Source organism: Paraburkholderia sp. XV, from assembly GCF_020177535.1.
Lineage (GTDB): Bacteria > Pseudomonadota > Gammaproteobacteria > Burkholderiales > Burkholderiaceae > Paraburkholderia > Paraburkholderia caribensis.
In genome coordinates, this window is record NZ_JAGUUD010000027.1 from 1 (window position 1) to 56292 (window position 56292).

Annotated in this window: 50 protein-coding genes and 4 pseudogenes (1 of these 54 only partly in view); 29 read left to right on the top strand and 25 right to left on the bottom strand. The window is 61.2% G+C overall.

Annotated features, from left to right (window positions below; genetic code table 11):
• Positions 1-504: 504 nt before the first annotated feature.
• The gene (locus tag KFO72_RS15715) at positions 505-1728 is read right to left on the bottom strand and encodes a low temperature requirement protein A (protein ID WP_225032513.1); all 1224 of its coding nucleotides are present in this window, start codon (positions 1726-1728) and stop codon (positions 505-507) included.
• Between the two features lie 668 nt (positions 1729-2396).
• Here KFO72_RS15715 and KFO72_RS15720 point away from each other — a divergent pair.
• The 3 genes from KFO72_RS15720 to KFO72_RS15730 all read left to right on the top strand — a co-directional run bounded on the left by KFO72_RS15720 (position 2397) and on the right by KFO72_RS15730 (position 6074).
• Positions 2397-3683 (top strand): LssY C-terminal domain-containing protein, encoded by a 1287-nt coding sequence (locus tag KFO72_RS15720; RefSeq protein ID WP_225032514.1) that lies wholly within the window; start codon positions 2397-2399, stop codon positions 3681-3683.
• Positions 3680-4933, top strand: a complete 1254-nt coding sequence (locus KFO72_RS15725) for an LssY C-terminal domain-containing protein (RefSeq protein ID WP_225032515.1) — start codon at positions 3680-3682, stop codon at positions 4931-4933. The genes KFO72_RS15720 and KFO72_RS15725 overlap by 4 nt, the downstream gene beginning before the upstream one ends.
• Before the next feature lie 67 nt (positions 4934-5000).
• Complete coding sequence (locus KFO72_RS15730) at positions 5001-6074, top strand: hypothetical protein (protein ID WP_225032543.1); 1074 nt, start codon at positions 5001-5003, stop codon at positions 6072-6074.
• Positions 6075-6565: 491 nt separating this feature from the next.
• Here KFO72_RS15730 and KFO72_RS15735 read toward each other — a convergent pair whose 3' ends face one another.
• Complete coding sequence (locus KFO72_RS15735) at positions 6566-7468, bottom strand: LysR family transcriptional regulator (protein ID WP_225032516.1); 903 nt, start codon at positions 7466-7468, stop codon at positions 6566-6568.
• Positions 7469-7645: 177 nt separating this feature from the next.
• On the opposite strand from KFO72_RS15735, the gene KFO72_RS15740 reads away from it, so the two are divergent.
• The 4 genes from KFO72_RS15740 to KFO72_RS15755 all read left to right on the top strand — a co-directional run bounded on the left by KFO72_RS15740 (position 7646) and on the right by KFO72_RS15755 (position 11676).
• Positions 7646-8482: an alpha/beta fold hydrolase gene (locus KFO72_RS15740; protein WP_176054915.1), complete on the top strand. Its 837-nt coding sequence runs from the start codon at positions 7646-7648 to the stop codon at positions 8480-8482.
• 65 nt (positions 8483-8547) lie between these two features.
• Positions 8548-9894, top strand: a complete 1347-nt coding sequence (locus KFO72_RS15745; protein WP_225032517.1) for an LLM class flavin-dependent oxidoreductase — start codon at positions 8548-8550, stop codon at positions 9892-9894.
• A 195-nt stretch (positions 9895-10089) separates the two neighbouring features.
• On the top strand, positions 10090-10836 hold the full coding sequence (locus KFO72_RS15750; protein ID WP_225032518.1) for an SDR family NAD(P)-dependent oxidoreductase: 747 nt from the start codon (positions 10090-10092) through the stop codon (positions 10834-10836).
• A gap of 90 nt (positions 10837-10926) precedes the next feature.
• A complete protein-coding gene (locus KFO72_RS15755; protein ID WP_225032519.1) occupies positions 10927-11676 on the top strand; it encodes an SDR family NAD(P)-dependent oxidoreductase in 750 nt (249 codons plus the stop codon).
• Between the two features lie 224 nt (positions 11677-11900).
• On the opposite strand, the gene KFO72_RS15760 is transcribed toward KFO72_RS15755, so the two are convergent.
• Entirely contained in the window at positions 11901-12719 is an 819-nt protein-coding gene (locus KFO72_RS15760) for an alpha/beta fold hydrolase (RefSeq protein ID WP_225032520.1), read from the bottom strand.
• 376 nt (positions 12720-13095) lie between these two features.
• Here KFO72_RS15760 and KFO72_RS15765 point away from each other — a divergent pair, with 376 nt between their 5' ends.
• A complete protein-coding gene (locus KFO72_RS15765; protein WP_225032521.1) occupies positions 13096-14013 on the top strand; it encodes a LysR substrate-binding domain-containing protein in 918 nt (305 codons plus the stop codon).
• A gap of 266 nt (positions 14014-14279) precedes the next feature.
• Here KFO72_RS15765 and KFO72_RS15770 read toward each other — a convergent pair whose 3' ends face one another.
• A complete protein-coding gene (locus KFO72_RS15770) occupies positions 14280-14909 on the bottom strand; it encodes a TetR/AcrR family transcriptional regulator (RefSeq protein WP_225032522.1) in 630 nt (209 codons plus the stop codon).
• 86 nt (positions 14910-14995) lie between these two features.
• Between KFO72_RS15770 and KFO72_RS15775 the strand changes: the two genes are divergently transcribed.
• Positions 14996-15910 carry an SDR family oxidoreductase gene (locus KFO72_RS15775; RefSeq protein WP_176054910.1) on the top strand — a complete coding sequence of 305 codons (915 nt, stop codon included), beginning with the start codon at positions 14996-14998 and terminating at the stop codon, positions 15908-15910.
• A gap of 54 nt (positions 15911-15964) precedes the next feature.
• Entirely contained in the window at positions 15965-16969 is a 1005-nt protein-coding gene (locus KFO72_RS15780) for a LysR family transcriptional regulator (protein WP_225032523.1), read from the top strand.
• 569 nt (positions 16970-17538) lie between these two features.
• Here the strand turns inward: KFO72_RS15780 and KFO72_RS15785 are convergent.
• The 3 genes from KFO72_RS15785 to KFO72_RS15795 form a co-directional block, all read right to left on the bottom strand.
• Positions 17539-18549, bottom strand: coding sequence for a LysR substrate-binding domain-containing protein (locus tag KFO72_RS15785; protein ID WP_054931128.1), 1011 nt, complete (start codon positions 18547-18549; stop codon positions 17539-17541).
• 97 nt (positions 18550-18646) lie between these two features.
• A complete protein-coding gene (locus KFO72_RS15790; RefSeq protein ID WP_225032524.1) occupies positions 18647-19318 on the bottom strand; it encodes a DUF1028 domain-containing protein in 672 nt (223 codons plus the stop codon).
• Between the two features lie 45 nt (positions 19319-19363).
• The gene (locus KFO72_RS15795; protein WP_054931126.1) at positions 19364-19777 is read right to left on the bottom strand and encodes a RidA family protein; all 414 of its coding nucleotides are present in this window, start codon (positions 19775-19777) and stop codon (positions 19364-19366) included.
• 74 nt (positions 19778-19851) lie between these two features.
• Here KFO72_RS15795 and KFO72_RS15800 point away from each other — a divergent pair, with 74 nt between their 5' ends.
• From KFO72_RS15800 to KFO72_RS15815, 4 genes and pseudogenes are all read left to right on the top strand, one after another.
• Entirely contained in the window at positions 19852-21153 is a 1302-nt protein-coding gene (locus tag KFO72_RS15800) for an ABC transporter substrate-binding protein (protein ID WP_176054909.1), read from the top strand.
• Between the two features lie 120 nt (positions 21154-21273).
• Entirely contained in the window at positions 21274-22128 is an 855-nt protein-coding gene (locus KFO72_RS15805; protein WP_054931124.1) for an ABC transporter permease, read from the top strand.
• A 1-nt stretch (position 22129) separates the two neighbouring features.
• A complete protein-coding gene (locus tag KFO72_RS15810; protein ID WP_060609084.1) occupies positions 22130-22951 on the top strand; it encodes an ABC transporter permease in 822 nt (273 codons plus the stop codon).
• A 233-nt stretch (positions 22952-23184) separates the two neighbouring features.
• Positions 23185-23628: pseudogene (locus KFO72_RS15815) on the top strand (alpha-hydroxy-acid oxidizing protein); the annotation flags it as partial.
• Positions 23629-23768: 140 nt separating this feature from the next.
• Here the strand turns inward: KFO72_RS15815 and KFO72_RS15820 are convergent.
• The 5 genes from KFO72_RS15820 to KFO72_RS15840 are packed head-to-tail and all read right to left on the bottom strand — an operon-like array spanning position 23769 to position 27978.
• Positions 23769-24728 (bottom strand): 2-hydroxyacid dehydrogenase, encoded by a 960-nt coding sequence (locus tag KFO72_RS15820; RefSeq protein WP_225032525.1) that lies wholly within the window; start codon positions 24726-24728, stop codon positions 23769-23771.
• Positions 24725-25186 carry a type II 3-dehydroquinate dehydratase gene (locus KFO72_RS15825; RefSeq protein WP_176056923.1) on the bottom strand — a complete coding sequence of 154 codons (462 nt, stop codon included), beginning with the start codon at positions 25184-25186 and terminating at the stop codon, positions 24725-24727. Before KFO72_RS15825 ends, KFO72_RS15820 begins: the two co-directional genes overlap by 4 nt.
• A 10-nt stretch (positions 25187-25196) precedes the next feature.
• Positions 25197-25814, bottom strand: a complete 618-nt coding sequence (locus KFO72_RS15830; RefSeq protein ID WP_054931152.1) for a glutathione S-transferase — start codon at positions 25812-25814, stop codon at positions 25197-25199.
• Between the two features lie 5 nt (positions 25815-25819).
• Positions 25820-26815, bottom strand: coding sequence for an NAD(P)H-quinone oxidoreductase (locus KFO72_RS15835; RefSeq protein ID WP_224102114.1), 996 nt, complete (start codon positions 26813-26815; stop codon positions 25820-25822).
• 11 nt (positions 26816-26826) lie between these two features.
• A complete protein-coding gene (locus KFO72_RS15840; RefSeq protein WP_060609078.1) occupies positions 26827-27978 on the bottom strand; it encodes an ABC transporter ATP-binding protein in 1152 nt (383 codons plus the stop codon).
• Positions 27979-28244: 266 nt separating this feature from the next.
• Between KFO72_RS15840 and KFO72_RS15845 the strand changes: the two genes are divergently transcribed.
• Both KFO72_RS15845 and argE read left to right on the top strand, forming a co-directional pair.
• Positions 28245-29495: a flavin-containing monooxygenase gene (locus KFO72_RS15845; protein ID WP_060609076.1), complete on the top strand. Its 1251-nt coding sequence runs from the start codon at positions 28245-28247 to the stop codon at positions 29493-29495.
• A gap of 42 nt (positions 29496-29537) precedes the next feature.
• Positions 29538-30743 (top strand): acetylornithine deacetylase, encoded by a 1206-nt coding sequence (argE, locus tag KFO72_RS15850; RefSeq protein ID WP_225032526.1) that lies wholly within the window; start codon positions 29538-29540, stop codon positions 30741-30743.
• Between the two features lie 31 nt (positions 30744-30774).
• Here argE and KFO72_RS15855 read toward each other — a convergent pair.
• Positions 30775-31164: pseudogene (locus KFO72_RS15855) on the bottom strand (DDE-type integrase/transposase/recombinase); the annotation flags it as partial.
• Positions 31165-31363: 199 nt separating this feature from the next.
• On the opposite strand from KFO72_RS15855, the gene KFO72_RS15860 reads away from it, so the two are divergent.
• Positions 31364-32011: a hypothetical protein gene (locus KFO72_RS15860; protein WP_054931118.1), complete on the top strand. Its 648-nt coding sequence runs from the start codon at positions 31364-31366 to the stop codon at positions 32009-32011.
• A gap of 896 nt (positions 32012-32907) precedes the next feature.
• Here KFO72_RS15860 and KFO72_RS15865 read toward each other — a convergent pair.
• From KFO72_RS15865 to KFO72_RS15875, 4 genes and pseudogenes are all read right to left on the bottom strand, one after another.
• The gene (locus tag KFO72_RS15865) at positions 32908-33393 is read right to left on the bottom strand and encodes a hypothetical protein (protein ID WP_176957072.1); all 486 of its coding nucleotides are present in this window, start codon (positions 33391-33393) and stop codon (positions 32908-32910) included.
• A gap of 336 nt (positions 33394-33729) precedes the next feature.
• A pseudogene (locus tag KFO72_RS42545) lies at positions 33730-34186 on the bottom strand (adhesin); the annotation flags it as partial.
• Positions 34173-34364 carry a hypothetical protein gene (locus KFO72_RS15870; protein WP_225032527.1) on the bottom strand — a complete coding sequence of 64 codons (192 nt, stop codon included), beginning with the start codon at positions 34362-34364 and terminating at the stop codon, positions 34173-34175. The pseudogene KFO72_RS42545 and the gene KFO72_RS15870, both read right to left, overlap by 14 nt.
• A gap of 33 nt (positions 34365-34397) precedes the next feature.
• Positions 34398-35207, bottom strand: coding sequence for an SDR family NAD(P)-dependent oxidoreductase (locus KFO72_RS15875; RefSeq protein WP_060609065.1), 810 nt, complete (start codon positions 35205-35207; stop codon positions 34398-34400).
• A 179-nt stretch (positions 35208-35386) separates the two neighbouring features.
• On the opposite strand from KFO72_RS15875, the gene KFO72_RS15880 reads away from it, so the two are divergent.
• On the top strand, positions 35387-36334 hold the full coding sequence (locus KFO72_RS15880) for a GlxA family transcriptional regulator (RefSeq protein WP_225032544.1): 948 nt from the start codon (positions 35387-35389) through the stop codon (positions 36332-36334).
• A gap of 12 nt (positions 36335-36346) precedes the next feature.
• On the opposite strand, the gene KFO72_RS15885 is transcribed toward KFO72_RS15880, so the two are convergent.
• From KFO72_RS15885 to KFO72_RS15910, 6 genes are all read right to left on the bottom strand, one after another.
• Positions 36347-36742 (bottom strand): tautomerase family protein, encoded by a 396-nt coding sequence (locus KFO72_RS15885; RefSeq protein ID WP_060609060.1) that lies wholly within the window; start codon positions 36740-36742, stop codon positions 36347-36349.
• 129 nt (positions 36743-36871) lie between these two features.
• The gene (locus KFO72_RS15890) at positions 36872-38545 is read right to left on the bottom strand and encodes an electron transfer flavoprotein-ubiquinone oxidoreductase (RefSeq protein ID WP_225032528.1); all 1674 of its coding nucleotides are present in this window, start codon (positions 38543-38545) and stop codon (positions 36872-36874) included.
• Positions 38546-38548: 3 nt separating this feature from the next.
• The gene (locus tag KFO72_RS15895; RefSeq protein ID WP_224102109.1) at positions 38549-39196 is read right to left on the bottom strand and encodes a HutD family protein; all 648 of its coding nucleotides are present in this window, start codon (positions 39194-39196) and stop codon (positions 38549-38551) included.
• On the bottom strand, positions 39193-40128 hold the full coding sequence (locus tag KFO72_RS15900) for an electron transfer flavoprotein subunit alpha/FixB family protein (RefSeq protein ID WP_225032529.1): 936 nt from the start codon (positions 40126-40128) through the stop codon (positions 39193-39195). Before KFO72_RS15900 ends, KFO72_RS15895 begins: the two co-directional genes overlap by 4 nt.
• Positions 40125-40901 (bottom strand): electron transfer flavoprotein subunit beta/FixA family protein, encoded by a 777-nt coding sequence (locus KFO72_RS15905; protein WP_062918920.1) that lies wholly within the window; start codon positions 40899-40901, stop codon positions 40125-40127. The genes KFO72_RS15900 and KFO72_RS15905 overlap by 4 nt, the downstream gene beginning before the upstream one ends.
• A 22-nt stretch (positions 40902-40923) precedes the next feature.
• The gene (locus tag KFO72_RS15910; protein WP_060609053.1) at positions 40924-42111 is read right to left on the bottom strand and encodes an NAD(P)/FAD-dependent oxidoreductase; all 1188 of its coding nucleotides are present in this window, start codon (positions 42109-42111) and stop codon (positions 40924-40926) included.
• A 183-nt stretch (positions 42112-42294) separates the two neighbouring features.
• Between KFO72_RS15910 and KFO72_RS15915 the strand changes: the two genes are divergently transcribed.
• Both KFO72_RS15915 and hutG read left to right on the top strand, forming a co-directional pair.
• Positions 42295-43260, top strand: coding sequence for a LysR family transcriptional regulator (locus tag KFO72_RS15915; protein ID WP_054931147.1), 966 nt, complete (start codon positions 42295-42297; stop codon positions 43258-43260).
• Positions 43261-43280: 20 nt separating this feature from the next.
• A complete protein-coding gene (gene hutG, locus KFO72_RS15920; protein ID WP_225032530.1) occupies positions 43281-44078 on the top strand; it encodes an N-formylglutamate deformylase in 798 nt (265 codons plus the stop codon).
• A 226-nt stretch (positions 44079-44304) separates the two neighbouring features.
• Here hutG and KFO72_RS15925 read toward each other — a convergent pair whose 3' ends face one another.
• The gene (locus tag KFO72_RS15925) at positions 44305-44907 is read right to left on the bottom strand and encodes a helix-turn-helix domain-containing protein (protein ID WP_054931109.1); all 603 of its coding nucleotides are present in this window, start codon (positions 44905-44907) and stop codon (positions 44305-44307) included.
• A 247-nt stretch (positions 44908-45154) separates the two neighbouring features.
• Here KFO72_RS15925 and glnT point away from each other — a divergent pair, with 247 nt between their 5' ends.
• From glnT to KFO72_RS15955, 6 genes are all read left to right on the top strand, one after another.
• The gene (gene glnT, locus KFO72_RS15930) at positions 45155-46543 is read left to right on the top strand and encodes a type III glutamate--ammonia ligase (protein WP_225032531.1); all 1389 of its coding nucleotides are present in this window, start codon (positions 45155-45157) and stop codon (positions 46541-46543) included.
• Between the two features lie 22 nt (positions 46544-46565).
• Positions 46566-47474, top strand: coding sequence for a class II glutamine amidotransferase (locus KFO72_RS15935; RefSeq protein ID WP_054923437.1), 909 nt, complete (start codon positions 46566-46568; stop codon positions 47472-47474).
• Entirely contained in the window at positions 47462-48151 is a 690-nt protein-coding gene (locus KFO72_RS15940) for a protein glxC (protein ID WP_107202954.1), read from the top strand. Before KFO72_RS15935 ends, KFO72_RS15940 begins: the two co-directional genes overlap by 13 nt.
• Before the next feature lie 31 nt (positions 48152-48182).
• On the top strand, positions 48183-49541 hold the full coding sequence (locus tag KFO72_RS15945; RefSeq protein ID WP_062918626.1) for an FMN-binding glutamate synthase family protein: 1359 nt from the start codon (positions 48183-48185) through the stop codon (positions 49539-49541).
• A gap of 216 nt (positions 49542-49757) precedes the next feature.
• Complete coding sequence (locus tag KFO72_RS15950; RefSeq protein ID WP_225032545.1) at positions 49758-51104, top strand: ammonium transporter; 1347 nt, start codon at positions 49758-49760, stop codon at positions 51102-51104.
• Positions 51105-51331: 227 nt separating this feature from the next.
• Positions 51332-52009: a GntR family transcriptional regulator gene (locus KFO72_RS15955; protein WP_225032532.1), complete on the top strand. Its 678-nt coding sequence runs from the start codon at positions 51332-51334 to the stop codon at positions 52007-52009.
• Between the two features lie 195 nt (positions 52010-52204).
• Here the strand turns inward: KFO72_RS15955 and KFO72_RS15960 are convergent.
• Positions 52205-52585: pseudogene (locus tag KFO72_RS15960) on the bottom strand (hypothetical protein); the annotation flags it as partial.
• A 438-nt stretch (positions 52586-53023) separates the two neighbouring features.
• Between KFO72_RS15960 and KFO72_RS15965 the strand changes: the two are divergent.
• From KFO72_RS15965 to KFO72_RS15975, 3 genes are all read left to right on the top strand, one after another.
• Positions 53024-53401, top strand: coding sequence for a hypothetical protein (locus KFO72_RS15965; protein WP_225032533.1), 378 nt, complete (start codon positions 53024-53026; stop codon positions 53399-53401).
• Positions 53402-53730: 329 nt separating this feature from the next.
• Positions 53731-56076 carry a type VI secretion system Vgr family protein gene (locus KFO72_RS15970; protein WP_225032534.1) on the top strand — a complete coding sequence of 782 codons (2346 nt, stop codon included), beginning with the start codon at positions 53731-53733 and terminating at the stop codon, positions 56074-56076.
• Positions 56077-56079: 3 nt separating this feature from the next.
• A protein-coding gene (locus tag KFO72_RS15975; RefSeq protein WP_225032535.1) for a DUF4123 domain-containing protein crosses the window boundary here: on the top strand, positions 56080-56292 show its start. The gene runs 1134 nt beyond the window's last position; only the first 213 of its 1347 coding nucleotides appear in the window; it begins with the start codon at positions 56080-56082; its stop codon lies off the right edge, out of view.

Sequence of the window (56292 nt, forward strand, 5' to 3'; positions counted from 1 at the left end):
CGGTTGCACTTCTTTCTCATTCCTGCAAAGACTTGTCGGATCTCTGCGCTCCCGCCGCGCGGCTTTCAGATGTGAAAGTACGGCAGCATTCCGCAAAAACTGCGCAGGCGAAGGGAGGAAATCTGCACGCGCGCCCTGCCGCTGTCCTGCTGCAGACGGATGCGTGGCGCTGGGCGTGGCCCGCGTGCGCGCGTTAGTCGCTCAGCAGACCGAGGAGCAGCGATGAGAACCGACGACATCAAGCGGGAGTGATGTGACAGAGTTGCGCGTCGATCGTTTCGGAGCCGGTCTGATTACTACAGCGACGCCAGGTCCGCCGGATGTCGAGAACTTCGTCCAGCGTCGTACATGCGGACTGCCATTGCTGACGACCTGAAGATCCATCTCACGGAAAACCGTCGCCGGCTGCTGGAGCGATTCGTGACGACGGGCAAGGCGTGGAAGATCCTCGTGCACGACCACTCAAGCAGCCCTCTATCCGCGGGCGGAGTGCAAAACGTGGGTTCAGTCCGAATCTGAAAGAGGTCGCTTTGGAGCGCGCGCCATGTGTTTGCGTGACTCTGGCTCGCGGTTTCGATCTTCTGTGGCAGCGCTGTCGCGCGGACGGTCGTGATGCTTGGGCGAGACGTTCAGGTATCGGAGGCTGAGGAAAGCATAACAAATCACCGCAGCGGTAAGACCGAGCAAGATGTAATCGGTTCTGGGCAATAGCACGGCAAACCAGGTCAACACGAAGACGACCATGGTGTTGACAACCAGTTGGCGCCGCAACTCGGGCCGCTCCAGGAAGTAGCCGTACTGCTTTCCAATGAAAAAGCAAACCGCGCCGATGACCGACAGTACCCGGAAATCGGATATCACCATGTCGTCCAGAGTCGCGTGCCGGATCAGGCTCGCTAAAATCGACAGGCCGATGAAGACGAAAAAGTGCGAGTACAGGACCGAATGGCCGGTCGTGAGCTTCTGTTTGGTCAGCAGGTGAAAACTGTCAAAGTAAACCCACCAGATGCCCGATATCATCACGAAGCCGGTAGCGGCCGTCAGCAGCTTCCCCACAGTCCAGCTGATGTTGGCCAGTCCCGTGGACAGGCTGCTAACGGACTCTCCCAGCATGATGATCGTGAGCAGGCCCACACGCTCGATCAGGTGCTCGGTATGCACTGGGATGACCTGGAGACGACGCGGCAAAAAAAAGATGAACACAACCAGATCAAACAGTATTCCAAGGTAAAACACGACATATCGCTGTGGCGCCGGGAACAGGATCGAAGCGAGGCTGATAGTGGTACCCGCGAAGATTACCCAGCCAACTGCCGTTGTGAGTGCCTCGCACCCCTTATGCCGGTACCTGGACACGAAATACATTATGGCGACGATGTATTTCGAACCGGCGTAGCAGACGATGATGGCCTCAAAGCTAGTCAGGAATCGTCGGTCGATCAGGCCTGAGATGACGATCAGCTGGAACATGATGAGCAGGGTTGCCAGCCGATGCTTCCGGTCATCGGCATCGAAGCGGTTGGCATACATCGTGTGGCTTGCCCAAATCCACCACAAAGGTATGAAAACCAGGACGAATTTCCAGAACTGGAGCGGGTCGAGATGACCCTCGTGCGTGTGGCTCAAGATATGCGTAACATCACCGATCGTCACCGCAAAAATCAGATCGAAGAACGCCTCGAGCCAGGTGGTACGGCGATTGACCTCGAAATACTTTATGTTATGCATACCGCCTCTTTGTGGTGCTTGCGCCGGTGTCACGTCCGCTGGCGTTATCTAGTACTGCTTACATAATAGTAGGCTCGCAGTTCCCGGCAGAATTTCGCTGAACTTGCGTCTAGCCTTTCCTGACTATATGCACAATTTCAATGCGTGACAGGGCGTGGCAGCTGAGGCTTTGCAACTGTTGGAGAACGGTGTGGTTAAGCATTGAATGATAGTGTTCAGTTTCCGTCGATGTAAGCCAGGTTTGTTTTAGGCATGCGTCCCGTACACTCCGAATGTCGCTCTGGCCGGATGCACCAGCTTCATGAACGGGATGTAGCGCTGCCGTTGAAAATTTCAACGACGGCTATCAGGCGGCTTCTATGACTGGGTACAGTCGGCCACGCGGGGCCATTCGACATCGCCGTCACGCGGACCTCCGCGCGACTGCTCTGCACAAAGTTCCGGACTTTCATGGTCCGCACGGTACCGGCGATTCATCCGTGAACGGTATTCGCGCGGCGTCAGGCGAAACATGGCTGGTGCGGCCCCAATCAACTAAACTGAGCAGTACATTTCGCGCATATCTTCGCGCGGGCCGCGAACAGCCTGTTGACTCTGGCTTCAAGACGCGCGCGATCGTCCCACATAGATGCGATTGGGCCCCAGGATCCCCGCAAAGAGGTGTCTCGATGAGCCGCATCGTGCAGATGCTCGCTGCCTTCGTCTTGGGCTGCATACTGGTGGGCTGTACTGCAACCCGGCCATTGGGTCCGATACCCGCCTATCAGAACCGCGCCGTGACACGCACGGAGGGCGGCATCGAGATTTCGACCGCCGTGCTTTCGCCAGAGGAAAGTGCGGCGATTTACGGTGTGCCGCTTGCCGACAGGAATATCCAGCCCGTCTGGATCGAGGTCCGGAACCGCGAAGACCGTAGCTACTTTCTCCTGTCGCCGGGCATGGATCCGAATTTCTTTCCAGCGTCGGAGGCGGCCGAGGCGTTCTCCGGCACTGCTTCAAACAACCAGCGGTCCGACCTTGACCGCCGCTTCCGTGGTCTCGCCTTTCGTAACCCTGTCCGTCCCGGAGAGACCGTCTCGGGGTTTGTGCTGACCAACCTCAATGAAGGTGCGAAGCTGGTGCAGGTGGACCTCGTCGCGAGAGGACGCGCCCGGACGTTTTCGATTTTCGTGGCCGTGCCGGGATTCGAGGGCGACTACACGCGCAGCCAGGTATTCAAACGCATCACCGATCCGCAAGAGCCCACCGTGAACTACACGGATGACGCGAATTTCCGCGCGGCGCTTGAAGCCCTGCCATGCTGCGCGACAAACGAGGACGGCTCGGAGAATGGTGACCCGCTCAACCTGGTGATCGTCGGCAGCCGCGACGACGCGCTTCCCGCACTCGTCCGGCGGGGCTGGAGCCTCACGGAGCAGAAATGGTCCGGCGCGATCAGGCGGATGATCAGCGCTGCACTGTCCGGCGAAGCGTACGTCAACGCACCCGTGAGCGACCTTTACCTCTTCGGGCGCGCACAGGACCTCGCATTGCAAAAGGCGCGGGGCGACATCCACCAGCGCAACCATATGCGCCTGTGGCTCAGCGACATGCGTTACCACGACAGACTCGTCTGGGTTGGACAGATCAGCCGCGATATCGGTACCCGTCTGACCTGGCACTCTCCAACGTTCACCACACACAAGATCGACCCGGACGTGGACGAGGCACGCACTGCGCTGACCGAAGACATGGCGTATTCGCAAAATCTGATGAAGCTCGGCCACGTGACGGGAGTGGGCCCCGCACAGGACAGCGCGCCGCGCACGAACCTGACAACGGATCCGTACTACACCGATGGCTATCGCGTGGTGCTGGTATTCGACCGCACGCCGAGGTCGCTACCGGAGATCGAAGTCTTCCCGTGGATCTTGCCGTACAGGATCATGCACGTGGCGCCCGGAGCGAAGCCGTGAGCACTTCGCAGACTGTGCATCGTGCACGCCGCCATGCGGGACGTGCGCTTGGCCTTGCGCTTGCGCTGGCCGGCTGTGCTACGTGGCACCCCCCGCCCGTGGCCGACGATGGGCCGCTGCGTCAACGTGAGGTCAGTGCCACCAGCCGCAGCGTGCGCGTGAGTGCGACTGTGCTCAGCAGTGAAGACAGCGAGCGGATGTATGGCGCCGACGTCAACAGGACGGGAGTCCAGCCGCTATGGATCGAGGTGGAGAATGGGACATCGCAGGCTCTGTGGCTGTTGCGCTCGGGTACTGACCCGGACTACTTTTCGCCTCACGAAGTAGCGTGGTCCATGCACACGCTGTTTGGCGGTGCAACGAATACGCGCATGGACCAGTATTTCCGCGATCTCGGCTTCAGCAACCCGATCCCGCCAGGCGCGACACGGTCGGGCATCCTGTTCACCAACCCCGATCAGGGCATCAAGCTCGTCAATGTCGATCTGTTGGGAAACCAGACGCTGATTCCTTTCTCGTTGTTTCTGCGCGTGCCCGGCGGCACGGTCGATCCGCAGCTCGCGCAGATCCCTTTCCCGTTCCCCGAATCCGCGATCGCGGACTACAAGGACCTCGCGTCGCTGCGGGCCGCGCTCGAACGGTTGCCATGCTGTGCCACCGACGCGAGCGGGACGATTCAGGCCGATCCGCTGAACGCCGTTGGCATCGGCCAGCTCACTGACATCGGGGCCGCGCTGGTCCGGCGCGACTATCGGCGTGACGCGCGCGAGTCCGACCTCGCGCAGCGGGTCTTCGGGCGGGAACCGGACTTCGTCATGCGCAAGCAGGCGCAGGCGGGCGCGCCTGCGACATGGATACGGGGATGGCTCGCCCCAATCCGCTTTCAAGGGCAACTGGTTTACGTCGCGCAGGTCGGTCGCCCTGTCGGGGGGCGCTTTGCTCCGCGCGGTGAAACACATCCCACTCTGCAGGGGAACGTCGATGAGGCACGCAACTTCCTCACTCAGGACCTGATGTATTCGGGTGGTCTTGACAAGCTTGGATATGTGAATGGTGTTGGCGTGGCATCGCCCACTCGTCCCCGCACGACGCTCGATGGCGCGACCTACCAGACGGACGGCTTGCGTGCGGTCGTGTTCTTCGCGACCCGGCCGCGCAGTCTGTCGGATGTGGAGCTTCTCGACTGGGTGCCTTATCTGGACGAGCCCGATACCCGCCAACCTGGAGCAACCGGCGATGCACGCCAGTGACATGAACCGCGGGCCGTCGCTCGTGTTATCACGATGGCGGGTTGCCGCCATCGATGCGTGGCGTCTGATGTGCGCCGTGCTGGCGACGATGACGTTGAGTCTTCTGTTCGGCGCGTGTGCGACGAGGCCGCTTATCCCGTACTCGGCCGATACGCCGCCGATGGTTCTCGTGCCGGCATCCGAGGCCGGGGTCGCGGACAAGCGAGGGCGCTTCCGGGAAATCTATTGCGCGGTGCTTGCGGCGCGCGGTCCGACGCTACCGGATTACCGGCCCTGCGAGGACGCACTGACCCGAGTGGGCACCGAGCCCGCCGGCACCGGTAAGCCCGTCGAGCTGGGTCAATCGAGGCAGCACCTCATCGCCGCAGTCGTGTCGGGAATCGGCTACGACTGCTTCAAACCGTGGCTGGATCCGCCCAATACTGTCGTGACGCACCTGCGCCACTTCGGCTTTGACGCAACGCTGATCGACGTCGACGCGCTGTCGAGTTCCACCAATAACGCGCGGCAGATTCGCGACGCGATCATGGCCATGCCGGCGCCCGAGGGTGCGCCGCGCATCGTGCTGATCGGTTATTCAAAGGGGGCGCCCGACATCCTCGAAGCGCTGGTCGCCTATCCGGAAATCCGAAACCGCGTGGCAGCGGTGGTGAGTGCAGCCGGCGCAATCGGCGGATCGCCGCTTGCCAATGACGCCGAGCAGTACCAGGCCGATCTGCTGCGATACTTTCCGGGCGCGACCTGCACATCGGGCGATGGTGGCGCCGTGCAGAGCCTGAGACCCGCGACCCGCAAGGCGTGGCTGGCGCAGCACCCGCTTCCGGCCGAACTGCATTACTACTCGATCGTGACATTCCCGCAACCCGAACGCATCTCGTCAATCCTGAAGTCGAGCTACGACAAGCTGTCGCGCGTCGACTCGCGAAACGACAGTCAGGTCATCTTCTACGATCAGGTTGTGCCTGGCAGTACGCTGCTGGCCTACGTCAATGCGGATCACTGGGCGCTGGCGGTGCCGGTTGCCCGGACGCATCCGACGATCGGGGCGCTCTTCGTGACAGAGAATGCCTACCCACGCGAGGCCCTGGCGGAGGCCATCTTGCGCTTCGTGGAGGAAGATCTGGCAGAGCCCGTGCGGTGAACGGTTGCTCTGCCTCGAGACACCGCCACCATGAAAAGTCCTTTCACCTTGGAAGCGGTCCTCGCGGTCAAGCAAAGAACGTCAGTTCAGGATCGGCCCTGGAAGTTGGGGGCGGCTCGGCGACGGGCGACCATCTGCGAGCGTCGAGTGCCGCGAACGGCCAAAAAGGAGTCATCCGCAAACCTTCGGTGAACGGCTCTCGACGAGTGACAGACAGTCACTCGTCGAAGTCTTATGTCTTATGTGCCGCCAAGGTCTGAGCCGCGTCCTGACCAAAACTCCGGCGCCGTCCAGTGCTCAGCAGACAAAAGGGAACCTGCCGTAGCTCCAGGCAATGCTCTTTTCTGCTCGTGAACAATCATCGGTCCGCGCCCCTGCCGGAGGAGCATTGATCGTCTGAACGTTTCATGGGCGCTGTGTTCTGCGCAGAGCAGTGACTCAGCCTTTCACATATCGACACGCGGCATACGCATGACTGAGATGCTGCAGCGTCATCCAGCGCGTGTCACGTCGACGCTTTCGCTGAACTCGTCCAACAAGAAATTGATGAAGGCGCGGGCCGCCGTCCGGGTCGCGCGGCTGAGGGGGAAATAGGCATGCACCTTGGTGCCGACCATCGACCAGTCGGTGAGGATCGGCACGAGCGATCCTTCCTCCAGTTCCCTGCGGCAGGCCCAGTATCCTATCGAAGTAATACCCAAGCCAGCCTTAACGGCTGCAACCGCGCCCTCGTTGTCGCTGAACGATATGTTGGGTTCTATCGGCACATTGGTGGTTATACCCTTGTGCGTGAACGTCCAGGCGGTACTGACGCTGGCCGCAGGTCCATAGACGATCCGGTGACCGACGAGCGCGTCCGGCGAAATGGGCGTGCCGCATCGCGTGAGATATGCAGGGGAGGCGACGATCAGTCGCGCGTAGCTGGTGAGCAGACGCGCCGTCGCGTTCGAGTCCGGGAGGGTTCCGATACGGATGGCGACATCGACTGCGTCCCGGACCAGGTCCTGGCGACGGTCGTCGAGCACGACCTCGATCCGTAGCAGCGGGTGACGCTCAGCAAAAGGGGGAAGTCGGGGAATGATCTCCCGCACGCCGGCACTCGTCGGCATTCCAACGCGAAGCGTTCCACGAAGCTCATCCTGCCGGACGCTTTGTCCTGCATCGTCAAGCTGATCGAGCACGGCCTCGACGCGAATGAGATAGTCGGCCCCTGCCTCGGTCGGAATAACCGCGCGTGTGGTCCGGGCCAATAAAAGCGTGCCCAACTCGGCTTCGATATCAGCGACAGCGCGCGAGGCCTGCGATTGCGAGATCGACAGCTCCCGCGCGGCGGCCGAAAAACTTTGCAGTCGGGCGACCCGGCAGAAAATCCGCAACGCGTTGATGTCCATCATGTTCCTCGTCGTGCCTTACGTTCGATCTATGCAATTCTGGGATAGATCATAACCTCGTTTCATGGCTAGTGCGCGGCGTGTCTGCCCTCTATATTCACACCACTGCAGCATGAAACCGTCAATTCCGGCAGGCCGTCCCTTACTGGTCAGCTCGTCCGGAGCATAGAGGATTGAACCATGAACAGCATCAGTCACGACACAGCACCGACCCAATTCGTCGAGGCCAACGGCATCCGCTTCGCTTACCGCCGGTTCGGCAAGCAGGGCGGCCTGCCGCTTGTCTTCAATCAGCACTACACGGGCACCCTGGATCATTGGGATCCTGCAGTGACAGACGGGTTTGCCAAGGATCGCGAAGTGATCCTTTTCAATAATGCGGGCGTCTCCAGCTCTTCGGGCGAGACGCCGACGAGTTTCCAGGAAATGGGTGCCAATGCGATTGCCTTCATTCGCGCGCTGGGCCTGACCCAGGTCGACGTGCTTGGCATTTCGATTGGGGGCTTCGTGGCGCAGGAGATCGCGCTGCAGGGCGGCGACCTTGTCCGCAAGATCATCCTCGTTGGCACGGGGCATCGTTCGCAAGACATGTCGGAAAGCCGCTCTGCGGAAATCTTCGCCGCGAGCTATGACCCGCCCGAACATTTGTGGCTTTCGGTCCATTTTGGACCTTCCGAAGCCAGCCAGAAGGCCGGCCTTGCCTTTCTCGAGCGCAAGCTGCGTCGTCAGGATCGCGATCCGCAAGTAAGCGCGCAAACCATTGCCGCCCAGGGCGAGGCGATTGGCAAATGGCATGTGCCGAACGATAGCGCGCTGGAGTATCTGAAATCGATCCGGCAGCCCGTGCTGGTCGTCCAGGGCAGCAACGACGTCATCATTCCGACGAGGCATTCGTTCACGCTTCAGCAGCATCTGCCGAACGCGCAACTGATCGTCTATCCCGACTCCAATCACGGGTCGATTTATCAGTATCCGGCGACGTTCGTCGCCAATGCGACGACCTTCCTCGACGCCTGAAACCAGCCGCTGACTCCGCTGACTCGCTAATCGGGCCAGCGGCACCTGACGCGACGGAGCAACAGATGGCTAAAGATCGCCAACTCCACCTCGGTGCATTTATGCGACCAGCGGCCATCCACACGGGCGCGTGGCGTTATCCGGGCGCCGATCCGCATGCGAATTTCAGCCTCGACCAGATGCGCCGCTCGATCCGGCGGCTGGAAGGGGCGAAGTTCGATGCCTTCTTCATGGCCGACCACCTCGCGTTATTGAACATGCCGATCGCGGCGCTCATGAGGAGCCACACGGTGACGTCATTCGAGCCCTTCACGCTGCTTTCGGCGCTGTCGGCGGTGACTGAGCGGATCGGGCTTATCGCAACAGCCTCGACAACGTTCGATGCGCCTTACCACATTGCCAGGCGGTTTGCGTCGCTGGATCATATCAGCGGCGGCCGGGCCGGCTGGAACGTGGTGACGACGGCGAACCCCGACGCCGCCCTCAACTTCGGCGATGAATCCCAGATGGATCATGACGATCGCTATGAGCGTGCGCGCGAGTTCGTCGAGGTGGTCACCGGCCTTTGGGACAGCTTCGCTGACGACGCCTTCGTCAGGGACACCGAGAGCGGGGTCTTCGTCGATCCCGCACGAATTCATGCGATCAATCACAAAGGTCCCTCACTGAAAGTGCGCGGCCCGCTCAACATCGCACGGCCTCCGCAGGGCTGGCCCGTGATCGTTCAGGCTGGTGCGTCACCCGCAGGCCGTCAGCTCGCGGCGGAAACGGCTGAGGTCATTTTCGGCGCTCCGCCGACGATAGAGGCCGCACGCAGCTTCAATGCCGACGTCCGATCGCGCATGGCCGCGATCGGCCGCACACCCGACACGCTGCGTTACCTGCCCGGCGCTTTCGTGGTCGTAGCCGACAGCATGGATGAGGCTATCGAGCGCCGCGCGACGCTCGATAGTCTCATCCACTATGACAGTGGTATCGGCTCTCTGAACTCGATGCTTGGATTCGACGTTTCCGGCCACGATCCCGATGGACCGCTGCCGGAGATCCCGGAGACTGAAGCTGGCCGCTCGCAGCGCGAGCGCATGGTCAATCTCGCCCGGCAAAAAGGTCTGACGATCCGCGAACTCGCGCGAGCCGCCGGCAGCTATTCCGGGTTCGCCTTCGTCGGCACTGCGACATCGATCGCCGACGAGATGCAGGAGTGGCTGGAGACGGAAGCCTCCGATGGCTTCAACGTCATGTTTCCCTGGATTCCAGGCGGGCTCGACGAGGTGGTCGACAGGCTCGTTCCGGAGCTCCAGCGACGCGGTTTATTCAGACGCGAATATCAAGGGCGCACATTGCGCGAGCATCTCGGCCTTTCGCGGCCTTCCAACCGTTTCTTTCCGCACGAGCCCGGCGCGGTCGTCTGATTTCATTCCCCGTTAAAGGATTTCTCCATGGCACGCATCGTCACCTTTGCTGAATATGGCGCACCCGATGTTCGGAAGATCGAGGACGTTGACCGGTTCAACGTAGACGCCCGTGCGCCACATCGATTCTAGCGTTTGAAAAGCATCCGGGCGATCCGGGTGCCCGCGACTCCCCCCAACTTAATGGAAAAAATCATGGCAAGTACTCTTCAAGGAAAGTTCGCTCTTGTGACGGGCGGCTCACGCGGTATCGGCGCCGCAACCGCTATCCAGCTCGCTGCGGATGGCGCCACCGTAGCGATAAGTTATTCCAGCAGCGAGGCCGCAGCCAGAGAGGTCATTGCAACGATCGAAGCGTCCGGTGGTAAGGCTATTGCGCTGAAGGCCGACCAGGCGGACGCAACAGCGGTTAAAGCATTGATTGCGGAAGTTGTCGAACGGTTGGGCCGGATCGACATTCTTGTCAATAACGCCGCCGTTTTCGTGACGGGCACGGTGGCCGAGACCACAGATACATCGGGCTTTGAGCGACAACAGAAGATCAATTACGAAGCCGTGGTAACCGCTATTCGAGAGGCCTCGCGGGCGATGGAGAGCGGCGGCCGGATTATTTCGATTTCGTCGGCCCTCGCCTGGCGGTCGACCTGGCCCGGCCTTGCTGACTACAGCGCAACGAAGCGCGCGATTGAGGGCTACAGCAAAGGTGCTGCGCGGGATCTGGGCCCGAAAGGCATTACCGTGAACGTCATCGGCACCGGTTCGACGAATACCGAGATGAATCCTGACAACAGTCCCTTTGCTGAGGCGCAGGCAGCCGCCACTGCGCTCGGACGCTTTGGTCGGGCTGAAGAAATCGCTTCCGTGGTCGCCTTCGTCGCCAGCCCGGCGGCGAGCTTTATTACCGGCGCAATCATTCCCGTTGACGGTGGCTATAGCGCGTAACGCAATACGAGCCACGTGACGTAATTTTTTGCCGTTTCGTGGCTCGGATCACCCGTAATCTTTTTTGCTGGTTGCCAAAGGAGTCGGCAAATGAATGATTTGCCCGTAGTACTTGTGACGGGAGCGCTGTCTGGAATTGGTCGCGCAACAGCGATTGCCTACGCTAAAGAGAAAGCTCGGCTCGTCATCTCGGGCCGTCGGCTCGAAGAGGGCAGGGTGCTCGCAGAGCAACTGCGTTCGTCTGGTGCCGAAGTTGAATTTGTGCAGGCAGACGTGCGTTTCGAGGACCAGGTCCAAGCCTTGGTCGACCGCGTCATTTCCCGTTTTGGTCGTCTGGATATTGCGGTGAACAGCGCCGGTTACGAGGGCGACCCCGCACCGATCGTCGAACAGAACGTCGATCAATACGCTTTCGTTTTCGATACGAATGTTCTCGGCACGTGGCTGGCGCTCAAACACGAAATCCGCGCCATGGCCGCCCAGGGCGGCGGGAGCATTGTCAATGTCTCGTCAACGATGGGTATTCGCGGCGCTCCGCGGAACGCGCTTTATGTCGCCAGCAAGCATGCGGTCGAGGGTCTGACGAAATCCGCTGCGCTGGAGACAGCCGCGTTCAATATTCGGGTCAACGCAGTAGCTCCGGGTCCCATACAGACTGAAATGCTTGACCGCATAACAGGTTCCGAATCGGGTAAGGCCGCGATGCTCGCGACCGTACCACTTAAACGTGCGGGAATGCCTGAAGAGATTGCGAATGCAATCATTTTTGTGGCATCGGAAAAAGCGAGCTTTATGACCGGCGAAGTTTTGAGAGTTAACGGCGGACGAACTGCTGCTTAAAGCATGCGTGTCACTTGCCGCACGTATCACGGATCTACCTATCCGTGTCGCGCGATAGTAGGTATCAGGCGTCTGCGGCCACATTTCCGGAGGTAAGAAAATGAGTGTTCTGTTTTCCCCGGTTGGCAACACACGGGCGACCCTACGCGGACGCCAAGGTCGAGTGGCGCGCCCGTGAAGCGCGCCGCTCGAATTGCCTGGTTCTGGCTCGGACTGGCGTCCCGTCAGGATTTGATGAACTCGAGAAGGTCGGGGTTCAGGACGTCCGCGTGGGTGGTCAGCATGCCGTGCGGGAAGCCAGTGTATGTCTTCAGCGCACCGTTCGCGAGCAGATCGACCGCGCGGGGCACCGAACTGGCGAATGGGACGATCTGGTCATCTTCGCCGTGCATGACCAGTACGGGCACAGTGATCTTCTTCAGATCGTCGGTGTAGTCCTCCAGCCAGGAGGATACGGTCTCGTAATGGGCCTGGGCGCTGCCGGCCATGCCCTGGCGCCACCAGTTCGCGATCACCGCCTCAGACGGTTTTGCGCCCGGACGGTTGAATCCATAGAACGGACCCTCCGCGACTGCCCGGTAAAACTCCGACCGGTTGCCAAGCACGCCTGACTTAACCGCGTCGAACCACTCCCGCGGCTGGCCGCCAGGGTTCCCGTCGGTTTTCACCATGTTCGGCGTTAAAGAGGCCACCAGCACTGCCTTGGCGACCCGCTCCTGGTGACGGGCGACATAGCGGGCCACCTCGCCGCCGCCGGTGGAGTGCCCGATGTGGATCGCGTCGCGGACGCCGAGGTGTTCGGTCAATGCAGCAAGGTCGGCGACCCAGTGGTCCATGTCGTTGCCGGTGCCGACTTGCTCGGATCGACCGTGCCCGCGCCGGTCATGGGCGATCACCCGGTAGCCGTGGTGAAGGAAAAACATCATTTGGGCGTCCCAGTCGTCGGCCGACAGAGGCCAGCCGTGGCTGAAGACGATCGGCTGACCGGACCCCCAGTCCTTGTAGAAGATCTGTACGCCGTCCGGAGTGGTGATGGTAGGCATCGCTGGTACCTCCTGTACGAGATTGATTGAAGTGTTGGTTCTCCGCGAGACATCGAGAATGCTGCCAGCGGCTTCTTTCGAAGTCGTATTTCATGCGCGTCTGCAAAGCGTGCGAGTGGAGCGCACTCCGACAACGCTGCGATGGATCTCCAAATGTCCCTCGGCGCGACGCCCCTTGCTCCTGGCGCTTGAACGCATCGAGTACAAGAATCAGCCTTTGATTGAGAACTCGGAATACGGTCGCCACGCCGGTGAGAACTTCACCTGGGCGCTTGGCACGTCGATGCGGCAGCCGTTGCAATATAGGTATCCCTTGCCTCGATGACAAAGGCTTTCTATGATTTGAGCTATGCCTGAAAGGCATAGAGGGGATCCCGTGGAACTTCGGCATTTGCGATATTTCATCGCGGTTGCGGAGGAAGGAAGCCTGTTGACGGCCGCCCAGCGGCGACTGCACACATCGCAGCCGTCGTTGAGCCGGCAGATCCGCGATCTGGAATGCGAAGTCGGCGTGAAGTTGCTGGAGCGCCAGGCACGCGGCGTGGCGCTCACCGCCGCCGGGAAAGTTTTCCTCGATCACGCGCGTCTGGCGCTGTTGCAAGTCGAAGCGGCTGTTGACGGCGCGCGGCGGGCGGAACAGCCAGAAAAACCTGTCTTGGCCATGGGTTTCATTGCCGGGCAAGAAGTCGTTTGGTTACCCCATGTGCTGCGCATCCTCCGCGAGGAGGCACCGGAGGCCGAGATTACACTGTGCAGTCAGTCCTCTCCCGAACTTGCTCTCGGGCTGATGCGAGGAAAATTAGACGTCGCCTTCCTTCGCCCTGAGATAGGGACCGTTGGCCTGTCATTCAAAGTCTTGGCGAAGGAGCCATTGATCGCCGTGCTGCCGGCAGACCATCGCCTGACGTCACGCAAGAAAATGCGGCCGCATGATCTCGCCAGCCAGATTTACGTCAGTTCGTCCAGGACTTCTCCCGTACTGGAATCCGTGATTCAGCACTACGCATCGAGTGTCGGAATAACGCTCAAGGCGGGATACGAGGGCGAAAACCTCCCGTCCGCAATGTCGCTTGTTACGTCAACGGGTGGAGTTACGCTTATCCCGCTATATGCGCAAAATATGCTGACACCGAATGTTGTTGCGAGAGCACTTGACGGTGTCCCTCCGACGATTGATCTCGTCTTGGGATACAGCAGTGCGAATACAAACCCGTTGCTCCTCAGGCTGTTGTCTCGTGCGGACGAACTGGTCGCAAATGTTCAAGATCAAAGCATCATTCGCTATGCCATCTAGGTCATGGACGCCGGCTCGGTCACTTCGAGATCGAATGGCCGCTTTACCCGGACAGGCCGTCGTCTGAATGTCAGAATCGCACGAAGCACGAATGACACTTCATGGCCGAACCCGGAAATACGAGGTCAGCTTGTGGTCCGCTTGAGGTCCGCAATCCTTCTTGCAAGCTGAACTTCCGTAGACGACCCACAAGGGACAGTCCCGCCTCTCCAAAGCGGTCGTTCAAGTGGCTCATCAAGTGGCCTTAAAACCTCGCGAGCATACAGTCAAAGCTCTGTTCTCAAACTGTCGAAGGCGTCCCGCAGGAACTTGGCCACCGGCTTTCGCTGGCCGGTCTGATCCCTCCACGCCTGAAGCGCGAGTCTCATCGCACCAACGGACACCACAGCCACCATCCGAAGGGCCAACCGCCGCTCAGGCTGCCGCCAGACCTCACACAGCGTGTTGAACAGTGCTTGCTCCTGTTCCGCGTAGTACGCCTGCTTGCGCGCAAGAAGCGATTCACTCGAACGCATGAGGTTGTCCACGGCTGTCATCTGCTCGGTCGTATAGCGCGCGATGTGCTTCACCATCACATCGCGAACTGCCTCGAGTGGCGGTACGTCGGGCGATGTCTTCAGCAGATCGGCAATCAGCCTGGCCGAATCGGCGTCCTGCCAGAACAAGATGATGTCGTCCTTCGATTTGAAGTACGAGAAAAACGTGCGGCGCGAGATCCCGGCCTCTGCCGCGATGGCGTCCAGCGTTGTGCCCTGGTAACCGTTGGCAAGGAACAAGCGCTGCCCGACCTCGGCGATGCGCTGACGTGTTTCGCGGCGCTTGCGTTCCCGCAAGCCTTCTGTGAGTGCTGTACCTGCGGGAGGGAAGGTTCCTGACATTCCGGTGGCCTGTTGCATGACTGCACCAAGTGCAGTAACGTTAGCACTCAGTGCATATTTATATACACCTAGTGTACATTCCCATTCCTCGACAGGCAAGGATCATGACCCACTGGACAGTTTCCGACATCCCGTCCCAACGCGGCCGTACGGCGGTCGTCACCGGTACTGGCGGCCTTGGGTTCCAAGACGCGCTGGCGCTAGCCCGTGCTGGTGCGAATGTCATCATCGCGGGTCGAAATCCGTCGAAAGGGGCAGCAGCAGTCAATCAGATTCGCCAAAGTGTTCCTGGCGCGAATGTGACTTTCGGGATACTAGATCTCGCCAGCCTCGAATCGATCGAGGCGTTCGGCGAGAGCCTGCGGAGTTCGCGCGACAGCCTGGACTTACTGATCAACAACGCGGCAGTGATGACGCCGCCGAAGCGTCAGGTGACTTCCGACGGATTCGAGTTGCAGTTCGGCACAAACTACCTGGGTCACTTCGCCTTGACTGCTCAACTGCTGCCGCTGCTGCGCAAGGGAAACAAGCCACGCGTGGTCAGCCTTTCAAGCGTCGCCGCTCGAAGCGGCACGATCAACTTCGATGATCTGCAAGCTGAGCGCAACTACAGGCCGATGCCGGTTTACGGCCAATCGAAACTCGCTTGCCTGATGTTCGCCCTTGAATTGCAACGCCGCAGCGATGCTGCGGGCTGGGGCATCCAGAGCATCGCTGCCCATCCCGGCATTTCGCGCACCGATCTGTTGCCCAATGGCGCCGGCGCATGGAGCGCTCCGGGTATGGCTCGTCGTTACATGTGGTTCCTGTTCCAGCCGGCAGCGCAGGGGGCGTTGCCGACGATCTTCGCCGCGACTTCACCGCAGGCTCAAGGCGGTGTGTATTACGGTCCGGACAAGCTCGGCGAAACGCGCGGCTATCCGGCCGTTGCCAAGATTCCTCCGCAAGCACTGGATACGAGCGTCGCTGCGAGGCTGTGGATTGAGTCGGAAGGGCTTACTGAAGCGGTCTTCCAGTAAACCAACCATGCACAGATACATAGTCCGCGCGATGCGCAAGGCATGGTGGGGCAGTTGGCTCAACAACCAGCGACGCTCAACGCCATCGCCCGGGCGCATTCGCAAGACCAGCGTGCGCAACGGCGGGTGAGGCATCGCCGGGTACTCTCCATGAACTATCCAGTTGTGAATCTCTTTCAGGCCATGCAGGTCTTTGTACAGGTCGCCGATTGCCGGAGCTTCGCGCAAACGGCGGAGCGGCTTGGCACGTCGACGTCCGTCGTCACGCGCAATGTATCGAGTCTGGAAAAACACCTCGGCATCCGCCTCTTTCAGCGCACCACGCGCAAAGTCGTGTTGACTCAGGCGGGCGCCGAGTACGCCGACGGCTGCCGGGATCTTCTGAAACAACTCGATGAAGTCGAATCGCGCGCGACCACGGAGCAAACGGAATTGAGCGGCGAGATTTGCATCGTAGCATTGGGCAGTTTTTCGCTCCTGCAGCTCACGCCCGTCTTCGCGGACTACCAGGCAAGATTCCCGAGAGTGAACCTCAACGTTACGCTGACCGAGCGGCGTGTCGACCTCCTCGAAGGCGGCTTCGACATCGGAATCGTCAACGAGCAGATGGTTCGCTCGGAAACGCTGATCTTGCGGCGGCTGATCAGTTCGTTCGCCATTCCGGTCGCGTCGCCTGGCTATCTTGCGCAGGCCGGCTTCCCGGTGGCTCCTGCGGACCTGAAGACATGCAGGGTGATTTCGGCACCCACCGACGGTGCCCAGCACGCGTGGATCTTCGCCAACCGCGAGGGCAAGGAGGAAAGCGTAACCGTCCAACCCTCGCTAACTGTCAACAGCGTCGTGATGCAAATGCAATCGGTCCTCAACGGCATGGGCGTTGCGCTGCTGCCCCACGAACTGGTTGCAGATGCGCTTCGTGCAAAGGCACTGGTTCGTGTCCTCGACTCGTATTCGTTGCTCAATGCGGACGTGGCCGTTTCGCTTGTTTATCCTAGCCGGGACTTCGTGCCTCGCAAGGTCAGGGAATTCATAGACATCGTGGTTAGTCATTTCAATTGATGTACGAGGACTTGTCGTGGCAGATGAACTGGCGTTCGGGAACACACAACGCGGACCAAGCTCGGAGGCGCCGAAGTTTTGGTCGCTTCTGATTTACGTTAAACTTTCGTTTCCTAACTATGTACGCTGATTGTGCCTGTGTTTGCAGTGTCTTTCCCTTCTTCGATCCTGCACGAAATCTTGCTTTCTCCTCGTTCTTTGCTCCGATAATTGTCTTTGACCGGTAATTGACCTGACGTCAATCCTCGCAACTGCGGCACTCCTTCGTGTCGCGTGCTACACGTGCAGAACGCGCGGTGCTGTGTAAGCCTGGGCTGGAAAAATTTCATTCGCCGACCCAGACAGCAGCGGCGAATGGGCAGCCGCGTGTACGCATTGACTGGCGCTCGCACACGTACTGCTTATCACGCCCGCGCCAGAGTTCAACCATTTGCGTCCCGCCGCCGAACCGCGCACGGTGCGACTCGCTGCCGTCAATCGGCAATTTAAGACCACAATGTTGCGCTATCACCTCATCGCGGATTTCCTGCAGGCCACCACGCACGCGCGCAGTATTTTGGCTCACGTGTTCAGGCGGCGCGAATGGCGTGCACGTTGGACTGCGCGGCAGTCGCATCGGTGCTCACGCCGGTGAGATGCGGATCGAAGTAGCTCGCGGCGCTCATGCCGGGAATGTACTGGTCGGAGATGTAAGCGCGGCAGCGCTCCATGAACACTTGCGCGAGGCGCGGCTGTTTGGCCGGCGCATAAGTGGCAAGCCCCAGCAGCATCGGTCTGTGTTCGCCCGCGAGGCGCAGGCGCGCAAAACGCTTGCCGTCGAGTGACTGATTCGACTTCGGGCGTACGTTGAAGAGCGCATAGCCGATGCCGTTGCAGACCAGCGAGCGCACGACGTCTTCCGAGCGCGAGCGCGCGACGATATTCGGCTCCACGCCCGCCTGCGCGAACAACGAGAGAAAGTAGTCGCGGCTCATGGGCAAGTCGAGCAATACCATTGGCAGCGGCGCGAGTTCGCCGAGCGTCACCGCGTTTTGCTGCGCGAGCGGATGCACTTCGTTGACGATCACGTGCGGCGGCAACTGGCACAGCACCTCGAATTGCACTTCGTTGCTCAATTCCAGGTCGTAGGTAATGGCGACATCAATCTCGCCGTTACGGAGCTTTTCCATCAGATCGCGCTGATCGCCTTCCACGAGTTGCAGATCGATCTTGCTGAACGCGCGCTTGAAACCGAAGATGACCTCGGGCGCGATCATTGGCGTGAGCGACTGGAAGCAGCCCACGCGCAGCACGCCTTGCATCGCCTCGCTGGAATCGGAAGCGATCTCATAGAGCCTGGACGCGCGGTCCAGCAATTGCTCGCATTCCTGCGTAACCTGAGCGCCTATGGGCGTGAGCGTCATGCCCTTCGACGGATGGCGGATGAACAGTTGAATGCCGAGTTCCGTTTCCATATGCGCGATGGCCGCGGAAATGGACGGCGCGGAGATATGAATCTGATTGGAGGCGATGGCGATGCTGCCGTATTGGGCGGCCGCCAGGAAATACTCCATTTGGCGAAGGGAAATCCGATTTAGCATGAGCAGGACCAGGGACATACGTGAGGGAACGCCACCGGAACCAAGTCCAGCACAGGCAAGCCGATCTTCGCATAAAGCAAGAATCGGCGTTATCTCGTCAAAAATCGCCGGGTACGCCGAAGCTCGGCGCAGCGCGCGGGTCGCGGGCACGCGTGATGTAGTCGCTCACCTGGGGCGCGTACACCTGCCATGCGGCGTGCAGCATTTCCACCGGGGCTTCCTCTACCCAGTCCATGCGCAGATCCACCATCGGCCAATCCAGTTCGCCGTACACCAGCAAACCGGCCGAGTGAACTGGCCCTTCTTCACCACCTGCCGCTTCGCCCGCGAGTAGCGCCAGCATCAAACGCTCGGCGAGCGGCCCCGTGCTCTGCTCGAACGCGGCGAGCATGGCGGCGGGTACGTCGCGCGAGGCGAGCATGTTGCCCGCGCACGCGGCGTGTTCGCCGGTGACGCTCGCGAGCGTGCCGAGCGCGTTGGCGCCGGTAAAGACGGTCGGTGTGCCATGCGCGTCGATTGCCATCAATTGACGGTAGTCGACGAACGGCTGTCGGCGCAGTCGTTCGAGCGCCTCGGCGGGCGTGTGTCCGGCCGCCATCAGGTCGAGCGCCTGCGGGCCGAGCGACGGGTCGGTGATGTTCTGGCTGGCCGCCGCGCCCACGCTCGCGCGGCCGCGAATGCAGCGAGCCGCCACTGCGGGCGACGACGAGGCCACCGCCGCGCCGAACTGGCCGGTTTGCGGGCAGCGCGCAATGATCGAGAAGGTCATGAGGATTGCCTCAAGGTCGTGTGTCAGTCGGAGGTCTATGGCGGATCAATCGGGGATCACAGCGGTGGCGTCGACTTCCACGAGCCATTCGGGACGCGCGAGCGCTGAGACCACGATGCCCGTGGAAACGGGGAAAACGCCCTTGAGCCATTTGCCGACTACGCGATACACCTCCTCGCGGTAGCGCGGGTCGGTGATGTAGACGGTGATCTTGCAGATGTCGGCGAGTTCGCCGCCCGCTTCGCCGAGCAGCATGGCGATGTTCGACATGGCCTGTTCGGCCTGCCCCGCCGCGTCGCCAATGCACACGCTCTCTGAGGTGTCAAGGTTCTGCCCGATCTGGCCGCGCAGGAACACGAACTGGCCGCGTGCGACCACGGCCTGGCACAAATCGTTGTCGAGCTTCTGTTCGGGGTAGGTGGCTTGGGTGTTGAAGGTGCGGATACGGTTGTGTTTCATGGCGCGAATGGGTTGGGTTGACTGGGATCGACCGATAGCGTCGCCGCATCGTGGCGAAACGGAGCGCGCTTGCGATGGATCAGATAGTCACCGAGACCCGCGACGCTGCCTATTTGGTTTTTCCAGGGCGGTGTCTCAGCTTTTCCGAAAGTGTGCAGGCGGCACGAGCGTTCGCAACCGTTCACGTTAGAGAAAAATCGGACGTCAGGAATTGCGAGTCATGCCTGCAGAAAAGGCAACTTGGTGATCAAGATCAACTCTTTCACTATTCACGTGTACCTGAACACACCGCAAACCGGGCGTCTGGCCAGCACACGACGCGATTCATCCATCAACCTACGGGATTTAGAGTGATCAAGACACTATTCACAGCCAGCATTGCGTTCGGCGCACTGATCGCGGGCACCGCGAACGCCGAAGACGCGCTCGTCGTTAGCACCTGGGGCGGCAACTTCCGCGACATGATCGACCAGACGGTCGGCCAGGAGTTCACCAAGGAGACCGGCGTGCCGGTGAAGTACGTGACGGGCGGCACTATCGACCGTCTGAACAAGGCCAAGCTCGCCAAGACGCCAGAAAGCGACGTGACAGTCACGACTTCGCAGGTCGGCTGGCTCTACGCCAATAGCAATCTGTTCGAGAAGCTCGACACGAGCAAGCTGCCGAACTACGCGCACCTCATGGATCAGGCGAAGATCAGCCCGTATCACATCGGCACGTGGGCGTATGTCTACACCATCGGGTATCGCACCGATATGGTTCCACCGGGCATGAAGTTCGACAGCTGGAACGACCTGTGGAATCCGGCGCTCAAGGGCAAGCTTTCGGCGCCGGACTGGGATCCGAGCCACATCATCACGGTCGCGGCCGTGCTTTCGGGCGGCGACGCGAAGAACTGGCAGAAGGGCGAGGACAAGCTCAAGGCGCTCAAACCGAACTTCAAAGCGTTCTACACCGACGACGCCAACGGCGAGCAGCTAATTCAAACGGGTGAAACGCCGGTCGAAGTGCTGCTCTCGATGAACGCTTACTACCAGATCGGTCAGGGTGTACCACTCAAGGTGGTGATTCCGAAAGAAGGTGCGGTGCTCGGCATCGACACCATGGGCATCATGAAAGGCTCGAAGAAGGCAGCGCTGGCCTACAAGTTTATGAATATCGCGCTGTCACCAGCGGTGCAGGCCAAGATCGTCGCGATGGAAAAAGCGAGTCCGGTGGTCGACAACGCCACCGTGGCCCCGGCCGATGCCGCGCTGCCTGGCGTGTTCACGACGCGCTCGCAGTGGGACAAGCAGACCATTGTGATCGACTCGAAGTTGCGCGCGGAACTCACGCCCGAATGGCGCAAGTGGTTCACCGAAAACATCATGAACTAAGCGTGGTTTCGCGATATCGCGTTACACCAGCCCCGAACGCACTCGTGGCTTTCGGGGCGTCGCGCGAGCAGCCTTTCCGTATCAGCGAAGCAGGAACAGCAAACACTAGCGATTGACACCATGAATATGTATAGCAGGCTGAAGGGATGGCTGATCTCGCCCGCGGTGATCGTGGCGATCGGCACATGTTCGGCCTTGATGACCGTATTGCAGTTTAGCCTGCGCACTTATGTTCCGGGCTCGCTCGACGTGGGCGGCTTCACACTGGACAATTTCTCCGGGCTCATGAAGTCCATCTATTTGAGCGCTCTGGGCAATACGCTCTGCCTGAGCGTAGAAACGATGGTGTTTTCGCTGCTGCTCGCGTATCCGCTCGCGTATGCGCTCGTGCGTGTGCGCAATCGCGCGCTCAAGTCGGTGATTCTCATCATGTCGCTCACGCCGCTATTTCTCGGCGAGATCGTGCGCACCTACTCGTGGACGGTAGTGCTCGGCAGCAACGGCTTCGTCAACACGGTGCTGCGCAAGCTCGGGTTGATCGAATGGCCTATCGACCTGATGTTCACGCATTTTGGCGTGGTGCTCGCGCTCGTGCACGTGACGATTCCCGTGACCGTGCTCATGCTCGGCGCCGCCATTTCGCACATCAACCGCGACTACGAGCGCGCGGCGCAGAGTCTGGGCGCGAATCCCGTGAAGATTTTCGTGACCGTGACGCTGCCGCTTTCCATGCCCGGCATTCTCGCGAGTTCGACCACGGCCTTCGCCTGGACATTCAGCGCGTTCGCCACGCCGCAGATGATCGGCGGGGGCCGCGTGCCGACACTTTCCACCTTGGTGTATCAGCTTGGCTTGTCTTCATTGAATTTTCCGCTGGCGGCGAGCCTCAGCGTTATCGGCCTCGCGCTCACCGCGGTTTCGTTGCTGGTATTCGGCAAACTCACCGTGCGCCTCAAACGGATTGGAGGACATTGAGATGAAAATCAGACACGGCTTGCCCTGGCCGTTGCGCGTTGCCGGCCCGCTGTTGATTGCGGCGATTCTCGCGTTCATGTTGTTGCCGGTCATCGTGGTGACGCTGGCTGCGTTCAACGACAAGGCGATACTTGCGTTTCCGCCCAAGCATTGGTCGCTGCAATGGTTCGCACGCGTGCTTACGTACTCCGACTTTCAGTCGGGCTTTCATTCGAGTCTGGTCGTCACGTTCTGGGCTTCCCTGATCGCACTGGTGATTGGCACGGGCATAGCCATTACGGTCAAGCGGCTCGACTTCAAGGGCAAGGACGCGCTGCAAGCCATCTTGATGATGCCGATGGTCGTGCCGCAATTCACGATCGGTTTGGGGCTGCTGATTCTGGTCGCTCAAGTCGGGCTCGATCGCGGCTATGCGATCCTCATTCTGTGCCACGTGATTCTGGTGCTGCCATTCGTGTTGCGCAGCGTTTATGTGTCGATGGAAAACCTCGACGAGCGGCTCGAACACGCGGCGGCCAGCCTTGGCGCGCCCCCCATGAAAGTACTGTTCACGGTGGTGGTGCCGCTGCTCGGGCCGGGCTTGTTCGGCGGCTGGCTGTTCGCGGCGATTCTGTCGTTCAACGAATTCACGGCCTCGCTGTTTATCACGACAGAAAGCACGCAAACGCTGCCCGTGACCATGTACAACTACGTGCGCGAGTTCGCCGATCCCACGCTGGCGGCGCTTTCCGTGGTGTATATCGTCGTGACGGCCAGTTTGCTCGCGTTCGCCAATTACTTCCTCGGTCTTGGCAAGATCCTGAATATCGAGGAAAGCCCTTGAGCGGCCACGCGCGAGAAGGACACGCATGATTTTCTCGGATGTGGCGAACTATCATCTCGCGGCGCGACGCTTTCTGCCGAAGTTCGCCTTCGGGTATCACGAGGGCGGTGCCGCAAGCGAACTCACGCTGCACCGCAATCGCGCCGCACTCAAGGCGCTGGCGTCGAGCCGCACGTGCGGCGCGACGTGCCCACGCTCGACACGTGCACGACGCTCGCGGGCCGCGCAGCGGCATGGCTCGCCGTGGTCGGACCCCGCGGCATCAGCGGCATATTTCGCCGCGACGCGGAAGAAGCGTGCGCGCCGCGCGCGTAGGGGTGCATCAGCGTGGAGAATTGCGCCGCGCCGGCGCGCGCCATCTGATTCTGCGCGATACGGCGGTCCTGCCTCGCGCTCGATACCAAAGCGTGAGCGATGCGCGCCGCGGGTTCGAACACGATGTTGGTTGCACCGTGCTCCCGGATCACGCGGGACGGCAACCCGACGGTGTGCGTAGCCTGCTGGATCTGCTCGCGCAAACCGTGAGCGAAGCGCCGCGCAGGGCGGAAGTATTCGTCGATGGGAGCATTCGGCGCTGCAGCGATATCGCGAAGGCCGTGGCGTTGGGCGCGCATGGCGCGCTGCTCGGCCGCGCACCCCTCTATGGACTCGCGGCGGCGGGGCGTTCTGGCGCCACCGACGTGCTCGCTATGCTGCACAAGGAATGCAGACTTGCATGCGTAGCTTGGGGGGCGCGGAACCCACTGATCTCACGCCCGCCTTGCTGGCCGTGCATGGCATGGCGGTGCAGGAAGCAGCCACGACGATCTAACCTTGCTCAATAACCGCGCCGCACATCGACCTGACTTGTGAGGCTTTCCCCGCTGGACACGCACAGTAGATTGGCGGCGACCTGCCGAGCGGCCGAAGCGGGAATCGCCACGGAAGCGAGATGCGGTGTGATGAGTACATTCGGCATCGACCACAGCGGATCGTCGCTCGGCAGCGGCTCTTTCTCGAACACGTCGAGCGTGGCCGAACCGATATGACCGCTTTGCAACAACGCCGTGAGCGCAGGCTGATCGACAATCGCGCCGCGCGCCACATTAACGATGGCGGCGCCGCGAGGCAATTTCGAAAGCCGGTCGCGATCGAGCAAGCCGTGTGTATCGGCGGTAAGCGGCAACATGATGATGAGAATATCGGCCTGACCGAGCACGCTATCGAGCGTGTCCATGCCCGAGTGACACTGCACGCCGTCGATCTCGCGCGGGCTGCGCGACCAGCCGAGCACCGTCAAGCCCTGGCGTCGCAACTCGCTCGCGGCGAGCGCGCCCAGTTCGCCCAAACCGAGCACGGCCGCGCGAATGTCCTCGGGATTGCGCGGATGCCGGTACGCCCATTCGCCGCGCCGTTGCGCCGCTTCGAAATGCGGAATCTCACGCGCGTGCCGCAGTGTGGCGAACAGCACGTAGCCGGCCATCATGCGTGCCATGTTCGGATCGCTGATGCGCGTGATCGGCACGTGCGCGGGCAAGTCGTCGCGCGCGGTGAGCGAATCGACGCCTGCGCCGAGATTGACGATCAGCTTCAGGTTCGTCATCGACTGGAAAAAGCCAGCGGGCGGTTTCCACACCAGCGCGAAGTGAATCTCGCGCGGATCGGTGACTTCGTTCGCGCGTACCACCCGCAAGCCGCGAAGCTGCGTTTGCAGTGCGCGCTTCCACGTGTCGAAGTCGTCGAAATTGCTATAAAAAACGAGCGTGCCGTGAGAGGTATCCTCGGGAATCGTGCTCATACCGGGCGCTGGATCAAACGGGACATGGCCTCGATGGCAAACTCGTAGCCGTCGCCGCCCAAACCGGCGATCACGCCGTCGGCGGCTTTCGAAATATACGAGTGATGCCGGAAGCTCTCGCGGCGCCAGATGTTGCTCATATGCACTTCAACGATCTTTCCGGGGAAGGACAGCAGCGCGTCGAGAATGGGCACGGAAGAATAGGTCAGGCCCGCCGCGTTGATGATGATGCCGCTGGCCGTGCCGCGCGCTTCCTGAATCCAGTCGACCAGTTGGCCCTCCCAGTTCGATTGCACGAAATTTAGCGCGAGCCCGAGCGAGGCGGCCTTCCCTTCGCAGCGAGCCTTGAGCGTGAGATAGCTGTCGCTGCCATACACGTGGTTGGCGTCGAGCCCGTAGAGATTCGCGTTGGGGCCGTTCAGAAACCAGACGGTTTGCGTCGAAGAAATGTCGGTCATGAGCGTGCGTTCAAAGCTCGTAAGGAAGTGTGACTTGCAGGGCGGGCAGCGCGTGAACCTGAGCATGCCAGCGCGCCGATTCGGGATGGGCGTCGCGCCATGCGAGTTCCGGAAAGCGGAAGTCAAGGTAGCCCAGCGAGCAGCCGAGCGTGACTTCGCCGATGGTGAGGTGTTCCGTGGCGAGCGCGGGCGCGTCTTTTTCAATCTCCGCAAGGCACGCGTGTACCTTCGTCAACTGCGCGGCGCGCCAGTCGTGCGATTGTTTTTCGGCCTTGCGCGCCGTGTATTCGTAGCGCGCTAGCAGGGCGGCGTCGAGCAGGCCGTCGCCGAGCGCCTGATGGCTAAGCGCGAGCCAACGCAGCGGGCCGCTCTGCGGAAACAAACCGTAGGCGGGCGCAAGACTGTCGAGATATTCGCAGATCACGCGGCTGTCGTAGAGCGCGTGCCCGTTGGCGAGAATCAACGTGGGCACTTTCGCGAGCGGATTGTGCGCGGCAATGCGGCTGTCGCGTACGATCGGATTCGCGGCGCTCGGCAGCAGCGCGATGCGTTCGGCGAGTCCCAAAAGGTGCGCGCTGACCATGACCTTGCGGACATAGGGCGAAGTGGGCGCGTGGAGCAGTTGCATGTCGCTCATGGCACGAGCGCCAGTTTGCCGAACACGTCGCCGCATTCGAGCAGACGATGCGCTTCGGAAGCTTCGGCGAGCGCTAAGCGTTGGTGCACACGCGGACGCACGCGGCCGTCGGCGACGAGTGGCAGCACGTGGCGCTCGATTAGGCGCGCCATACGGGATTTTTCTTCGTCGGCTTGCGGGCGCAGCGTGGACGAATGCAGGCTCAGTTGCTTTTGCATGAGCGTCAGTAATTCGATGTTGACTTGCGAGCCCTGCAGGAACGAGAGGCTGAGATGACGTCCACCAAATGCGAGTGCGTCGAGATTGCGGCGCACGTAATCACCGCCGACCATGTCGAGCACGACGTCGACGCCGCGCCCCTGAGTGGCTTCGTCGCATGCCGCGACGAAGTCGGTCTCGCGATAAGAGAGCGCGAGCGCCGCGCCCATGTCGCGCAGCGTGTCGAGCCGGTCGCTGCGTGCGGCCGTGGCGATGACGGTCGCGCCCGCCGCGTGCGCCATGCGAATCGCAAGGGTGCCGATACCGCCGGCCGCGCCGTGAATCAGCACGGTTTCGCCCATCTTGAGTGCGCCGAGTTCGAACAGGTTGTGCCAGATGGTGAACAGGCCTTCGGGTAACGCGGCGGCTTCAGCGTCGTCGAGCGTGGCGGGCACGGGCAGGCAGTGATTCGCGTCGGCGAGGCACCACGGCGCGTAACCGCCGCCGGGCAACAGTGCCATGACGCGCGCGCCCGGTGCGAAGCGGTGCACGCCGGCGCCGCACGCGGCGACTTCGCCGCACGCTTCGAGACCGAGCACATCGGTGGCGCCGGGCGCGGGTTTGGCGCGGCCTTCGCGCTGCATGATGTCGGGCCGGTTGACGCCCGCCGCGCGCACGCGTAGCAGCACCTGACCGGGGCCGGGCGTAGGCACGGCGCGCTCGGCGAGCGCGAGCACTTCGGGTCCGCCCGGTTCGCGGGCGACGACGGCTTGCATGGAAAGTGGAATCATCATGACGGGCGCGTTCAAGCTGTGGCTTCGGGGAATACGGTCATGTTGCGCGGCGGCAGCGCCAGCGCGGTGACCGTGCCGATCGGGAAGCGCTCGATCGAATCGAGGCCTGACGTGCGCACCATGACGCGCTGGGAACCGTCGGCGACGACGTTTATATCGACATAGGTATCGACGTGGTCGCCTTGGAACACGTGATTGACCACCGTGCCCGTGAGCACCGAATCCGCCCCCAGCGGCTCGAAGTGAATATGTTCGGGGCGCACGTAAATATCCATGCGGCCGCCGCCGTGCTCCCCGCCCACGAGGCGCTCGCGCTCCAGGCTCACGATACCGCCGCCCAGGCGCAGATGCAGATGCGTGGCGTCTTCGCCGTGAAAATGCGAGGGCAGGATGTTCACGTCGCCGAGGAACGACGCCACGAACGGATCGGTCGGGCGGCGATACACCTCGTCGGGCGTGGCGATCTGGCAAATGCGTCCGCGCGACATCACCGCGATGCGATCAGACATGCTGAGCGCTTCGCCCTGATCGTGCGTGACGAACACGGTCGTTACGCCGAGTTCGCGCTGGATCTCGCGAATCTCCACCTGCATCGCGCCGCGCAGGCTCTTGTCGAGCGCCGAGAACGGTTCGTCGAGCAGAAGCACCTTCGGCTTGATGACCAGCGCGCGTGCGAGCGCGACGCGCTGCTGCTGGCCGCCCGAAAGTTCGCGCGGCTTGCGATGGCCGAGCCCGCCCAGCTTGACGAGCTGCATGGCCGCTTCCACGCGCTGCGCGATTTCGGCGTTCGGCACGCCGCGCATGCGCAGCCCGTAACCGATATTGCGCGCGACATCCATGTGCGGAAACAACGCGTAGTTCTGGAACACGATGCCGATTTCGCGCTCGTGCGGTGGCAGGTCGGTGACGAGATTGCCGTCGATAAAGATCTCGCCATTATTCGCCTGCGTGAAGCCTGCAATCAGATTGAGCAGCGTGGTCTTGCCGCAACCCGAGGGGCCGAGCAGCGTGATGAATTCGCCTTGACCGATTTTGAGCGACAGATCGTGCAGGATGGTCTGCTCGCGGTACTTCGCGACCACGCCTTCCATGCTGACGGCAACCGGCGAGCCGGACGTCGATGGGCGGGCGGGACTGCGTGCGGAGGAATCGTCGGATTTCATGGAAGTCTTTTGTCTGCGCGCTCGATGCGTGGCGTTACCGGATAAAAACTTGCATCGAAGGATACGAGAAAAGCGAGCGGATGCCGTTTGCGAATCTTGAGGGCAGGCGTCGGAAAAACGGAGGAGCGCGCGAAGCGCCGGGCGACCTCTTTGGTTTTTCCGAAGTCTCGCCTTCAAAAATGCTGGTTATCAGCGGCGCGGACCTTGAGCACACTTCCCATCCAATGAACCGCCTGTTCAATCTCAGTCCTCTTTCAGGGTCAAACATGTCAGTTGAAGCAATCGATACGCTGGTGATCGGCGCCGGACAGTCCGGAATTGCCATGAGCGAGCACCTCACGCAGATGAACGTCCCTCATATCGTTCTTGAACGCAAGCGCGTGGCGGAACGCTGGCGCTCGGAGCGCTGGGATTCGCTGGTCGCCAACGGCCCGGCGTGGCACGACCGCTTTCCGAACCTCGAATTCGACGATGTCGGCCCGGACGTCTTCCCGCCGAAGGAGCGCATGGCGCAATACTTCGAGGATTACGCGAAGATGATCAAGGCACCAGTGCGTACCGGCGTGGAAGTCAGGCACGTGAAGCGCTGCGAGAATCGGCCTGGCTTTATCATCGCGACTTCGGAAGGCGTGATCGAGGCGCAGCGCGTGGTGGCCGCGACCGGTCCATTTCAGGTGCCGCAATATCCGAACATCGTTCCCGCCGATGCAGGCATTCAGCAACTTCATTCGTCGGCGTATAAAAATCCGGGTCAACTCGAAGACGGCGCAGTGCTGGTCGTGGGCGGCGGCGCGTCGGGTTCGCAGATCGCGGAAGAACTGCGTGCGAGCGGCAGAACCGTGTATCTCTCGATCGGCGAGCATTACCGTCCGCCGCGTTCGTATCGTGACCGCGACTACGTGTGGTGGTTGGGTGTACTCGGCAAGTGGGACGAGATCAAGATCAAGCCGAAGAAGAAGCACGTGGCGTTCGCCGTGAGCGGCTACGACGGCGGCAAGACGATGGACTTTCGCCGTCTCGCGCACAGCGGCATCACGGTGCTCGGTTTGACGAAGGGCTACGAGAACGGCGTGCTGCATATTGCCGACGATCTCGCTGCGAACATCGCCGAGGGCGACGAGGCCTATTTCGACGTGCTGCGCGATGCCGATGCCTATGTCGAGCGTAACGGTCTTGATCTGCCGCCTGAACCCGAAGCGTGGAATCTGCTCGACAATCCCGCATGTATCGTGCAGCCGATTCTTCAACTCGATCTTGCGAAGGCGGGCGTGAAGACGATTCTTTGGGCCACGGGTTTCAAGTTCGATTTCAGCTGGCTGGACGTGGACGCCTTCGACGAAAACGGTATGCCGTTCCACAAGCGCGGCATTTCGGCGGAAACCGGTGTGTACTTTTTGGGTCTGCCAGAATTGACCAATCGTGCTTCGTCGTTTATCTACGGCGTGTGGCACGACGCGAAATACATTGCTGATCACATTGCACTCCAGCGCAGTTACCTGGCGTATCAAAAGGCGTGACGGGCGGATGAAAACTCACTCTCCTGTTATTCGGATCAAGCGATGAATACGCTTTCGAGCAAGGCCATGCTGGCGAAGCTGGTGGGATTCCCGACCGTGAGCCGCGATTCGAACCTCGCGCTCGTCGAATTCATTCAGGCTTATTTGAGCGATGTCGGCGTCGAGAGTGAGTTGTTCTATGACGCGGAGCGCACGAAAGCCAATCTTTTCGCGACGATTGGGCCGGTGAAAGATGGCGGCATCGTGCTCTCGGGACACACCGACGTTGTACCCGTGGACGGACAGAACTGGACTGTCACGCCGTTCGAACTCACCGAGAGAGACGGTCGCCTCTACGGACGCGGCACCGCCGACATGAAAGGCTATCTCGCCTCGGTGCTGACGGCCGTGCCGCTGTTCGTCGAGCGTGCCCGGTCGGGATCGCTCGCGGTGCCGCTACATCTCGCGTTTTCGTACGACGAAGAGATTGGTTGCGTGGGCGTACGACCGTTGTTGGCGGCATTGCAGGAGCGCGGTTTTCGGCCGCGCGTATGCATCATTGGCGAACCGACAGAGATGCAGCCGGTGCTCGGCCATAAAGGGAAGATGGCGGTGCGCTGCTGCGTGCGCGGCGCGGCGTGTCATTCGGCGTATGCGCCGTATGGCGTCAATGCCGTTCACTATGCGTCGCGCTTGATCGGAAAACTCGAGGAGATCGGCGAAACGCTCGCGCATCCTGAGCATCGCGACGATCGGTTCGACCCGCCGTTTTCGACCGTGCAAGCGGGGCTGATTCGCGGCGGACGCGCGCTCAATATCGTGCCGGCCGAGTGCGATTTCGACTTCGAAGTGCGTGCGGTGCCAGGCTTCGACATAGGCAGCGTGGCGCGGGAACTCGAAACCTATGCGAGCGAGACGCTCTTGCCCAAAATGCGCGCGGTGCAACCGGATACCGACATTCGTTTCGAGGAGCTCAACGCCTATCCGGGACTCGCCACCGACCCGGACAGCGACGGCGCGCGGCTGATCGCGTCGATCAGCGGCGTGCAGGCAGAAACGCGTGCGTTCGGCACCGTGGCGTTCGGTACGGAAGGCGGGTTGTACGACGCCGCCGGCATTCCTGCGGTAGTGTGCGGCCCCGGCAGCATGGATCAAGGACACAAGCCCGACGAGTTTGTCACGCTGGAACAACTTGCGCGTTGCGATGCGATGATGGTGCGGCTCGCGAATGAGCTTGGCTGCACGGGCGTTGTCGAGTTAAATCGCTGACGACGCGAAAGTACAGTTCGCGCGAGTCTGCTCAGACGGCAGACGGATTTTGGACCAACCCAGTAAAGCGATGCCACCTGTCAAAGCGCTCGCCAAGCTGTTTGCGGTAGCGCGAAGCGCGCAGCAGATGTCGTTTGAGCGGAAAGTGTTGCCGGATCGGTCCGATGCTCGACAGGAAAGCCTGGGTACGTTTCCGGTCACGAAAGCCGCGCATCCGATGCTTCCGTTCGCGGGTTGGTTGATGGCTGTTCTCCGCGCGGTTGTTCACGCGAGCCGCTGCCTTGACGAAGATGTGCCTGACGTCAGTCAGTTCGGGGATGTCGGCCTTCGCCGCCGGATAGCTGCGTAGCTGATCCGTGACAATCTTGCTCGGTACTTCACCACAGGAAGCGAGCACGCGCTCGAAAAACCGCTTCGCTGCTATTGGGCGCGTATCGGTGCTCGTCAACGGCGGCGGCTTCGGCTTTTTCGAGCGCCAGGGCATGCACGCTACATCGCACGTTTTCTGGGCGACGACGTGGACATGGCGCAAAACACGACGTTTAATCCGCATGACGGTAACATGACCACTGCTGTCACCGTGGACTATACGTCTCAACGTCGTTAACTGAAATCCACGTATGAATTTTCGACTTGCATCGCTCGCCGCCGCGTTTCTTGCGACAATCATTACGTCAGCCTGGGCCGACGTGCTGGTCGTCAAACACGACAAGCTGCAAATCACGGACCTGATCGAACAGTCGATCAGCGTCCTGTACACCAATCACGGCGGAGATCAAGCGTTCGATGTTGCCACGGGCGATATCGTTTCGTTCAAGTCCGGCGCGGACACGGCGTGGTTGTTGCCCGTCCTCAACGGTAATGCGGACAATCATCCGTTACCTTCAGGTCAGTGTGATGTGTTGATCTACAAGGCGGACACCGACTATCTCACGCCGTTGCAGTTCTCTCACGTGCTGCTTGGCGAAACGCGTGACGACCAGTGTGTCGGTTTCAATCGTCCACTCGTTGTCACGCTGGGATTGTCGGCGATGGAGGCGCCGGTGCTGAACGGCTGTTTGCGGCCGACCAGTGCCCCACGACCGGGCGCGGCGATTACCTCGGGCGCCGCTCCCATGCAAAAGGAAAACCCGTCCCACTGCAGTCACCCAATTCTTCGCAAATCGGTCGTTCGATGTCGCAAGGTAAGTAGCAGAGAGTCTCGTCACCTCATGCACAAATTTGCTACGAAGCGGAAGCTGTTCCAGGCCGTATCCGAGTTGCCATGAAGATATGGGTCGATTAGGCAGCGAGGGTTTATCATCAATATCGCTTTATAGTCGTCAGTGCGGATTCAACTCCAACAATTCGCGCGCAAGCCGAACTGTAATCACCCGGCCGCACGTTGCGCAAAATCGGTCGTCAGTTTGCTTGCCACAGCAGGGGCAAAACCATTTTCCAAGCTTGAACGGCATATTCCCCGAGGGCAGAACTGCCGCGCTCAATGCAAGCTGCTCGAATTGATCTCGAACGGAAATGCTGAACAATGATCCCGTCCACAGGCGTCGCCCAACTGTGCAGAGCAGTAAGGGCAGTACATAGGCAAAACGAAACTGTTTCGGTCCGATTGTCGCGGATTGTGTCGGCGCCGTCGACCGGCCGAATTTGGCCGGCTATTTCCCGAGGCCCCCACCGACCGACTCAAGGGCGCTGGGCCGACGCGTAAGCATCGATCACTTGCAGTTCAATTACGCGACCCTGCACTCATACCGCTCTTGCGGATATGGAAGGAGATCTTGTTCGGATTGGGCCGAGGGCGTGTGAAAACTCGAAAGTACTCGGTTTTCAGGTGTCGCTTTACCCTTCCCAAGGCACTGCGAAGCCAACACAGCACGATCTGGAGGGTCGATTTTTTCGAGCGTCGCGTTTAAGGATGCGTTTTCACACGCCCTCGGACGTGTACTTCCCGTAGCCGACGGGTTCGCAATAAACGCACATCGCCTCGGCAGGTGACAATGCCCAATACGTCCATATCCATTCGCTACCCAGCTCGTTGAGGGCACGGGCGGCATCTCCGCCCGGTCCATGGGCGGAGGCATATGGGAAGAGTGTTGCCGAACTCGTCCGGGCAGAGCCAAACCTCCTGCCAGGGATCAGTGAGATCCGAGACAGTGCACCGTCGGGCTCACTTCGTCGCTACGCCTGCGAGTTGACCGATGCCGTCTGCGGTTTGCGTACCCACGTTTCTCGCGACCACTCCCAGCCCACCCACGACTGAGACACCCGTGTCTGACACATCAAAACCGGTTCCTGCGACCGACACGGTTCCCTTGATGTGATCACTCCCCGACAAAACGCCAAGAAGGATTCGAGCGGCCACCGGGCGGGTCTTGAATTCGCTCACGCGCAGTATCACTGGCGCACCCGTTGCTGAGACCGGGATGCCGATCTTCGTCATCTCCGTGTGAAACGCTCCAAGCAGTTCCTTCTTCGCCTCGTCGGAGATATTGAAAGATCCCGAGTCAATCTGCAGGTCGCTTACGCCGTTCGCAAGCGCGACAGTTACATCATGGCCGCGATCCGGCGGAAGTTGCGTCATCGTCGGGTTGCCGGCACATGCCGTGAGAAGCATGGCGCTGATGAGCGAAGTAGTGATAGCAATGACTTTCATATCGATCTCTCAGTTACAGTTATTTTGTGCCATTGCCGCCCAACAGCCATCTTTGCACCTCCCCTTGAGGGATACTGCATTGGTGTAGCGTCAACGACGTCTGCATAGTCGCATCGGTGTTATCGGCACGAACGTCGTTTTGCTTTAATGCGCTGAGACACCGAGCAAGCGATTCTTGACAAAGCGTTACCGATGCATGCATTTTCACGTTCAACTTATGCGTCATCTCATGCGCTACTGTTTAACACTCCAGATTCCAGTTCTGCATCCCGCTTGCATACCCCGTGCGAATCTGCACGGTAGACCAGGCTGGTTGATGCGGACAGACTCTATTGGTTTTCGCGTATCGAGCGCGTTCTGATTCAGGTAGGCCTTCTCCTGTTCCGTCACCGATGTGCCCGCCTTGCTGTCGTAGCTCAGTCCATCGATGAAGCTGGCCTTGCCCGTCAGCTGTAGCGCCGCCTGCTAGAGCATCAGGTCTTCTTCCTGCGGGTTGTAGTAAAACCGCGTCGACCCGGGCTGCAGGTTCGCAGGCAGATTGTCGAGCCGCGCCTGCGGATTGAGACTGCCCACCGCCGGGCTCAGCGAAGTCACCTGCGACGGCGCATTCGCACGCGGTGTGTAGGTGTTCGCGGTCGTGATGCCGTTGATGAGATTCTGGCCGGTCAGCGTTACCGATGTCCCGATGATTGCCGTCGTTCTGTATCACGCCGTTCGACGTGATGGAACGGTTGGGCGCCTCGATCGTCGCAGCGATGTTGCCGACCGGCGTCGGCGGATCAATCGTGCCGCCCATGTTCCTCGTTCAGGTAGTAGCCCGTCTCGTAGTGCTTGGCATCGCGCAGGTCGAGCTCATGCGCGCTCGACATCGCAGCGAGAACCTTGCCGCGTGACTGTGCCGAAGCGCGCACCGGCAAGGCAAAGGCCGTGGCCATCGCGAGCGCAGCGGCGCCGAGTTTAGAGAGGTTCACGATCAGGCTCTTTTGCAATACGCGTTGCCGGACTTACTGGGCGGGCGTGGCGTTCGACGTGTAGCGCGGCGCGGCCTTGGCGTTCGCGAACCGGGGAGCCAGCGCGCGACGGTCGGCTTCCCACTTCGTCCAGTCGTCACCATCGTGCAGCGTCGGGATGGTCACGAGTTCGCCCTGATCCAGGCCCGCGAGCGCGGCATCCACCAGATCGTCGGCTGTCATCGTGCTCGCGGCTTCCTTTTGCTTCGCATAGCCGGCGACGTCCCAGAAATCGGTTGCCGTCGCTGCCGGCAGCACGGTCTGCACACGCACGCCCTTGCCTGCGAGGTCGCGCTGAAGCGCATGGCCGAAGCTCAGCACGTACGATTTCGAGGCGCTGTACACGCCGTTCAGCAACTCGACTGCAATGCCGACCACCGAACTGATGTTGATGATGGTGCCCGAGCCTTTGGCGACGAACGCGGGCGCAACCGCGTAGGTAAGACGCGTCAGTGCCGTGATATTCAGGTTGATCATCGACTCCATGGAGTCGACGTGACCATCGAGAACCGATGCGACCGAGCCGACGCCCGCGTTGTTCACCAGCATCGTGATGCGCGGGTCTTCGCGAAGCAGGGTCTCGATTTTCGCGAGCGCAGCCTTGTCGTTGAGATCGGCGGCAATCGTTTCGATCGAGCGGCCGGTCTCTTTCGTAAGACGCTCTGCGAGAGCGTTCAGTCGGGCCTGGTTGCGTGCCACCAGAATAAGGTCGAAGCCGCGCCTGGCGAGACGATCAGCGTAGATGGCGCCAATGCCAGCCGATGCGCCCGTGATCAGCGCGAAACCGTTCGTAGAGGAAGTCATTTTCAATCCTTTGAGTGAGTGGTTGAACCAACAGGGCGTCAGTTCATGGATCGAATTCTGGCCTCGGCCGCGCGCGACCTCAATGTCATATATGCAAGGATTTCGGTCATGCTTTCATCCACAATGCTGTCCGTTATGTGCTACCTTCAACGAATCAGGCCATGACTCGCGAGGCATCAATGCATACCGTCGGACTCGTCGTCTATCCCAACTTCCAGTCGCTCGCGCTCGCTGTGGCGAGCGTCTTCGAATACGCCAATCTGCTGCGCGGCGAAGCAGCTTACGAGTTCAGCATCGTGTCCGAGCACGGCGGACCTGTCGTTTCGTCCCAGGGGTTTTCAGTTCATAGCGAACCACTTGTCGCAGAGGGCTACGACACCCTCATCGTGGCGGGCGACAACGAATGCCGCCTTCCCTCGGCTGCGCTGGTGGATTACCTTCGGGAAGCGCCGCGCCGGTCACGGCGAATTGCGTCGATCTGTACCGGTGCATTTGTTCTGGCTGCTGCAGGTCTGCTGGAAGGAAAACGCGCAACGACACACTGGTTCCACGCGCGTGACTTCCAGAAGCAGTATCCGAACGTGCAGCTCGAAGAAGACCGCATCTTCGTGGTGGATGGACAGATCTGGACCTCGGCCGGCATGAGCGCCGGCGTGGATCTCGCGCTTGCGATCGTTGAAAACGACTTCGGGCTGGACACCTCGCGCATGGTCGCGCGCAAGCTCGTGCTTTATCAGCGTCGCGGTGGCGGTCAGTCGCAGTTCTCGGCGCTGCTGGAAATGGGTCCGCGCTCAGACCGCGTTCAGATGGCACTTGCCTACGCGAGCGAAAACCTGGCGAGCGATTTGTCGGTCGAGCGGCTGGCCGAAGCAGCACGGCTCAGTCCGCGTCAGTTCAGCCGCGTGTTTCGTGAGGAAACGGGGCAATCGCCCGCGAAGGCAGTCGAGCGGCTTCGCGTTGAAGCCGCTCGACTGATGATGGAGACGACTCGTCACCCGATCGAGATCGTTGCGCGAGAGACAGGCTTTGGTGACCGGGAGCGGATGCGTCAAGCGTTCCTGCGTGCATTCGGTCAGCCACCGCAAACCATACAGCGGGCGTCGGGTGTCACACCCCTTGCGCTTTAAGCGTAGTTCGCCTTACTGCTCGCCCGGCGTCCACTCCGGGCTATAGCCGCCCAGCGCCGGATGATACATCTCATCCCCGGAATGCTGGGTGAATTCGACGTTGAGCCGGTCTTCACGCAGGCCAAGAATTTCGATGCAGTGCGCGCACAGCGCTTTGGCCACATCCATACGAAGTTCGGGCGCTCTGCCTCTTCGGATGTCCAGCATCATGACCGCGACCGGGGTGGGCTCTTCACCGGCCTCGGGAATCCGCCAGACACCCCCATCGCCCAGCTCTCGAATCGCGACGCTGATTCGCCTGATGTCGACCGACATCATCCGCGCGTAGGTCTCGCTCATCTTCAGCGCCAGGCGCCGCTTGTCCTCCACTGAATAGTGGTCGGTTACGTCGAGTTGCAGGTAAGGCATGGTCGTCGCACTCCTTGAAAACGCCATTCTTCACCGAACACGGAGCCTCGCCAATGTCAGATGCGCAAGGTTTCCGGACAAGCGAGGGGGTGGAGTCACCCTGACGCATTCGCACCAGAAGCGAATCCGCTACATGTTCGGATAGTTCGGACCGCCACCGCCCTCAGGCGTCACCCACACGATGTTCTGCGTCGGGTCCTTGATGTCGCAGGTTTTGCAGTGGACGCAGTTCTGCGCATTGATCTGCAAGCAGTCTTCGTTCTCTTCGGTTTTAATGAACTCGTAGACGCCTGCCGGGCAAAAACGTGCTTCAGGACCGGCGTACGTTTGCAGGTTCAGCTTCACGGGCACTGTCGGATCCTTGAGCGTCAGGTGAGCCGGCTGATTCTCCTGGTGGTTCGTGTTCGAGATGAACACCGAAGAAAGACGATCGAACGTCAGCTTGCCATCCGGCTTCGGATACTCGATCGGCTTGCACTGCGACGCGGGTTTCAGCATCTGGTGGTCCCAGTGCTGGTGATGCAGCGTCCACGGCACATTGCCGCCCATCAGCTTCTGCTCGATGCCGACCATCAGCGTGCCGAGGTACAGGCCCTTGCTCATCCACTGCTTGAAATTGCGCGCGCGGTAAAGCTCGGTGTGCAGCCACGAAGTCTTGAACGACTCGGGATACGCGGCCAGTTCATCGTTGTGACGGCCGGCCTGCACCGCGTCGAAGGTGGCGTCGGCGGCGAGCATGCCCGTCTTGATCGCCGCATGCGAACCCTTGATCCGCGAGGCGTTCAGGAAGCCCGCATCGTCGCCAACCAGTGCGCCGCCCGGGAAAACCAGCTTCGGCAGCGACATCAGGCCGCCTGCCGTGATCGCCCGTGCACCGTACGACACCCGCGTGCCGCCTTCGAGGAACTTGCGGATTTCCGGATGCGTCTTGTAGCGCTGGAATTCTTCAAACGGCGACAGATACGGATTCGAATAGCCCAGGCCAACCACAAAGCCAACCATCACCTGGTTGTTGTCGATGTGATACAGGAATGAGCCGCCGTACGTTTGCGAGTCCAAAGGCCAGCCAGCCGTGTGGATCACCAGACCCGGCTTGTGCTTGGCCGGATCGATTTCCCACAGTTCCTTGATGCCGATGCCGTACACCTGCGGGTCCGCGCCATCGCGCAGCTTGAACTTGTCCGAGAGCTGGCGGCCCAGGTGCCCGCGCGCGCCTTCGCAGAACAGCGTGTACTTCGCGTGCAGTTCCATGCCCAACTGGAAGTTTTCCGTCGGCTCACCGTCCTTGCCGATGCCGAGATTGCCCGTCGCGACACCCTTGACCGAGCCGTCGTCGTTATAGAGCACTTCAGCCGCCGCAAAACCCGGAAAAATCTCGACGCCCAGCGCTTCAGCCTGCTGACCCAGCCACCGCGTCACATTCGCCAGCGAGATCACATAGTTGCCGTGATTCTTGAAGTTATCCGGCAACGCCCAGTTCGGCACCGCTTTCGCGCCCGTTTCAGAGAGAAACAAAAAGCGGTCTTCCGTCACTTCGACGCTCAAAGGTGCGCCCTTGTCTTTCCAGTCGGGGAACAGTTCACCAAGCGCGCGCGGGTCCATCACCGCGCCCGACAGAATGTGCGCGCCAATCTCCGAACCCTTTTCGAGCACGCAGACGCCGATCTCGACACCACTCTGCGCAGCACGCTGCTTAAGCCGGATCGCCGCAGCCAGTCCAGCCGGCCCGCCGCCGACGATCACCACCTCATATTCCATCGACTCGCGCGGCCCATATTGCTCGACCCACTTCGCATCCGTCATCGATCAACGCTCCACGCCCGCAATCGCGATCGAAACCAGCCTGGCGCCCAGCCCGACCGCGTGCAGGTCGATCTCTTCACGCCTGCCTTCGAACCAGATGCCCGTCATCGGCTGCAGCGACACGCTGTTGAGCAGCGAGCTACCGACACGCCATTCGCCTGCAACACACAGCACGATATGAGTCGACGCCGGCGTGACACGCAACGAGTGCGTCGCGACGCTCACCGCGGCCTGATACGCGCCACGACGTGTCATCACGTTGAGCACGTTCACGGGCTGCACGGACATGCTCGCCCACATCAGCAGATCACCGGAAAACTGCACCGGCTGACCAGGCCGGGCGACGGACGCGCCGTCCTGCGAATGCAGATCCACCGCGCCTTCATCGAGCAACAGGAGCGTGCGATCGAGTCCGGGAAACAGCGAAAACCTCGACGCTCCATTGAGCGTCGCGATACTGATGCGCCAGTCGACCGCGTGATCGTCGGCGGATTGCAGCGCAACGGTGCGGGTCGTGCCGCCGCCGTTCGCCCATGGCTCAGGCGCAAGTTTCGAGCAATCGAAGAAGTGAATCGACTGATGCGAAGGCCGCGCCGTGGTTCCATGACGCTGCACAGACACGCGTTCAGGCGACAGTGCGTCGATCATCATGCGCTCCTCGCTGCGACGCGGGCTTCGAGTCCGCTGACCGTCTCGAACAGATCGCCGACGAGGCCGACATCCGCGATCGAAAAGATCGGCGCATCCGGGTCCTTGTTGACCGCGACGATCAGCTTCGAATCCTTCATGCCCGCCAGATGCTGGATCGCGCCGGAGATGCCGAACGCCAGATAGACGTCGGGCGCCACCGTCTTGCCCGTCTGCCCGACCTGCGCGGCGTTGGGCGCATAGCCGGCATCGACAGCGGCGCGCGACGCGCCGAGCGCAGCGCCCATGTTGTCCGCCAGTTCGCCCAGCCGCGCCATGTTCTCTTTCGATGCGAGACCGCGACCGCCTGCCACAACGATACGTGCGCTCGACAGATCCTGTCCCGCCTGCTGCGTCGCATGACGCTCGATCAGCGTCGTGTTGCGAAAGACTTTCGGTGCTTCGAGCGTCACGACGGCGGCGTGTCCGCCGTCGCGTGCAACCGGCGCAAACGACGACGCGCGAAACGTCGCGAACGTCAGCGCACCTTCGCTTGCGACGTTTGCCACGACGCTGCCCGCATACAGACCGCGCACGAAGTGGCCATCGCGGGATACACCCGTGACATCCGCGAGAAACGCGCCACCCGCACGCGCCGCTGCGCGCGGAAACGCGCCACGAGCCAGCGCGCGATGCGCGGCAGCGATCAACGTATAGTTTGCCGAAACGGAAACACCTTGCAGTACGGCAGCGAGTGACTCAGCCGTCGGCGCGGTATCGAACGCCGCCAGCAGCACCTGTTCCACGCCCGCAATTTGCGCGGCTGCTTGTGCAGCGTCGATGTCGAAGGCGAGCAGATCGACAGGCTTGCCGATCTGCAGCGCTGCGCCGATCACGCGTAGGCTCGCGTCGCTGACGACGCCGTTGTCGATATCCACCAGAACAAGTGATCTCATGCTGCCACTCCTGTTTGTTCGAACACACGCTGCGCGGCGATCGCCTCGATCAAGGCGGCCGTATCCGCGACCTTGATGCCCGCCTGCCGCGCGGGCGGATCGCTCAAGCCAACGAGGCGGGTTCGCGGCGCGAGATCCACGTTGAAGATGCTTGCATCGATCGTCTTGAGCGGCTTCTGTTTCGCCTTGACGATGCTCGGCAGCGTCACACGCCGCGGTTCGGCAAGCCGCAGGTCCGCGCTGACGACGGCAGCGCCTTCTAGACGCCACGTCGCCGTGCCCGCGTCGTCGCCGCAGGTCACGCGCCAGCCATTTGTGTCCGCGTCGATCGCGCTCGCGTCGAGCGCCTGCGGCCAGTCGAGCAGGCCCGCGAGCATCGCGGCGACGCCGCCCGTGTCGTCGTCGATGGCCTGCTTGCCGCACAGCACGAGACCGTATCCCTCGTGCGCCGACAGATACGCGTGCAGCAAACGTGCGACCGCCAGCGAATCGAGTGTCGCGGTGGCTCCGCCCGTATCGATCAGCACGGCATCGTCGGCGCCCATGGCGAGCGCGGTGCGCAGCACGTCCTGACAGTTCGACTGTCCGCAGGTGAGGACGGTCACATGGGTGGCGTATCCCGCTTCCTTGAGTTGCAGCGCTTTTTCAACGGCGCATTCGTCGAACGGATTGAGCGACATCTTCAAGCCGTTGGTATCGATCGAACCGGCTGCGCTGACGCGCACGCGCACATTCGGATCGACGACGCGTTTGACGGGAACCAGAATCTTGATGGTCATGACAGACTCCACGAAATCAGGACACGGCGCCCGAACCATACTTGCCGACGAGCAGCGCGCCCGTCGAGAAGCGGTCGAGCGCGTAAGGCGCGAGCGAGACATCCGTTGGCTGGCCGAGCGCGTGCTGGGCCAGCAGCTTGCCGATACCGGGCGAGAGCTTGAAGCCATGGCCCGAGAAGCCAAAGCCGACCACCAGCCCTTCGACATCGCCGACGTTCCCGAGCACCGGATTCCAGTCCGGCGTGACGTCGTACACACCTGTCCACGACGATGCGAGTCCTGCCGTTTCATACGCGGGAAAACGCCCGGCAACCTGCGCGCCGACTTCCGCGACGTAATCGAGCGAGATGTCGCCCTGTTCGGTCTCGGGCGCATTGAGCGTCTCGCCGACCACGCCTTCGGAGACGAGCATCTGAGTGCCGCCATAGCTGCGGAAATACAGCATGCCCGGCGAGCCGAGATCCTTGAACGCGGGCATCTTGAACGTGTACGCACCTTCGTCGCATTCGAGCGCGAGGACGGTATGGCGCTCCGGTTTGACGGGCAGCGGCACGCCGATCCAGCCGGCCAGTTCGGGCGTCCAGATGTTCTGTGTGCTGATCAGCGTGTCGCAACTGAAGTTTCCCGCGCTGGTTTCGACGCCGACCACGCGGCGTCCTTCGCGGATCACGCCCGTCACTGTCGCGCCTTCGATAATCTTCACGCCGCGGCGGCGCGCCGATCTGGCGAAGCTGGTCGCGACCAGATACGCATCGGCGAAACCGGCTTCGGGCTCGTAGCCGATCAGGGCGGCATCGTCGAAGCTGGCAATCGGCAGCCGCTCGCGCGCTTCATCGCGGTCGAGCAGTTGCACTTCGATACCCATATCGCGCTGTGCATCGAGCGATGCGCGCAGCGGATCGAGTTTGTCGCCTTCGGGCGCGCAGATCATGTAGCCGCATTTGACGAGTCCGCACGACGCTTCGTCGTCGCCGACGTATTCGGCGAAATTGTTGAACGCCCACCACGACGAACGCGCCAGCTCGACGTTCTGGCGCACGGAATAGTGCGTGCGCAGCAAGCCCGACGACTGCGACGTCGTGCCCGCGCCGATCGTCCCGCGCTCGAGCACGAGCACGCTTTTCGCGCCAAGGGCGGCGAGATGGTGGGCAACCGACGCGCCGATCACGCCGGCGCCGATCACGACAAAGTCATAGTGGCTCATGGAGACCTCTGGAAGGGCAATGGAGCCGATTCTAGAAAGCCAAAGCGCACGCGAATTTTGTATTAGGCAAACTTATGCTGCGTACCCGAAAACGCTCATCGTGAGTACGGGACGTTTTTGAAGGGGCACCATGCGTCGTCGCCGGGCGGCGCGTGCTGGGCCGCCGACGACACTGGAGTCAGGATGAGACGAACCCAAACGCCAATCGATCTGCGCGCGCTGCAGGCTTTCGTCGCCGTGTGCGAGACGGGATCGATGACGGCCGCGGCGAAGCAGTTGGGCGTGAGCCAGAGCGCGATCAGCCAGGCCGTGTCGGCGCTGGAACGCGAGCAGGGCATGACGCTGTTCGACCGCGACAGCCGTCCGCCGCGCCCGAATATCGCGGGCCGCGCGCTGCTCGAACTGGCGGGGCCGCTGCTCGAGCATGCGCAGATGGTGACCACGCGTATCGGCGACGCGTCCAATGCGGGGAAACTGCCCGTGCGGCTTGGCTGCGTCGATTCGTTCGCGGCGACGGTCGGTCCGGAACTGATTCGTGCGGTGTCCAATTCGACGCGGCAGATTTCGTTGTGGTCGGGACTCACGCCGGGTCTGTCGAAGCAGTTGCACGACCGCGAACTCGATATCGCCGTGTGCACGCAGACGACGCTCAACGATGCGCGCATCGTCGAAGTGCCGCTGTTTTCCGAGGCGTTCGTCGCGGTGGTGGCGCGCAGTCATATCGCGGGCCGCGCGCAGATGGACTGGCGCACGCTGGCCGCCGAACTGCCGTTGATCCGTTACACGGCGCGCTCGGTGATTGGCCAGCAGGTGGAGCGCTTTGCGCGGCATCTGGGTATCGACAGTCCGCGCCGTTATGAATTCGATGCCACCGATCCGCTGCTGAGCCTCGTGGCGGCGCGCCTTGGCTTCGCGATCTCGACGCCGCTGTGCCTGTGGCAGGCCCGTCATTATCTCGACGAGATAGCCGTGTTGCCACTGCCGTCGGGGCGTCTCGGGCGACGCGATTTTTTTGTGCTGCACCGGCAAGGCGAGTGGGATGACTTCGCTGGTGAAATCGTCACGCTGACGCGCGCCGTGATCGACCGCTCGATCCAACCGGCGCTCGCGCGCGCGTTGCCGCAACTGCCCGACGACGCGCTGCGCTGATTCTTCATGGAGTGATGCGAATGAATGAGCTGTATACGTTGCAACGTGGCGATGCGCCGCTGCTGGTTTCGATTCCACATCTGGGACATAGCATTCCGCCGGCGATGCGGCATCTCTATACCGACGCAGCGCTGACCTTCGTCGACACCGACTGGCATCTCGACCGTCTCTACGATTTCGTGTCGAAGGAGTTGGGCGCGACGTTGCTCGGCGCGAACGTGTCGCGTTATGTGATCGATCTGAACCGCCCGTCGAATGACGAGAGCCTGTATCCGGGGCAAACCACGACAGGCCTTTGCCCGACCGAGACGTTTCGCGGCGAGCCTGTCTATCGCGCGGGCTGTGAGCCGGACCCGGATGAAAAGCAGCGGCGTGTCGCGCAATACTGGACGCCGTATCACGACACGCTGCGCGCGGAACTCGCGCGTCTGCGCGAACGACACGCGAATGTGCTGCTGTGGGAAGCGCATTCGATCGCGAGCGTGTTGCCGCGTCTGTTCGACGGCAAGCTGCCCGACCTGAACCTCGGCACGCAGGACGGCCGCACGGCTGCACCTGCGTTGCAGGCAGCCGCCGAATCGGCTGCTGCACAAAGTGGTTTTACATGGATCGCGAATGGCCGCTTCAAAGGCGGCTATATCACGCGTCATTTCGGTTCGCCGCGCGACGGCATCCATGCAATCCAGTTGGAGATGTGCCAGTCCACTTACATGCATGAAGAAGCGCCCTTCGCGTATGAACCGCCGCGCGCCGAACGCGTGCAGCCGGTGGTGCGCGCGATGATCGAAGGCGCGCTGGACGCGCTGCAGACTTTATAAGCAACGCTGATACAGCGTCGTAACCGGCCTTACCGTGTCAGTGCAGATGCGCACCAGATTCACGATTCGGCCGCACCGCAGTCAGGCAGGCGCAATCGCAGTGCAAACGATGTCGAACGAAGCCGAATGCCGCAATGCGCCGCCAGTGTTTATTCGCAGGAACTTTTGATTCCCTTTGATAAACATGGCATGGACGTTGCATAACGAAGGACGAAGCAGGTGCGGTTCACTCGGCGGCAGGCTGGGAGTAGACGAAGATCGACAGGAACTGGATCGGCGTTTTGATCAGCCGTTCGGGACCATGCGGTACGTCGCCCCGGAAGGTGAGCGTGTCGCCGGGATGCAGGATGTAAGTTTGCTGGCCGTGGCGGTATTCGATCACGCCCTTGAGCATATGGATGAATTCCGTGCCGGGGTGTTCGAAGACGGGGAAGCGTTCTGCTTCGTCTTCCATCGTGATCAGGAACGGTTCGAAGAGTTTGCGCGGTCCCTGGTCGTAGGCGAGCAGATGGTAGGTGTGGCCGCGTTTCGTGCCCTTGCGGACCACCTCCATGCCGCCGCCCTTCTTGACGAGCTGGGCGCCGCCCTGAGGCACGTCGAAGTTGCGGAACAGCGTCGACATCGACACGCCGAGTGCCTGCGCAATGCGGTTGAGTACGTCGAGTCCGGTAGAAGTCTGCGCGTTTTCGATTTTCGAAAGCATTCCGCGGCTGATACCGGCCTGTTCGGCGACCTGCGCGATGGTCAGCCCATGTGACTGACGCAACTCGCGGATCGTCGAGCCGAGATAGCGTTCGAGCGGTGATTTGCTGTCGTCCCCGTTTTGCATGGTTGGCCTCGATGAAAAGGCAAGGTTAGCAGATCGCGACGTTGCGCCATGTATCGAAGGGAAGGCTCAGTCGCGCCCGATTGGTTTCATGTGGGGAATCATTGTTGCATAACAATAAATTCCGCCGCGAACATGCGGACATGCCTGCAGTGCGCCGATGGCGTCGCGGCATGCTCGTGCAGCCGGGTCATGCGCAGGTCGCGTGGCTTTTTCAAACCAGCGAAGGATGTTGTTGCAAGGAGTGGCGATGAACCTGAACGACGCGAGCAAGCTGCCCGTCAACGAGCTAGGAAGCGTGCCGCGCTTCGAGACGGCGGAAGACGCGCAAGCCTGGCTCTCACAGCAGGGCGTGAAATACGTGCTGGCGCAATTCGTCGATATTCACGGCGTGGCGAAAGCGAAGTCGGTGCCCGTTGCGCATCTGAAGAGCGTGCTGAATGCGGGCGCGGGCTTCGCCGGTTTCGCGATCTGGGGCGTCGGCATCGAGCCGAACGGTCCCGACTTCATGGCCGTCGGCGATCTGTCGACGCTCACGCCGATGCCGTGGCAAGCGGGGCTGGCGCGCATCGTGTGCGACGGGCATGTGGATGGCAAACCGTGGACCTACGATTCGCGCGTGACGCTGAAGAAGCAGATCGCGCGCATGACGGAGCGTAACTGGACGCTTTTTACCGGCCTCGAACCCGAGTTCTCGCTGTTGCGCCGCTCGGCGTCGGGCGTGCTCGAACCGTGCGATCCGAGCGATACGCTCGCCAAGCCTTGCTACGACTACAAGGGTCTGTCGCGCACGCGTGTCTTCCTGGAAAAGCTCACTGAATCGATGCGCGATGTCGGCATCGACGTGTATCAGATCGATCACGAGGACGCGAACGGTCAGTTCGAAATCAACTACACGTACACCGATTGCCTGACGTCGTGCGATCACTACGTGTTCTTCAAGATGGCCGCATCCGAGATCGCCAACGAACTCGGCATGATCTGCTCGTTCATGCCGAAGCCGTTTGCGAACCGGCCGGGCAACGGGATGCACATGCATATGTCGATCGGCGATGGCGAGCGCAATCTGTTCGCCGATAAAAGCGATCCGCTCGGCATGGGTCTGTCGAAGCTCGGCTATCAGTTCACGGCGGGACTGCTCGCGCATGCGCCCGCGTTGACGGCGCTGTGCAATCCAACCGTCAATTCGTACAAGCGCCTCGTGGTGGGCCGCTCGCTGACGGGCGCGACATGGGCGCCGGCCTATGTCAGCTACGGCGATAACAATCGCTCGACGATGGTGCGCATGCCCGGCGAGCGCATTGAACTGCGTCTGCCCGATGGCTCCTGCAATCCATATCTCGCGACCGCGGCCGTAATCGCAGCGGGGCTGGACGGCGTCGAGCGCGAACTGTCGCCGGGTCAGCCTGCTAACGAAAACCTCTACACGTGGTCGCCGCAACAGTTGCAGGAACGCCAGATCGGCGTGCTGCCGCAGAACCTCGAACAGGCACTCGACGCGCTCGAATCAGACAGGTTGATCTGCGACGCGCTCGGCCCCGTTGCCGATGAGTTTCTCAAATTGAAGCGCATGGAATGGCTCGAATACATGCGTCATGTCTCGGACTGGGAGCTGAAAAGCTACCTCGAGTTTTTCTAGGCATCACCAGGAGGAAGAAATTATGTGTGGAATCGTAGGTCTGCTGGTGAAGACACCGGCACTACGCGAACGGCTCGGCGAACTGATGGTGCCGATGCTGATCGGCATGACGGAGCGCGGTCCGGATTCGGCGGGTCTTGCCGTGTTCGGCAAGGCAGTCGATGCGAGCCAGCGCAAGCTGAGCCTGTACGCCGGCTTCACGGAGGAAGGCGATCGTTTTGCATGGACGCCGTTGCTCGACGCGTTGAATGCGGCGATGGACGTGACGGCGCGCATCGACGCGAAAGGCAATCATGCCGTGCTGACGCTGCAAGGCAATGCGGAAAACGTAAAGAGCTGGCTGCGCGAGCATTATCCGAAGCTGTATCTGCTGTCGACGGGCCGTTCGATCGATCTCTACAAGGACATCGGCACGCCCGCGCAGGTCGCGGACCGCTATGGCTTTGCGAATCTGAAGGGCTCGCATCTGGTTGGCCATACGCGCATGGCGACGGAATCGGCAGTGACGCCGGATCGCGCGCACCCGTTCACGGCGGGCGAAGACTTCTGTCTCGTGCACAACGGCTCGCTGTCGAACCCGTATGGCGTGCGTCGCAAGCTGGAGCCGCAAGGCATTCACTTCGACACCGACAACGATACGGAAGCCGCATGCCGCTTTCTCGAATGGCGTCTGCGTGAAGGCGATGCATTGCCCGAAGCGTTGCAGAAGGGTTTCGAAGAACTCGACGGCTTCTACACATTCCTGATGGGCACGACGACGGAGCTCGCGTTGATTCGCGATCCGTTCGCGTGCAAGCCTGCCGTCGTCGCCGAGAACGACGACTACGTGGCGATCGCGTCCGAGTTCCGCTCGCTCGCGCATCTGCCTGACATCAAGAACGCGAAGGTATTCGAACCGGCACCCGAGGAGATGTATGTATGGAAAGCGTGACATTCGACCTTGAGCGCGGATCGGTCAGGGAAGTGAACCAGTATTTGCACGGCGACGCCGCTGCGCTCAAAGGCCAGCAGATCACCGTGACCTCGCCGAACGGCGCGCACAACATCGCGGTCGGCGTCGATGCCGACGTGACGATCACGATCGACGGCCACGCGGGCTACTACGCGGGCGGCATGAACAAGCACGCGAGCATCGTGATCAAAGGCAGCGCGGGTACGGGCGTCGCCGAAAACATGATGAGCGGCAAGGTGCATGTGAAGGGCTTCGCGTCGAATGGCGCGGGTGCGTCCGCGCATGGCGGGCTGCTCGTGATCGACGGCGATGCGGGTTTGCGTTGCGGCATTTCGCTGAAGGGCGGCGATATCGTCGTCGGTGGATCGGTGGGGAGTTTTTCGGCGTTCATGGCGCAGGCGGGCCGCATGGTGATCTGCGGCGATGCAGGCGATGCACTCGGCGACTCGCTCTACGAAGCGGTGCTGTACGTGAAAGGCGATGTGAAATCGCTCGGCGCGGATGCGCAGTTCGAGGCAATGTCGGATGCGGACTTTACGGCGGTCGCCTCGCTGCTCGACGCAGCAGGCCTGAAGCACGATCCGCGCGCGTTCAAGCGCATTGCTTCGGCACGCACGCTCTATCACTGGAACGCGGACGCGGACCAGGAATATTGAACACCGATCACTGAATCACGAGAGCGTCCCCATGGAAAAACCTATCCATTTCGCCCGCTTGCAGCAGGAAGAGTCGCAAGGCTACGACCGCAAGACGATCGATTACATCCATACCGCTGCACAGCGCGGACTTTATGAAATCCGGGGTCTCGGTGCGAAACGCCGCGTGCCGCACTTCGACGATCTGCTGTTTCTCGGCGCGTCGCTGTCGCGCTATCCGCTGGAAGGCTATCGCGAGAAGTGCGCGACGCAGACGTTGCTCGGCACGCGCTTCGCGAAGAAGCCTGTCGTGCTCGACATTCCCATCACGATTGCAGGCATGAGCTTCGGCGCATTGTCGGCGAACGTGAAGGAAGCATTGGGCCGCGCGGCCACGGCAGCCGGCACGTCCACCACGACAGGCGATGGCGGCATGACACAGGAAGAGCGTCAGTCATCGAAGACGCTGGTGTATCAGTGCCTGCCGTCGCGCTACGGCTTCAATCCCGACGACGTGCGCCGCGCCGATGCCATCGAGGTCGTGATCGGCCAGGGCGCGAAGCCGGGCGGCGGCGGCATGCTGCTCGGACAGAAGGTCAATCCACGCGTGGCGTCGATGCGTACGTTGCCGGCCGGTGTCGACCAGCGTTCGGCCAGCCGGCACCCGGACTGGACGGGCCCCGACGATCTCGCGATCAAGATTCAGGAACTGCGCGAAATCACTGACTGGGAAAAGCCGATCTACGTGAAGGTCGGCGCGACGCGCACGTTCAACGATGTGAAGCTCGCCGTGCATGCGGGCGCGGACGTGGTCGTGATCGACGGGATGCAGGGCGGCACGGCGGCGACGCAAACGTGCTTCATCGAAAACGTCGGCATTCCGACGCTCGCCGCCGTGCGTCAGGCCGTTGATGCGCTCGAAGACCTGAACATGAAAGGCACGGTGCAGCTGATCGTATCGGGCGGCATTCGCACGGGCGCCGATGTGGCCAAAGCGCTCGCACTCGGCGCCGATGCCGTGGCGATCGGGCAGGGTGTGCTGATGGCGCTCGGCTGCAATAGCGACACGTACTTCAAGGACGGCGCGCTGCATTCCGCCGCGGCCGATTACGCGGCGCTCAACACGTCGCCGGGTTTCTGCCATCACTGTCATACGGGCAAGTGTCCCGTCGGCGTGACGACCCAGGACGCCGTGCTGGAACAGCGTCTGCAACCCGAAGAAGGTTCGCGTCGCGTGCGCAACTATCTGAAGACGCTGAACATGGAGCTGACGACGATCGCACGCGCCTGCGGCAAGCAGAACGTGCATCACCTGGAACCGGAAGATCTCGTCGCGCTGACGGTGGAAGCGGCAGCGATGGCGCGCATTCCGCTCGCGGGCACGTCGTGGATTCCTGGGCAGCAGTATTGATATCGAAGTGATGCGGCGGGCGTGTGCGCCCGCCGCAAGTAGCGGCGACAACGCTTCAAGCATTTCTGCAATCCCCGCAGTTTCTGCAGTTCCCGCAGTTCAGTTAAGTCCACACATTACCGTCGACGCTTCCCGCGTATCGCACGCGGCATGCCGCGGCGTTTTCCAAAGGATCGCGCAATGAAAAGTCTGGTCAGATGTGTTGCGTTACTCACGATGCTGGCGCTCGCGATGCCGGCTTTCGCCGCCGACCCTGTGCCGAACAAGGGCGACACCGCATGGATGATCGTCGCGACGCTGCTCGTCGTGATGATGGCCGCGCCGGGACTCGGGCTGTTCTACGGCGGCATGGTGCGCGCGAAGAACATGCTGTCGGTGCTGATGCAGACGCTCGTCGTGTTCTGTCTGCTTGGGGTGCTGTGGGCGTTGTATGGCTATAGCGTCGCGTTCACCGAGGGCAATGCGTTCTTCGGCGGCTTCAGCAAGGCGTTCCTCGCGGGTGTGACGCCGGACACGACAGCTGCGACCTTCAGCAAAGGCGTGGTGATTCCCGAGTACATCTATGTCGCGTTTCAATTGACGTTCGCGGCGATCACGCCTGCGCTGATTGTCGGGGGCATTGCCGAGCGGGCGAAGTTTTCGGCTGTGCTGCTGTTCATGGTGCTGTGGTTCACGTTCTCGTACCTGCCCATTGCGCACATGGTCTGGTACTGGCCGGGCCCCGATGCGTACACCAGCGCCGCCGCGGGTGAAAAGGCGACGGCCACGGCAGGCTTCCTGTTCCAGAAGGGCGCAATCGACTTCGCGGGCGGCACGGTGGTGCACATCAATGCGGGGATCGCTGCGCTGGTCGGCGCGATCATGATCGGCAAGCGGACGGGCTATGGGCGCGAAACGATGGCGCCGCACAATCTCACGCTGACGATGGTCGGTGGCTCGCTGTTGTGGGTTGGCTGGTTTGGGTTCAACGTCGGCTCGAATCTCGAAGCGAATGGCGCGGCAGCACTCGCCTTCGTCACGACGCTGCTTGCGACGTGCGCGGCGACGGTGGCGTGGACTTTCGTCGAATGGACGCTCAAGGGCAAACCGTCGATGCTCGGCGCGGTGTCGGGCGCGATTGCGGGGCTTGTGGTGATTACGCCGGCGTGTGGTTTCGTCGGACCGATGGGCTCGATCGTGATGGGCTTCGCAGCGGGCATCGTGTGTTATTGGGGCGTGAATGGGCTCAAGCGCCTGCTCGGCGTCGACGATTCGCTCGATGTGTTCGGTGTGCACTGCCTGGGCGGCATCGTCGGCGCGCTGCTGACGGGTGTGTTCGCGTCGCCGCGGCTCGGCGGTACAGGCGTCTACGATTACGTCGCGAACAAGGTCGGCGACTACAGCATCGCCGATCAGTTGATCTCCCAATGCTGGGGCGTGGGGACGTCGCTGGTGTGGTCGGGCGTGGTGTCGGTGATCGCGTTCAAGCTGGTCGATATGACGATCGGTTTGCGGGTCGAGCAGGACGGCGAGCGCGAAGGGCTGGATCTCAGCTCGCACGGCGAGAACGCGTACCACTCGTGAGCGCGAGGCCATACATCGGCGTGAGGCGGCGGCGAGCGCGCGTCGCGCGGCCTGCGCAGCGCGCCGTGCGTGCACGGACGCGGTGCGGCGTAATGAGCGAACCGGCGGCGGTTCGCATCGCGGGCCGGCATCAGGGCAAGATGGACGATAATATGGCATTCCAGCCGACGCGCTATCGTTTGTGCGGCGCGCGGCAGGGCCTTCGTCCATCTTCCTTATTGCCGCCTATGTCAGACCTCAGAATCGACCGCAACGCCAAGACCCTGCGCGAACTCACGCTGGACAAGCTGCGTGGTGCGATCGTGCAGGGTTATTTCCGTCCGGGCGCGCGGCTTGTCGAACGCACGTTGTGCGACGAGTTGGGCGTGAGCCGCACGGTAGTGCGCGAAGTGCTTCGGCATCTGGAGACGGAAGGGCTCGTCGAAATCGTCGCGCGGCAAGGGCCGATTGTCGCGCGGCTCGACCCGGAGCAGGTTGGGGAAATTTACGAGCTGCGTGGATTGCTTGAAGCTAACGCGGCGCGTGCTTGTGCCGAGCAGTCGACGCCCGAACTCGTGCAGCAGTTGCGCGGCATTCGCAAGCACATTGAAGATGCGTTCGTGCAGCAGGATCTGCCGCGTGTGCTCGAGTTTACCGAACGGTTTTATGACGCGATGTTCGAAGGTGCGCAGAAGCATGTGTCGTTGACCGTTGTGAAGACGCTGAATGCGCGGATCAACCGGCTGCGGGCGCTGACGATTGCGACGCCCGGGCGTGGCGACGAATCGAATCGCGAGATGAATGCGTTGCTCGATGCGATCGAGCGGCGGGATGGGGAGGCGGCGTCGTTGGCGTCGTTTGCGCATATCCGGCGCACGTCGGAACTGGCGTTGAAGGTGCTGGCGGGGCAGGAAGACGTGGAGTGAGGTGGTAGTCAAGGTTTGGCTTTTGTCTGCGACGCCGGGTTGGTTTGGTTTGCCTGGTCTTTCGCTGGCATCCGCGATTCGTTAGCGTGCTTCACGCGTTGCCCCTGTGCGGGGCGGCACCAACATTTCTTTGCCGCCGTGCTGCAAGGAAATGTATGGTCAGCCTGGTTTTTGCAACCTGAGTCTGTGCGCTGCACGCACCCGATGCAGCGCGAGCAGCACCTGTTGTTCGGGCGTCTTGAGCGCGACAAAGCGCATCGACGGGCGTGAGGCGGCTTCGCAGATGGCTTGCGCATGGCGTGTTTCTTGTTTGCCGTTGACGAACGGACGCACGAACTGTGGGGCGATCAGGCGAGTCTGGTGCCCGAACGACCGGCATTTGCGCGCCAGCCAGTGGGCGCCCGCGCAGGCCTCCATGGCGATGATGCAGGCCGGTGCCTGGACAAGCCATGCATACAGTTGCTTGCGATTCATCTTCCTGCGCGTGAAGGGAAGAAGCAGTGCTTGGCCAGGTCGATACCGATCAGCGTTGCGTTGGCCTTGGTGGTCTCCCGGTAAAGGAAATGACCCGATCAGCGTCAGCCCGTCGGGCCATCTCGGTCAGGCTGACCATCCCATTAGTTGGTGCCGCCGCGCACAGGGCATTCCGCGGGAGAACTCTTCTCCCTGCAACCCCGTTCCTGACAAGGGTTTCCGTTCGATCCCCGTATCGTGGAAGTTTCTTGCTAATTTGCGGGACACCCACAGGACACGCTTTGGGGCGGTTTTGCAAGCGGCCCAAGTTCCTGGCGCGCCCAGCGGCCGGAAATCCGAGTCAAAAACTGAACGCGCCGGGCCTGGCATCCCCGCTTTCCCGCCGCACCGATCCGTTGCCAGACGGGCGCTTGCCGACGGCGCCGTTGCACTGCCTAAAACCGAAACTCGTGCGCAGCGGGTAATCCTTTGACACTTTGGCGTTCCGGCCGACGGATATGATCGCCGGAACGTCATGCAACCAGTCTCAGGAGAGCAACCATGAAGGACGCCACCTGTTCGAAGTTTCGCCACACGGCAACTGCCACTGCGACGCAACGCGCGCCGACGCGCACGAAGAATCAGCAGCGGCGCACCGGTCCGGAGGGTAGTTTTAGCCGAAGCCTGGGGGCCGGGTCCGGCATCGCAGCGAAGTTTGTTCCTGGATCACTGAAATGGCTTGTATCGCGCCTTTCTCCAGGTGATTCGCTCATCAGACCTGACGCGAGCGAAACAACCCGCCGCGCATGCCTGCGGGCGATCGACGCTGTGACGTTGTGCGACCCGTCGCGCAAGCACGACCTGAGTCTTTGGTTTGTGGTGCATCACACCGGGCGCGGCGAGTCGTTCAGGATGCTCAGGCTGAAGCGGCGGGCATGACAAATTTCCCCAGTTGCCCGATAGATCATTGCGCTTTGCGCCCCTTATATTGAGATTGCATCACTCCGCGCATCGCCTCGGATGCGCAAGGCCAGGTTGCTCTACGACCAACCTGGAGCAACTTTTGATAGCCCGCCGTGAGCGGGTTTTTTTATGCGTCGTAATCCAAAGGATCTGGATTCTTTCGAAATCCATCAATCAGCACGCGCAAACTTTCCTCGCAAGTCCAACTTTCGGACATTTCTCATGGCGCGGCGTGCAGTTGCACGTTCGAATTATCGTCGGCCCGCGGTGTCACCCAGACATCGGGATAATTCGGATATAAATCTATGGCTGACGGTTTCGAAGGAGATAGTCTGCGTCTTAACGGACTGACGGGCAGACAGTCTTACTTTCTTGAAGTGACGGGCAATACAGGCGCAAGCGCAAGTGGGCTTTCCGTTGTCTCATTCACAGCGACCGAGAGACTCGGCGAACCGTATCAGGTCACGGTCCGGCTTACGCATCCATTGCGGCTCGCTCGCGCCGACTATCTTGGCAAGGACGCGACGTTTTCGATTGTTCCCGAAGACCTCGACGGACGTCGTTTTGCGGGTTGGATTACCAGCTTTACCGAACTCAGGACAACGCCCGATTTCACCAGCTATGAAGTGGTGCTCGAAGCGCATTTCTCGAAGCTGGCTCGCGTCCATGCCAGCCGTATCTACCAACATGTCACCGCGCCGGAAATCATTGAGCAAGTACTGAAACGGCATGGCTTTCGGGGGCATCAGTTCAGTTTCCGACTGCGTCGCCAGCACCCTCAGCATGCGTTTCGCATGCAGTACCAGATGGATGATCTCGCCTGGGTGCAACTGCTGATGAAGCAGGAAGGCATCTACAGCTATATCACTGCGGGTGAGCATGGCGACGTGCTGAACGTCTGCGACGACATCGACCATTATGTTTATCAACCGTCGCTCGATGTGCCTTATCGCGAGCAGGCCGGTCTGGAGTCGGGTATCGAGGCGGTCAGTTCGCTCGTTACGCGAACGCAGACCGTAGCGCGATCGTTCCAGGTCGCCGACTACAACCCTGATAGCGCCTGGGAACGGTTCAGGGACGATGCCAACATAGCAGCCGAAGATAAGACCACCTACGGGCAGCCTTATGTGTGGGGTACGCATCACCCGGACGCACAGGCCGCGAAGTGGGAAGCTCAACTCAGGCATGAGACGGCTATCGCCTCGCAGGTCGTGTATGAAGGCGAGAGCAATGTTCTTGCACTGATGCCTGCGCGCATCCTGCATATCGATGAAGCATTGCCTGATGCGCCAAACGGACAGGTCGTTGTCGAAGTGGTTCATCGCGGTGCGCGGGATGAGGCCTACTCCAACAGGTACAAGGCCATTCCTTCCGACCGGCGTTTCCGGCTGGCGCTGGATGAGAGAGCGTGGCCCAGGATTGCAGGCACGCTCAGCGCACGCGTGACCTCACCCGACGAGTACAAGTATGCGTATCTGACTGCCGCCGGTTACTACGTCGTCCGCTTCGATCTCGATTTCGACGCGTGGAATCCTGGCGGCGAGAGCGTGCCTCTGCGTCTTGCAAAGCCGTTCGCGGGCGCATTGCAGACGGGCTTTCACTTCCCGCTGCTCGACGGTACAGAGGTCGCCATTGCATTCCACGACGGCAACCCGAACCGGCCATACATCGCGCACGCGATGCACAACAGCCAGGCCGTCGATCACATCACGAGCGACAACCGCTGGCTATCGCGCAATGTCATTCGCACGCAGAGCAACAACAAGCTGCGGATGGAGGACTGGGAAGGTCAGGAAGGCATCAAGCTCTCGACCGAGCATTCCGGCAAGACACAACTGAATCTCGGCTTTCTGGTCGATTCGAAGAGGCAGAAGCGCGGCGAAGGTGCCGAGGTACGTACCTCCGGGCATGCCGCTGTGCGAGGCGGGAAAGGTCTGCTGTTCACCGCGCACGACAAGCCAGGCGCAACGGGCGAATTATTGGATATGGAGCCTGGTCTGGCTTTGCTGCGCCGGGCGTTGGATCAGAGTTCGGCTCTCGCGGAAACCGTGAAAACGGCGCAGGCGATTGCAGCCGACTGCGAACGGCAGAAAGCACTTCTCGACGAGACAATCGACCAACTCAAACGCGCAGGGATATTCGTGACCGCGCCGGAAGGAATCGCACTGGTAACTGGCGGCGATCTCCAGTACAGCGCAGCGAGGAACCTCATTGCCACTGCTGGTGGCAACGCGGACATGAGCGTCGTGAGGCGCATCACGATGGCAGCGGGTGAGGCTGTTTCGGTGTTCGCCCAGCGAATGGGCATCAAGTTGTTCGCCGGGAAGGGCAAGGTCGAAATACAGGCGCAGAACGACGCCATGTCGCTCGATTCCGAAAGAGACATGACCATCAAGAGCGCAAATGGGCGTGTTGTGATCGAGGCAAAGGAAGAACTCGTCCTCAAGTGCGGCGGGTCCTACCTGCGTATGACGACGACGGGCATCGAGGACGGCACCCGTGGGGACCGCACGTGGAAAGCCGCTTCGTTCTCACGGCGTGGGCCGGCTCACCTTCCCGAAGAACTACCTGTTTTGCCCAAACCGGCCGCGACGCAATGCGCGCTGCGCGCGAGTCAATCCGGCATGCCGTTCGCAAAGCTGGAGGCTTGAGCGATGTATCGCGAGTTCGAAAACGGGATGCTTGCGCGCTTTCGCGCAATGCAATCGAAGCTGGCGGAAACTGAGCCAGAGGCGCGACTCTATGCGCTTGTCGATATGGGTCACATGAGCGACAGGGAGCGAGCTTTTCTGTGTGACGGTTGGGATAGTCAGCATAGGTCGCTCTACGCCGGTTCTGGGCTAGATCACCTGGAGCAGACCGGTCCA

What these genes read in the sequence shown, in the direction of transcription:
- KFO72_RS15715 (WP_225032513.1), bottom strand. Translation starts at nt 1,728, where the DNA reads ATGCATAACATAAAGTATTTCGAGGTCAATCGCCGTACCACCTGGCTC.
- KFO72_RS15720 (WP_225032514.1), top strand. Translation starts at nt 2,397, where the DNA reads ATGAGCCGCATCGTGCAGATGCTCGCTGCCTTCGTCTTGGGCTGCATA.
- KFO72_RS15730 (WP_225032543.1), top strand. Translation starts at nt 5,001, where the DNA reads ATGTGCGCCGTGCTGGCGACGATGACGTTGAGTCTTCTGTTCGGCGCG.
- KFO72_RS15735 (WP_225032516.1), bottom strand. Translation starts at nt 7,468, where the DNA reads ATGATGGACATCAACGCGTTGCGGATTTTCTGCCGGGTCGCCCGACTG.
- KFO72_RS15740 (WP_176054915.1), top strand. Translation starts at nt 7,646, where the DNA reads ATGAACAGCATCAGTCACGACACAGCACCGACCCAATTCGTCGAGGCC.
- KFO72_RS15745 (WP_225032517.1), top strand. Translation starts at nt 8,548, where the DNA reads ATGGCTAAAGATCGCCAACTCCACCTCGGTGCATTTATGCGACCAGCG.
- KFO72_RS15750 (WP_225032518.1), top strand. Translation starts at nt 10,090, where the DNA reads ATGGCAAGTACTCTTCAAGGAAAGTTCGCTCTTGTGACGGGCGGCTCA.
- KFO72_RS15755 (WP_225032519.1), top strand. Translation starts at nt 10,927, where the DNA reads ATGAATGATTTGCCCGTAGTACTTGTGACGGGAGCGCTGTCTGGAATT.
- KFO72_RS15760 (WP_225032520.1), bottom strand. Translation starts at nt 12,719, where the DNA reads ATGCCTACCATCACCACTCCGGACGGCGTACAGATCTTCTACAAGGAC.
- KFO72_RS15770 (WP_225032522.1), bottom strand. Translation starts at nt 14,909, where the DNA reads ATGCAACAGGCCACCGGAATGTCAGGAACCTTCCCTCCCGCAGGTACA.
- KFO72_RS15775 (WP_176054910.1), top strand. Translation starts at nt 14,996, where the DNA reads ATGACCCACTGGACAGTTTCCGACATCCCGTCCCAACGCGGCCGTACG.
- KFO72_RS15785 (WP_054931128.1), bottom strand. Translation starts at nt 18,549, where the DNA reads ATGCTAAATCGGATTTCCCTTCGCCAAATGGAGTATTTCCTGGCGGCC.
- KFO72_RS15790 (WP_225032524.1), bottom strand. Translation starts at nt 19,318, where the DNA reads ATGACCTTCTCGATCATTGCGCGCTGCCCGCAAACCGGCCAGTTCGGC.
- KFO72_RS15795 (WP_054931126.1), bottom strand. Translation starts at nt 19,777, where the DNA reads ATGAAACACAACCGTATCCGCACCTTCAACACCCAAGCCACCTACCCC.
- KFO72_RS15800 (WP_176054909.1), top strand. Translation starts at nt 19,852, where the DNA reads ATGGATCAGATAGTCACCGAGACCCGCGACGCTGCCTATTTGGTTTTT.
- KFO72_RS15805 (WP_054931124.1), top strand. Translation starts at nt 21,274, where the DNA reads ATGAATATGTATAGCAGGCTGAAGGGATGGCTGATCTCGCCCGCGGTG.
- KFO72_RS15810 (WP_060609084.1), top strand. Translation starts at nt 22,130, where the DNA reads ATGAAAATCAGACACGGCTTGCCCTGGCCGTTGCGCGTTGCCGGCCCG.
- KFO72_RS15820 (WP_225032525.1), bottom strand. Translation starts at nt 24,728, where the DNA reads ATGAGCACGATTCCCGAGGATACCTCTCACGGCACGCTCGTTTTTTAT.
- KFO72_RS15825 (WP_176056923.1), bottom strand. Translation starts at nt 25,186, where the DNA reads ATGACCGACATTTCTTCGACGCAAACCGTCTGGTTTCTGAACGGCCCC.
- KFO72_RS15830 (WP_054931152.1), bottom strand. Translation starts at nt 25,814, where the DNA reads ATGCAACTGCTCCACGCGCCCACTTCGCCCTATGTCCGCAAGGTCATG.
- KFO72_RS15835 (WP_224102114.1), bottom strand. Translation starts at nt 26,815, where the DNA reads ATGATGATTCCACTTTCCATGCAAGCCGTCGTCGCCCGCGAACCGGGC.
- KFO72_RS15840 (WP_060609078.1), bottom strand. Translation starts at nt 27,978, where the DNA reads ATGAAATCCGACGATTCCTCCGCACGCAGTCCCGCCCGCCCATCGACG.
- KFO72_RS15845 (WP_060609076.1), top strand. Translation starts at nt 28,245, where the DNA reads ATGTCAGTTGAAGCAATCGATACGCTGGTGATCGGCGCCGGACAGTCC.
- argE (WP_225032526.1), top strand. Translation starts at nt 29,538, where the DNA reads ATGAATACGCTTTCGAGCAAGGCCATGCTGGCGAAGCTGGTGGGATTC.
- KFO72_RS15860 (WP_054931118.1), top strand. Translation starts at nt 31,364, where the DNA reads ATGAATTTTCGACTTGCATCGCTCGCCGCCGCGTTTCTTGCGACAATC.
- KFO72_RS15865 (WP_176957072.1), bottom strand. Translation starts at nt 33,393, where the DNA reads ATGAAAGTCATTGCTATCACTACTTCGCTCATCAGCGCCATGCTTCTC.
- KFO72_RS15875 (WP_060609065.1), bottom strand. Translation starts at nt 35,207, where the DNA reads ATGACTTCCTCTACGAACGGTTTCGCGCTGATCACGGGCGCATCGGCT.
- KFO72_RS15880 (WP_225032544.1), top strand. Translation starts at nt 35,387, where the DNA reads ATGCATACCGTCGGACTCGTCGTCTATCCCAACTTCCAGTCGCTCGCG.
- KFO72_RS15885 (WP_060609060.1), bottom strand. Translation starts at nt 36,742, where the DNA reads ATGCCTTACCTGCAACTCGACGTAACCGACCACTATTCAGTGGAGGAC.
- KFO72_RS15890 (WP_225032528.1), bottom strand. Translation starts at nt 38,545, where the DNA reads ATGACGGATGCGAAGTGGGTCGAGCAATATGGGCCGCGCGAGTCGATG.
- KFO72_RS15895 (WP_224102109.1), bottom strand. Translation starts at nt 39,196, where the DNA reads ATGATGATCGACGCACTGTCGCCTGAACGCGTGTCTGTGCAGCGTCAT.
- KFO72_RS15900 (WP_225032529.1), bottom strand. Translation starts at nt 40,128, where the DNA reads ATGAGATCACTTGTTCTGGTGGATATCGACAACGGCGTCGTCAGCGAC.
- KFO72_RS15910 (WP_060609053.1), bottom strand. Translation starts at nt 42,111, where the DNA reads ATGAGCCACTATGACTTTGTCGTGATCGGCGCCGGCGTGATCGGCGCG.
- KFO72_RS15915 (WP_054931147.1), top strand. Translation starts at nt 42,295, where the DNA reads ATGAGACGAACCCAAACGCCAATCGATCTGCGCGCGCTGCAGGCTTTC.
- hutG (WP_225032530.1), top strand. Translation starts at nt 43,281, where the DNA reads ATGAATGAGCTGTATACGTTGCAACGTGGCGATGCGCCGCTGCTGGTT.
- KFO72_RS15925 (WP_054931109.1), bottom strand. Translation starts at nt 44,907, where the DNA reads ATGCAAAACGGGGACGACAGCAAATCACCGCTCGAACGCTATCTCGGC.
- glnT (WP_225032531.1), top strand. Translation starts at nt 45,155, where the DNA reads ATGAACCTGAACGACGCGAGCAAGCTGCCCGTCAACGAGCTAGGAAGC.
- KFO72_RS15935 (WP_054923437.1), top strand. Translation starts at nt 46,566, where the DNA reads ATGTGTGGAATCGTAGGTCTGCTGGTGAAGACACCGGCACTACGCGAA.
- KFO72_RS15940 (WP_107202954.1), top strand. Translation starts at nt 47,462, where the DNA reads ATGGAAAGCGTGACATTCGACCTTGAGCGCGGATCGGTCAGGGAAGTG.
- KFO72_RS15945 (WP_062918626.1), top strand. Translation starts at nt 48,183, where the DNA reads ATGGAAAAACCTATCCATTTCGCCCGCTTGCAGCAGGAAGAGTCGCAA.
- KFO72_RS15950 (WP_225032545.1), top strand. Translation starts at nt 49,758, where the DNA reads ATGCTGGCGCTCGCGATGCCGGCTTTCGCCGCCGACCCTGTGCCGAAC.
- KFO72_RS15955 (WP_225032532.1), top strand. Translation starts at nt 51,332, where the DNA reads ATGTCAGACCTCAGAATCGACCGCAACGCCAAGACCCTGCGCGAACTC.
- KFO72_RS15965 (WP_225032533.1), top strand. Translation starts at nt 53,024, where the DNA reads ATGAAGGACGCCACCTGTTCGAAGTTTCGCCACACGGCAACTGCCACT.
- KFO72_RS15970 (WP_225032534.1), top strand. Translation starts at nt 53,731, where the DNA reads ATGGCTGACGGTTTCGAAGGAGATAGTCTGCGTCTTAACGGACTGACG.